This window comes from Variovorax sp. YR266 (assembly GCF_900107295.1).
In the GTDB taxonomy this organism is placed as follows: Bacteria; Pseudomonadota; Gammaproteobacteria; order Burkholderiales; family Burkholderiaceae_C; genus Variovorax.
In genome coordinates this window covers 169,246-226,916 of sequence record NZ_FNPM01000006.1, presented here as the reverse complement: position 1 = coordinate 226,916, position 57,671 = coordinate 169,246, and the positions used below count along the sequence as shown (strand labels likewise).

Here is a 57,671-nt window from a genome sequence, read left to right as displayed (position 1 = left end):
GAAGCACGTTGAGGCCGGCGAGCTGCGCGGCATCCTTGGTCGCCTGGCGCTGGCCTTCGTCGAAGTACGCCGGCACGGTGATGACGGCACCGTAGAGCTCGTCGTCGAAGGTGTCCTCGGCACGAAAGCGCAGCGTGGCCAGGATCTCGGCGCTGATCTCGACCGGCGACTTTTCGCCCGCCAGGGTCTGCACCTGCACCATGCCGCCATCGCTGCTGCCGATGCGGTATGACATCGCTTCGCGGTTCGCGATGTCGGCCAGGCCGCGGCCCATGAGCCGCTTCACCGAAGTGATCGTGTTGGCCGGGTCCTTGGCGCGCGCCGCCAGCGCATCGAAGCCGATCTGGCGGCGGTCGTTTTCAAGGTAGCGCACAGCCGAAGGCAGCAGCACGCGACCCTGGTCGTCGGGCAGGCATTCGGCCACGCCATTGCGCACCGCGGCCACCAGCGAATGGGTGGTGCCGAGGTCGATGCCCACGGCAATGCGACGCTGATGCGGGTCGGGCGCCTGGCCGGGTTCGGAAATCTGAAGAAGAGCCATCAGGCCTCCCGCCGGGCCGCCCCAAGGGAGGCCTGCGCCCCCTCGGGGGGCAGTGAATACACGAAGTGATGAGCGTGGGGGTTCATGTCTCTATTGTCCCAACTGATCGAATTTGGCTTCGACGTCCTGTCCGAAGCGCTCAATGAACATGAGGGCTCTCACCTGCTGCGCGGCGGCGGGGTAGTCGCCTTTTTCGTCGATCAGCCAGTCGAGCGACGACAGTGCGCGGGCGCGGGCAGCCTCGACCTCAGCCTGGAGTTTCTCGAGCGAAGCGGCGTCTTCGACATCGTCGAGCGCCTCGCGCCACTCCATCTGCTGCATCAGGAACTCCGGCGGCATCGCCGTGTTGTTCTCGGCGTTCAGCGGTGCGTCGTGCAGTTCGCAGATGTAGCTGGCGCGGCGGATCGGATCCTTCAGCCGCTGGTAAGCCTCGTTGATGCGCACCGACCACTGCATGGCCACACGTTGCGCGGCGGCGCCCTGCGCGGCAAAGCGGTCCGGGTGGGCTTCGCGCTGCAGCTCTTTCCAGCGCGCGTCGAGCACCGCACGGTCCTGCGCGAAAGTCGCCGGGACGGCGAACAGTTGAAAGTCGGTGTCGTTCAGGTTCATGGCAAGAAAAAACCGCCAGCACATGACATGGTGGCGGCTGTTGTCGCGGTCAGCGACGGCGCATCAGATGCGAAAACTTTCCCCGCAGCCGCAACGGTCGCGTTCGTTGGGGTTGATGAACTTGAAACCCTCGTTCAGGCCCTCGCGCACAAAGTCGAGCTGCGTGCCGTCGATGTAGGCCAGGCTCTTCGGGTCGACCAGCACCTTCACGCCGTGGTCTTCGAACACCACGTCTTCAGGCGTGAACTCGTCCACGTACTCGAGCTTATAGGCCAGGCCGGAGCAGCCCGTGGTCTTCACGCCCAGCCGCACGCCCACACCCTTGCCCCGTTTGCCGAGGTAGCGGGTGACGTGTCGCGCAGCGGCTTCGGTCAGCGTGACGGCCATGTCAGTGAACAGCTTCGGCAGCAGCAGCTTCGGCCTTGACGCCGTGCTTGGCCTTGTAGTCGCTCACGGCGGCCTTGATCGCGTCTTCGGCCAGGATGGAGCAGTGGATCTTCACGGGCGGCAGCGCCAGTTCTTCGGCGATCTGCGCGTTCTTGAGCGCAGCCGCTTCGTCGAGCGTCTTGCCCTTGACCCATTCGGTCACGAGCGACGACGACGCAATGGCCGAGCCGCAGCCGTAGGTCTTGAAGCGCGCGTCTTCGATCACGCCGGTTTCGGGGTTGACCTTGATCTGCAGCTTCATCACGTCACCGCAGGCCGGCGCGCCGACCATGCCGGTGCCTACCGAGTCGTCGCCCTTTTCGAAGGAGCCGACGTTGCGTGGATTTTCGTAGTGGTCGATGACCTTGGAAGAATATGCCATGGTGTACCTCTCAAACTTTGTTCAATCGTGGAGCCTGGTGCGGGCCTGCGTCAGTGGGCCGACCACTGGATCGTGCTGATGTCGACGCCGTCCTGGAACATCTCCCACAGGGGGCTCAGCTCACGCAGCTTGGCAACGTTGTGCTTGATGGTCGAAATGGCGTAGTCGATTTCTTCTTCGGTCGTGAAACGGCCGATGGTCATGCGAAGGCTGCTGTGGGCCAGCTCGTCGCTGCGGCCCAGGGCGCGCAGCACATAGCTGGGCTCCAGGCTGGCCGAGGTGCAGGCCGAACCCGACGACACCGCCAGGCCCTTGATGCCCATGATCAGCGACTCGCCTTCGACGTAGTTGAAGCTCATGTTCAGGTTGTGCGGCACACGGTGTTCGAGGTCGCCGTTGATGAACACCTGCTCGACATCCTTCAGGCCATCGAGCAGACGCTTCTGCAGGCGGCGCGCATGGGCGATGTCGTCCTTCATTTCGAGCTTGGCGATGCGGTAGGCCTCGCCCATGCCGACGATCTGGTGCGTGGGCAAGGTGCCCGAACGCATGCCGCGTTCGTGACCGCCGCCGTGCATTTGCGCCTCGAGCCGCACTCGCGGCTTGCGGCGCACGTACAGCGCGCCGATGCCCTTGGGGCCGTAGGTCTTGTGCGAGGCGAGGCTCATCAGGTCGATGGGCAGCTTCGTGATGTCGATATCGACCTTGCCGGTGGCCTGGGCCGAATCGACGTGGAAGATGATGCCCTTTTCGCGGCAGACATTGCCGATCGCGACCACGTCCTGGATCACGCCGATTTCGTTGTTCACGAACAGCACGCTGGCCAGGATGGTGTCAGGGCGAATCGCGGCCTTGAACTTTTCAAGGTCGACGAGGCCGTTTTCCTCGACGTCGAGGTAGGTCACTTCGAAGCCCTGGCGCTCGAGTTCGCGCATCGTGTCGAGCACGGCCTTGTGCTCGGTCTTCAGGGTGATCAGGTGCTTGCCCTTGCCCTTGTAGAACTGGGCCGCGCCCTTGAGCGCGAGATTGATCGATTCGGTCGCGCCCGACGTCCAGACGATTTCGCGGGGATCTGCATTGATCAGGTCAGCCACCTGGCCACGCGCCTTCTCGACCGCCTCTTCAGCCTCCCAGCCCCATGCGTGGCTGCGCGACGCCGGGTTGCCGAAGTGTTCGCGCAACCAGGGAATCATGGCGTCGACCACACGCGGGTCGACCGGCGTGGTCGCGCCGTAATCGAGATAGATCGGGAAATGAGGAGTTACGTCCATGGCTGGCTCGTGCTGGCGTGGGGGTTGTTTTTTGATCTGGGCTGCTCAAGGTGGCGTCCGAAGGCGCCGCCGGGGACTCAGTACTCAGGACTTGGCGAAGGCGTTGCCGAGCGCGAACACCGAATTCGGTGCGTTGACGCGGATCGGCTTGACCACCGGCTGGGCCGAGATCGCACGCTTGACGACTGGCTTGTTTTCGATCTGCACGCCCTTGGCGATCTGGTCGTCGACCAGCTTCTGCAGCGTGACGGAGTCGAGGAATTCGACCATGCGCTGGTTCAGCGAGGCCCAGAGCTCGTGCGTCATGCATCGGCCGGCTTCGCCGAGGCAGTTTTCCTTGCCGCCGCACTGGGTGGCATCGATGGGTTCATCGACGGAAACGATGATGTCGGCCACGGTGATGTCCGCGGCCTTGCGACCGAGGCTGTAGCCGCCGCCGGGGCCGCGGGTCGACTCGACCAGCTCGTGACGGCGCAACTTGCCGAACAGCTGTTCGAGGTACGACAACGAAATCTGCTGCCGCTGGCTGATCGCAGCCAGCGTGACCGGACCGGTGTTCTGACGCAACGCCAGATCGATCATTGCTGTGACCGCAAAACGGCCTTTGGTAGTGAGACGCATCGCAAGCTCCTTCAAGTGCTTACCGTTGAAATGACACCGTGGTCCTGGACCGCGGTGACTTCGTCTCCGCCCTGCCCGACCCCTGACGCTGGTGAACCAGTCGGTAGGAGTCGGTCCTTCATCGCGAAGTTCTTTTCTTGTTGTTGACTGTTTCGCTCAAGTATAACAGAAGCCCCCGAGGTCTGCTGGGGTAAACCCCAGCGCGGTTCGCTTGAAGAATGCGAACGTCTGACCTACTGCGGCGGGATCGCGATGTTGTCGCCGCCCGACGCCCCGAACGCCTGCTCCCGCAGCAGCGCCAACTGGTCGCGCACCCGGGCCGCCTTCTCGAATTCGAGGTTGCGGGCGTGCTCCAGCATCTGCTTTTCCAGCCGCTTGATCTCCCGGGCGATGTCCTTTTCGCTCATGTCCTCGACCTTGGCGCGTTCCAGGTCGAGCTTGGCCATTTCCTTGCCGGTTTTCTCGCTGTAGACGCCGTCGATCAGGTCGCGCACCTGCTTGACGATGCTGCGCGGCGTGATGCCGTTGGCTTCGTTGTAGGCAATCTGCCGGGCACGGCGGCGCTCGGTTTCGCCGATGGCCTTCTTCATCGACTCGGTCATCCGGTCGGCGTAGAGGATGGCCTTGCCGTTCAGGTTCCGCGCTGCGCGGCCGATGGTCTGGATCAGCGAGCGCTCTGCGCGCAAGAAGCCTTCCTTGTCGGCGTCGAGGATCGCCACCAGCGATACCTCGGGAATATCCAGCCCCTCGCGCAGCAGATTGATGCCCACCAGCACGTCAAAGGTGCCCAGGCGCAGATCGCGCAGGATTTCCACCCGCTCGACCGTGTCGACGTCACTGTGCAGATAGCGCACCTTCACCCCGTTGTCGCCCAGGTAGTCGGTCAGCTGCTCGGCCATGCGCTTCGTCAGCGTGGTGATAAGCACGCGCTCGTTCTTGTCCACGCGCACGCGGATCTCGCCCAGCACGTCGTCCACCTGATGCGTGGCGGGCCGCACCTCGACCTCGGGGTCGATCAGTCCGGTGGGCCGCACCAGCTGTTCGACCACGTTGCCGGCATGGTCCTTCTCGTATTGCGCTGGCGTGGCCGAAACGAAGATGCACTGGCGCATGCGCTTTTCGAACTCCTCCATCTTGAGTGGCCGGTTGTCCAGCGCACTCGGCAAGCGGAAGCCGTACTCGACCAGCGTGGTCTTGCGCGCCCGGTCGCCGTTGTACATGGCGCTGAGCTGGCCGATCATCTGGTGACTTTCGTCGAGGAACATCAGCGCGTCCTTCGGCAGGTAATCGGTCAGCGTGGCCGGCGGGTCGCCTGGCGCAGCGCCAGAGAGGTGGCGCGTGTAGTTCTCGATGCCCTTGCAATGGCCGATTTCGGCGAGCATTTCGAGGTCGAAACGGGTGCGCTGCTCCAGCCGTTGCGCCTCGACCAGCTTGCCCGCCCCCACCAGTTCCTTGAGCCGATCGCCAAGCTCGATCTTGATGGTTTCCACCGCCGCCATGACCTTGTCGCGCGGCGTGACGTAATGGCTCGACGGATACACGGTGAAGCGCGGCACCTTCTGGCGGATGCGGCCGGTCAGCGGGTCGAAGAGCTGCAGCGACTCGATCTCGTCGTCGAACAGCTCGAAGCGAATCGCCAGCTCGCTGTGCTCCGCCGGGAACACGTCGATGGTGTCGCCCCGCACGCGAAAGGTGCCGCGGGCAAAGTCCTGCTCGTTGCGCAGGTACTGCATGCGGATGAGCCGCGAAATCAGGTCGCGCTGGCCGACCTTGTCGCCGACGCGGGCAATCAGCCGCATCTCCATGTAGTCCTCGGGCGTGCCGATGCCGTAGATGGCGCTCACCGTGGCCACGATGACCGTGTCGCGCCGCTCCAGCACGCTCTTGGTGGCCGACAGCCGCATCTGCTCGATGTGCTCGTTGATCGATGAATCTTTCTCGATGAACAGGTCGCGCTGCGGCACGTAGGCTTCGGGCTGGTAGTAGTCGTAGTAGCTCACGAAGTACTCGACGGCGTTCTTCGGGAAGAACTCGCGGAATTCGCTGTAGAGCTGCGCCGCCAGTGTCTTGTTGGGCGCAAACACAATGGCCGGGCGGCCCAGCCGGGCGATCACGTTGGCCATGGTGAAGGTCTTGCCCGAACCGGTCACGCCCAGCAGGGTCTGGAACACTTCGCCGTCGATCACGCCCTCGACCAGCCCCTCGATCGCCTTCGGCTGGTCGCCGGCCGGCGGATAGGGCTGGAAAAGCTCGAAAGGCGAGTCCGGATAGCGGATGAATTCCCCCTGTTTCGCCGGCCCGATCGGGTCCAGTTTCTTCAGGTCTGCTATGGCTTCGTTGTTCTCTGGCATGGCTGTTCCCGACAGGTGGCGCTCGCGCCGGTAAAATTCAAGGCAACCGGAAAGGATAAAGCCTCCTCCGGTTGCAGCGAAGCTTTCATCCCAAAGGACCTTTCCATGTCTATGTTCACCGCGGTCGAAATGGCGCCGCGCGACCCGATCCTCGGCCTCAACGAGCAATTTGCAGCCGATACCAACCCCAACAAGGTCAATCTCGGCGTCGGCGTCTATTACGACGACAACGGCAAGCTGCCACTGCTGCAGTGCGTGCAAGCGGCAGAGCAGAACATGATGAAAGCGCCCACGGCGCGCGGCTACCTCCCCATCGACGGCATTGCCGCATACGACAGCGCTGTCAAGGCGCTGGTCTTCGGCGCCGACAGCGAACCCGTCACCTCGGGCCGAGTGGCCACCATCCAGGCCATCGGCGGCACTGGCGGCCTGAAGGTCGGCGCTGACTTCCTGAAGAAGCTCAACCCCAACGCCAAGGTGCTGATCAGCGACCCGAGCTGGGAAAACCACCGCGCGCTGTTCACCAACGCCGGCTTCGAAGTCGAAAGCTACCCCTACTACGACGCCGCCAAGCGCGGCATCAACTTCGACGGCATGCTGGCCGCGCTCAACGCAGCCCCTGCCGGCACCGTCGTCGTGCTGCACGCCTGCTGCCACAACCCGACCGGCTACGACATCACGTCGGCACAGTGGGACCAGGTCGTCGCCACTGTCAAGGCCAAGGGTCTCGTGCCTTTCCTCGACATGGCCTACCAGGGCTTCGGCTACGGCCTGAAGGAAGACGGCGCCGCCGTCGCCAAGTTCGTCGATGCCGGCCTGACCTTCTTCGTCTCGACCTCGTTCTCCAAGAGCTTCAGCCTGTACGGCGAGCGCGTGGGCGCCCTGTCGGTGCTGTGCGAGAGCAAGGAAGAAGCCGGCCGCGTGCTGTCGCAGCTCAAGATCGCCATTCGCACCAACTACAGCAACCCACCCACGCACGGCGGCGCCGTGGTGGCCGCGGTGCTCGGCAACCCCGAACTGCGCGCCCTGTGGGAAAAGGAACTGGGCGAGATGCGCGTGCGCATCAAGGCCATGCGCCAGAAGCTGGTCGACGGCCTCAAGGCCGCCGGCGTGAAGGAAGACATGAGCTTCATCACCACGCAGATCGGCATGTTCAGCTACTCGGGCCTGAGCAAGGACCAGATGGTGCGCCTGCGCAATGAGTTCGGCGTGTACGGCACCGACACCGGCCGCATGTGCGTGGCCGCGCTCAACAGCAAGAACATCGAGTACGTCTGTGCCTCGATCGCCAAAGTCATCTAGGTGACAGCAAGGTGTGAGGGAATCGCCTTCGCGACGATTCCTTCACATTCTGTGGAAGAAGGCTCCTCGCGGCGGGGCCGATGTAGGGGTAAGGCCCCCTGCAATGCAGCGAATGCGCTGATATATTGCACCGCAACATTCCACTCCAAGACCAGCGATGCTCTATCAACTCTACGAAGCCCAGCGTTCCCTGATGGAGCCGTTCTCGGACTTCGCACAGGCTGCCTCCAAGCTCTACGGCCAGGGCGCCGTGTGGGGCCAGCTGCCCATGGCCCAGCGCATGGCCGCCGGCTACGACCTGCTCTATCGCCTCGGCAAGGACTACGAGAAGCCCGAGTTCAACATCAAGTCCGTCAAGGTCGACGGCGAAGAGGTCGTGATCCAGGAGGCTGTCGAACTCGACAAGCCGTTCTGCGAGCTGCGCCGCTTCAAGCGCTTCACCGACGAGCCGCACATTCTCAAGACGCTCAAGAGCCAGCCCGTGGTGCTGATCGTGGCGCCCCTGTCGGGCCACTACGCCACGCTGTTGCGCGACACCGTGCGCACCATGCTGCAGGACCACAAGGTCTACATCACCGACTGGAAGAACGCGCGCCTGGTGCCGCTGTCCGAAGGCGAGTTCCACCTCGACGACTACATCAACTACGTGCAGGAGTTCATCCGCCGCCTGCAGGCCGAATACGGCAACTGCCACGTGGTAAGCGTGTGCCAGCCGACGGTGCCGGTACTCGCGGCCGTTTCGCTCATGGCCAGCCGCGGCGAACAGCTGCCGCTGACCATGACCATGATGGGCGGCCCCATCGACGCACGCAAGTCGCCGACCGCGGTGAACAACCTCGCGATGAACAAGAGCTACGAGTGGTTCGAGAACAACGTGATTTACCGCGTGCCGCAGGGCTTTCCGGGTGCGGGCCGCAAGGTCTACCCTGGCTTCCTGCAGCACACCGGCTTCGTGGCCATGAACCCCGACCGCCACGCCAGCAGCCACTACGACTACTTCAAGGACCTGATCAAGGGCGATGACGCCAGCGCCGAGGCCCATCGCAAGTTCTACGACGAGTACAACGCCGTGCTCGACATGGACGCCGATTACTACCTCGAGACCATCCGCACCGTGTTCCAGGAGTTCGACCTGGTCAACGGCACCTGGGACGTCAAGAACCCCCAGGGTCAGGTGGAGCGCGTGCACCCGCAGGACATCCACTCGACCGCCCTGCTCACGGTCGAAGGCGAACTCGACGACATCTCGGGCTCGGGCCAGACCGAAGCGGCGCACAGCCTGTGCACCGGCATAGCCAATGACAAGCGCGAGCACTATGAAGTGAAAGGCGCCGGCCACTACGGCATCTTCAGCGGCCGCCGCTGGCGCGAACTGGTCTACCCGAAGGTGCTGAAATTCATCGCGGCCAACGACCAGCCCCAGAGCCGCGCCGGCAACCGCGGCGGCCTGGCCGCCGAAGACAGCATCAAGCCCGGCCGCAAGGTGCCCGCCGTCGCGGCCAAGAAGCTGCCGGCAAAGAAGGCCACGGCCGTGGCAGTGAAGAAGCCCGCTGCGCGCAAGAAGCCCGGCACCGGTGCGGCGCGCTGAAGAGCGCACGCAACCTCATCACCAAGTGAACAGGCTGGCCGCACGCATCAACGACGCACTGCCTCAAACGCAGTGCACACGGTGCGGCTACCCGGATTGCGCAGGCTACGCACAGGCCGTGGCTGACGGCGAGGCCGGCATCAACCAGTGCCCGCCGGGCGGCGCGGAAGGCATCGAGCGACTCGCAGTGCTCACCGGCCGCGCAACGCTCCCCCTCGATCCCCAGTTCGGCACCGAAGGCCCGCGTGCCATGGCCGTCATCGACGAGGCCTGGTGCATCGGCTGCACGCTGTGCCTCGACGCCTGCCCCACCGACGCCATCGTCGGCATCAACAAGCGCATGCACACCGTGATCGAAGCCCACTGCACGGGCTGCGAACTGTGCATTCCGGTCTGCCCCGTCGATTGCATCTCGCTCGAAGTCGAGACGCCGGGCCTCAGCGGCTGGCAAGCCTGGTCGGCCGAGCAGGCCGAAAGTGCCCGGCGCCGCTACGAAGTGCATGGCAGGCACCGCAACACCGACGCCCGGCTGGCCGAAACGGCGCCCGAGCCCCAAGCCCCGCAAGACGCCGGCGCCCGCAAGCGCGCCATCGTCGAAGCCGCCCTGGCGCGTGCCCGCGCCGCCTCGCAACAACGCCCACCAGCCACCAAACCATGACGCTCGACACCCTGCTCATCTACATCGTCGCTTCGCTCGCGCTGGCCCTGATTCCGGGGCCAACGATGCTGCTGGCGCTGTCCAACGGCATCGAGGGCGGCATGCGCCGCGCGAGCTGGGGCATTGCGGGTGCGTCGCTCGGCAGCATCACCCTGATCGCCGTCGTCGCGCTCGGACTGGGCTCGTTGCTGGCGGCCTCGGAGTGGCTCTTCAATGCGATCCGCGTCGCAGGCGTGGCCTACCTCGTATGGCTGGGCATCAAGCTCTGGCGCAGCGAAACCACCGACCTGCGCACCGCGCTGGCCGAGTCGCCGCTCGAAGTCCGTCCGCAGGGCCGTGTCGCGCTGCTGCGCAGCCTGATGGTGGCGCTGTCGAACCCGAAGACGGTGCTGTTCTTCGCGGCATTCCTGCCGCAGTTCGTCGACATCGCGAAGCCGCAAGGCCCGCAGTACCTGCTGCTGGGTGCAGTGTTCGTCGTGCTCGATACCTGCGTGATGCTGGCCTATGCATCGGCCGGCACGCAGGCCGTGCGCTTCCTCTCGCAGCGGGGCCTCAGGGCAATGAACCGCGGTTGCGCGGCCGGCATGTGGCTGCTCGCGGCTACGCTTGCGGTGTGGCGCCGCCCCGGCGCTTGAAGAGCAACAGCAGCACACCCGCCAGTACCACGGCCACCGCATACCACTCGAAGCGCGTGACCGCCTCGTTGGCGATCCACACGCCCAGCAGCATCGCGATCACCGGGTTCACGAAGGTGTAGCTCGCCGCCAGCGCGGCCGGCGCCCTGGCCAGCAGCACCATGTAGGCGTTGAAGGCAATCAGCGAGCCGAACACCACCAGATAGATCCACGCAGCGACCGCTTCAGCCTGTGGCGGCCAGCTCATCGTTTCGCCAGACACCGCGGCGAGCCCCATCAGCACCACGCCGCCGCAGAGCATTTCGCTCGCGAAGCCCATCGCGCCGGACGCCAGCGGCAGGCTGCGCTGGCTCAGCACGCTGCCAAGCGACCAGCAGACGCAGGCAATGCAGATGGCAACCAGTCCTTCGGGCGAAGAGCGGAAGCCGCTGCCCTGCGTGAGCATCAGCACGCCGACGAGGCCGAGAGCGATGCCCGCGGCTTCGAGCCGCGACGGCTTCACACCCCAGATCAGATTGAGCAGCGCAATCAGCAGCGGAATCACCGCGATGAACGCCACCACCAGCCCCGAACCGATCGACACCTCGGCGTTCGCCGTGCCGCCCATGCCGCCGCCCAGCATCAGCGCGCCGACGATGAAGGCATTGCGCCACTGCACCAGCGAGGGCCACGGCGCGCCGCGCCAGCGCATCCACGCTGCCAGCAGCACACCCGCGACCAGGAAGCGCGAGCCCATCTGCAGGAACGGCGGAAAGCTGATTAGCGCGTACTTGATCGCAAGATAGGTCGAGCCCCACACCACCCAGGTGGCGGCGAGGCAAAGCCACAGCAGCGGCGGCAATCCGGGGCGGCCCGCGGCTGGCGTGGCATGGGCGGGAGAAGCGAGGGTAGGCATGTCGAAGGTGTCTCTTCTGATTCTTGGTATTGGGTGCCGGTCATGGTATGAAAGCCATCCCTCGGGAGCCATGCAGATTTCATGGTTCTGCCCTCGCCAAACCGTCGATTTGAAGGAGTTTCATGGACTTTCCCTTGAACCCCGTGCTGGACGCCCATGACACCCGCATCCTCGCCGAACTGCAGGCCGACGCGCGCCTGACCATGGCCGAACTGGGCCGCCGCGTGCACCTGAGCCAGCCGGCAGTAACCGAGCGCGTGAAGAAACTGGAGGCTGCGGGCGTCATCAGCGGCTACCGCGCCACCGTCAACCTCGGCAAGCTGGGCTACGGCATCCGCGCCATCATCCGCGTCGGGCGCGCGGACTACGACCTCGTCGTGAAACTGGTGCAGGACACGCCCGAATGCGTCAATGCCTACAACGTGACCGGAGAGGACAGCTGGATCCTCGAGATCGCGGTGATCGACGTGAGCCACCTCGACGCGGTGGTCACCAAGTTCTGCATCCTTACCGAGACGGCGACCTCGATCATCCTGAACCCGGCGCGCGAGCACCAGGCGATGCTGCCGCCTCAGCGCTCGGACGTGAAGCCGCCGATCAAGAAGGTGCTCAACGCGTAGCTGCGAGCGCGCTGAACGCCGCTACCACCTCGGGCGGCGCCTGCACCATCTCGATGAGCACGCCCTCGCCCGCGATCGGAAATTCGTCGTTCGCCTTCGGGTGCAGGAAGCAGATGTCGAAGCCGGCTGCACCCTTGCGGATGCCACCCGGCGCAAAGCGCACGCCCTGCGCCGTGAGCCATTCGACGGCCTTGGGCAGGTCGTCGATCCACAGCCCGACGTGATTGAGCGGCGTCGTGTGAACGGCGGGTTTCTTCTCCGGATCGAGCGGCTGCATCAGGTCGACCTCGACCTTGAACGGGCCCACGCCCATCGCGCAGATGTCTTCATCCACGTTCTCGCGTTCGCTCTTGAACGTGCCCGTGACTTCGAGCCCCAGCATGTCGACCCACAGCTTCTGCAGCCGCAGCTTGTCGGGCCCGCCGATGGCGATCTGCTGGATGCCCAGCACCTTGAAGGGGCGTGCGACAGTGGTCATGCGGCACAGCCTTCCGGCTGCTCCTGAACCTGCCGCGCATTCAGGCCCAGCTTGCGCAGCAGCACCGTGTCGGCTTCGACGTCGGGGTTGCCGGTAACGAGCAGCTTGTCGCCGTAGAAGATCGAATTCGCGCCCGCCATGAAGCACAGCGCCTGCACCGCGTCGCCCATCTGCTGTCGGCCGGCCGACAGGCGCACGCGCGCGGTCGGCATGGTGATGCGCGCAACCGCGATCATGCGCACGAAATCGAAGGGGTCGACCGGGTCCGAGTCGGCCAGCGGCGTGCCGGGCACGCGCACAAGGCTGTTGATCGGCACCGATTCCGGGTACGGATTCAGGTTGGCCAGTTGCGCGATCAGTCCCGCACGGTGCACCGGTGCTTCGCCCATGCCGACGATGCCGCCGCAGCACACGCTGATGCCCGCGCTGCGCACATGGGCCAGCGTGTCGAGCCGGTCCTGGTAGGTGCGCGTGTCGACCACGTCGGTGTAGTACTCGGGCGCGGTGTCGAGGTTGTGGTTGTAGTAATCGAGGCCGGCAGCCTTGAGCTGGTGCGCGTGGTGCGGCTCCAGCATGCCGAGCGTGGCGCAGGTCTGCATGCCGAGCCCCTTCACGGCCTCTACCAGCACGGCCACCTTCTCCACGTCGCGGTCCTTCGGGGCGCGCCATGCGGCGCCCATGCAGAAGCGCGTGGCACCGGCATCCTTGGCGGCCTGCGCGGCGCGCAGCACCTCGTCGACCTCCATGAGCTTCTGCGCCTTCACGCCGGTATCGAACTCGGCCGACTGCGGGCAATAGCCGCAGTTCTCGGGGCAGCCGCCGGTCTTGACCGACAGCAGCGTGGCCAGCTCGATGTCGCCTTCGGGGAAATGCTGGCGGTGCACGGTCTGCGCCTCGAACAGCAGGTCCATCAGCGGCTTGTCGAGCAGCGTCTGGATCGCCTCGACGGACCACGGGCCCTCGGTCTTGGAGGCAGCGGCCTTCGCGGGCCGGTGCAGCGTGATCGCCTGTTGCAAGTCGTTGGCACCCATCAGTTGAACTCCAGAATGATTTGATCGACGGCGAGCGATTCGCCCTTGCCCGCCGAAATCTTGCCGACCACGCCGTCCTGCGTGGCAAACAGCACGTTTTCCATCTTCATGGCCTCGATCACGGCCAGCTTCTCGCCAGCGCGCACCTGCTGGCCCGGCTGCACCGACACCTCGACCAGCAGGCCCGGCATCGGCGACATCAGGAACTTGCTCAGGTCCGGAGGTGCCTTGTAGGGCATCAGCTCGAGCAGGCGCGCGCCCAGCGGCGACAGCACCATCGCCTCGATCTGCGTACCGTCGTGCGACACGCGCAGCGCCAGCGGGCTCTTGCCCGCGCCACGCTCCACCTGCGCGGTGAAGGGCTTGTCGTTGACCGTGCCCTGCACGCGGATCGCTCCCAGCGCCAGACTGCTGTCGATCTTGTAGGTCTTGCCGCCCACGGCCACTGCACTCGCACCGGTCTTGCCATGGAAGTCGGTGACCGACACCGGATGGTGCACGTGCTTGCCTTCCGGCCCCAACTCGACCACCACGAACTGCTCGCCCACCTTCACGCCGTGGCCTTCGAGCTGCCCGCTGATGCCCGAGGCACGCGCGCGGTAGCGGCGATGCACGTAGGCCGCGAGCGCGATCAGGAACGACGGATCGGCATGCGGCACGTCTTCCGCGTGGAAGCCCTTGCCGTAGTGCTCGGCGATGAAGCCGGTGTTGAAGTCGCCCGCCACGAACTTCGGATGCGCCAGCAGCGCCGCCTGGAACGGAATGTTGCTGCTGATGCCGCGGATCACGAAGCCGTTGAGCGCCTCGCGCATGCGGGCAATCGCATGCTGGCGGTCCTTGCCGTGCACGATGAGCTTGGCGATCATCGAGTCGTAATACATCGGGATCTCGCCGCCGTCGTACACGCCTGTGTCCACGCGCACGCCTTGCAGGTGCTGCGTGTCGCTCGCGAACATGGTTTCGCCCGGCGGCTGGAACTTCACCAGCCGGCCGGTCGACGGCAAGAAATTGCGGAACGGGTCTTCGGCATTGATGCGGCACTCGATCGCCCAGCCGTTGCGCTTCACCTCGGCTTGCGTCAACGGCAGCTGCTCACCGGCGGCCACGCGGATCATCAGCTCGACCAGGTCGAGGCCGGTGATGCACTCCGTCACCGGATGCTCCACCTGCAGTCGCGTGTTCATCTCCAGGAAGTAGAAGCTCTGGTCCTTGCCGACCACGAACTCCACCGTGCCCGCGCTCTGGTACTTCACGGCCTTGGCCAATTGCACCGCCTGCTCGCCCATGGCCTTGCGCGTGGCGTCGGAGATGAAGGGCGACGGCGCCTCCTCGATCACCTTCTGGTGGCGCCGCTGGATCGAGCACTCGCGCTCGTTCAGGTAGATCACGTTGCCGTGCGAGTCACCCAGCACCTGGATTTCGATGTGGCGCGGCTCCTCGACGAACTTCTCGATGAAAACGCGGTCGTCGCCGAAGCTGTTGCGCGCCTCGTTGCGGCACGAGGTGAAGCCCTCGAAGGCTTCCTTGTCGTTGAAGGCCACGCGAAGGCCCTTGCCACCGCCGCCGGCCGAGGCCTTGATCATCACGGGGTAGCCGATGTCCTTGGCAATCTCGACGGCGCGCTCAGCCGTCTCGATGGCGTCGTTCCAGCCCGGAATAGTGTTGACCTGGGCTTCGTTCGCGAGCTTCTTCGAGGCGATCTTGTCGCCCATCGCTGCAATCGAATAGTGCTTCGGCCCGATGAAGGCAATGCCCTCTTCCTCGACCTTGCGCGCGAAGGCTTCGTTCTCCGACAGGAAGCCGTAGCCCGGGTGCACCGCCTCGGCGCCGGTCTTCTTGCAGGCGGCAATGATGCGGTCGGCCTGCAGGTAGCTCTCGCGGCTGGGCGCCGCACCGATGTGCACGGCCTCGTCGGCCAGTTCGACGTGGCGGGCTTCCTTGTCGGCGTCGGAATAGACAGCGACGGTGAGGATGCCCATCTTCTTCGCCGTCTGGATGACGCGGCAGGCGATTTCGCCACGGTTCGCAATCAGGATCTTCTTGAACATGTTCTTCTTCTCCGTGCCGCTCACAGTGGAATGTTCCCGTGCTTGCGCCACGGGTTCTCGAGCTTCTTCTCGCGCAGCATCACCAGCGAACGGCAGATGCGTTTGCGCGTCTCGTGCGGCAGGATCACGTCGTCGATGTAGCCGCGTGCGCTCGCCACGTACGGGTTGGCGAAACGGGCCTTGTATTCAGCCTCGCGGGCGGCGAGTTTTTCGGGGTCGTTCTTGTCCTCGCGGAAGATGATTTCCACCGCGCCCTTGGCGCCCATCACCGCGATCTCGGCACGGGGCCAGGCAAGGTTGACGTCGCCGCGCAGATGCTTCGAGGCCATCACGTCGTAGGCGCCGCCGTAGGCCTTGCGCGTGATGACGGTGATCTTCGGCACCGTGCACTCCGCATACGCGTAGAGCAGCTTGGCGCCGTGCTTGATGATGCCGCCGTACTCTTGCCCCGTACCGGGCATGAAGCCAGGCACGTCGACGAAGGTGACAACCGGAATGTTGAACGCATCGCAGAAACGCACGAAGCGCGCGGCCTTGATGCTGCTCTTGATGTCGAGGCAGCCCGCCAGCACCAGCGGCTGGTTGGCCACGATGCCGATGGTCTGGCCTTCCATGCGGGCGAAGCCGATCACGATGTTCTTCGCGTAGTCGGGCTGAAGCTCGAAGAAGTCGCCGTCGTCCACTACCTTCAGGATCAGCTCCTTGATGTCGTATGGCTTGTTCGGGTTGTCGGGCACCAGCGTATCGAGCGAGTAGTCGGGCCGGTCGGCCGGATCGCCCAGGCCGTTGTTGCCCAGGCGCACCGGCGGCTTCTCGCGGTTGTTGAGCGGCAGGTAGTTGTACAGGCGGCGCAGCATCAGCAGCGCCTCGACGTCGTTCTCGAACGCCATGTCGGCCACGCCGCTGCGCGTGGTGTGGGTGATGGCGCCGCCCAGCTCTTCGGCCGTGACGCTTTCGTGCGTCACGGTCTTCACCACCTCGGGGCCGGTGACGAACATGTAGCTGCTGTCCTTCACCATGAAGATGAAGTCGGTCATGGCGGGCGAATACACGGCGCCGCCCGCGCAGGGGCCCATGATCATGCTGATCTGCGGCACCACGCCCGAGGCCATCACGTTGCGCTGGAACACGTCGGCATAGCCGCCGAGCGAGGCCACGCCTTCCTGGATGCGAGCGCCGCCCGAGTCGTTCAGTCCGATGACGGGCGCGCCGACCTTCATGGCCTGGTCCATCACCTTGCAGATTTTTTCGGCATGCGCCTCGCTGAGCGCGCCGCCGAAGACAGTGAAGTCCTGGCTGAACACGAACACCAGGCGGCCGTTGATCATGCCGTAGCCGGTGACCACGCCGTCACCGGGAATCTTCTGCTCGGCCATGCCGAAGTCCACCGAGCGGTGCTCGACGAACATGTCCCACTCTTCAAAAGTGTTGTCGTCGAGCAGCAGCTCAATGCGCTCGCGCGCCGTGAGCTTGCCCTTGGCATGTTGCGCGTCGATGCGCTTCTGCCCGCCGCCGAGACGCGCCTGGGCGCGACGCTTTTCGAGTTGTTCGATCAGTTCTTGCATGGTGTGCTTCCGAAGCTGTGGTCCTGAATTTCGTGTCTCATGGTCTGGCCGTGATGGCGGCTGCGGCGAGCAGGTTGCGCGCCGCAGTCGATGCCGGCAACGTGCCCTGCGCCACCAGCTGCGTGAGCTGGGGCAGCAGCTCGCGCACCTGCGGGTGATGCCTGAAGGCGTGCTTGAGTCCGGCGTCGATGCGCTCCCACATCCACGCGGTGGCCTGCTTCTCGCGGCGCTTGGCGAGCTTGCCGTTGGCGGTCTGAAGTTGCCTGAATTGCGTGACGGCGTCCCAGAAGGCATCGACGCCGGTGTTGGCAAGCGCGCTCAGCTGCAGCACCTTGGGGAGCCAGAAGCGCACCTCCACGCCGCTGTGCGCGTCGTGCACCGCATGCGCGTGATCGGGGTTGCCTTGGTGGCCGAAGAGACGCAGTGCCGAAGTGATCTGAGCCTGCGCGCGCGTGGCGGCGTCCTTGTCGATGTCGGCCTTGTTGATGACGACAAGGTCGGCCAGCTCCATCACGCCCTTCTTGATCGCCTGCAGGTCGTCGCCGGCATTGGGCAGTTGCATCAGCACGAACATGTCGGTCATGCCGGCCACAGCGGTTTCGCTCTGGCCCACGCCGACGGTTTCGACGATCACGATGTCGTAGCCGGCCGCTTCGCACACCAGCATGGCCTCGCGCGTCTTCTCGGCCACGCCGCCCAGCGTGCCGCTCGAAGGGCTCGGCCGGATGTAGGCGCGCTCGTGCACCGAGAGCCGTTCCATGCGCGTCTTGTCGCCGAGGATGGAGCCGCCCGACACGGTGGACGACGGGTCGATGGTGAGCACCGCGACGCGATGGCCCTTGCCGATCAGCAGCAGGCCCAGCGTTTCGATGAATGTCGACTTGCCAACGCCCGGCACGCCCGAGATGCCGAGGCGGAACGAGTTGCCCGTGCGCGGCAGCAATGCCGTGAGCAGTTCGTCGGCCTGCGTGCGGTGGTCGGCGCGCGTCGACTCGAGCAGCGTGATGGCTTTTGCAATGGCGCGCCGTTGCGCCATGCCATCGGTTTCAGCGACGGCGCGTTCGAGCGCCTGCGCCTTGTTCAGCACGCAGCCTCCGAGGCCACGCGCCAGCGGTAGTGCAGGTCGACGCCCTCCCCGCCCTCGAGCACGAAGCCGTGCCGCAGGTAGAAGCGGTTGGCGTCGCTCTTCACGAGCGCGGTGAGCTTGATGTCCAGCCGCTGCGCGCGCGCCTGCGACTTGGCCCATTCGAGCACCCATTCACCGATGCCCAGGCCCTGGAAGCCGGTGCGCAGGTAGAGATGGTCGAGGCGCAGCGCGTCGCTGTCCTCGGGCTTGAGCGTGACGAAGCCGATGCGCTGGTCGCCGTCGAGCACGATGTGGTGCATGTACGGCACGAGAAAGCCCGCGCTCAGGCGCTCGCGCGAACGCGCTGCATCGAAACGGCCCACGCGCTCCAGGCTCGGGCGCATCGCGTCGATGCGCAGGGCCAGCATGGCTTCGAAATCGCTGGAATCCACCGGCTGCAGCGACAGCCGCGACAAGAGATCGCCCACGTCGCGCCTCAGGCCGTGACCGCCGCGCGAATCTGCTCCAGCACATCCTTGGCGCTGGCCGGAATGGGCGTGCCCGGTCCGTAGATGCCCTTGACGCCGGCTTCGTAGAGAAAGTCGTAGTCCTGCCGCGGAATCACGCCGCCGACGAACACGATGATGTCGTCCGCGCCCTGCTTCTTGAGCTCATTGATGATGGCCGGCACAAGAGTCTTGTGGCCGGCTGCGAGCGTGCTCACGCCCACTGCATGCACGTCGTTCTCGATGGCCTGGCGCGCGCATTCCTCGGGCGTCTGGAAGAGCGGCCCCATGTCCACGTCGAAACCCAGGTCGGCAAATGCCGTGGCCACCACCTTCGCGCCGCGGTCGTGGCCGTCCTGCCCGAGCTTGGAGATCATCACGCGCGGACGGCGGCCCTGCTCCTCCGCGAAGGCGTTGATTTCGGTCTTGAGGGCTTCCCAGCCTTCGGCGGAGTCATAGGCAGCTGCGTACACACCGGTCACCTTTTGCGTGTCGGCCCGATGGCGGCCGAATGATTTCTCGAGCGCGTCCGAAATCTCGCCCACCGTGGCGCGCAGGCGCACGGCGTCGATGCTCAGCGCCAGCAGGTTGCCGGTGTTGTTCTCGGCAGCAGTGGTCAGCGCGTCGAGCGCGGCCTGCACCCTGGCGGTGTCGCGCGAGGCACGGATCTTCTGCAGCCGCGCCACCTGCTGGTCGCGCACCTTCACGTTGTCGATCGAGAGGCTGTCGATCGCGTCCTCGTTCTTCAGCTTGTATTTGTTGACGCCGACGATCACGTCCTTGCCGGAGTCGATGCGCGCCTGCTTCTCGGCGGCGGCGGCTTCGATCTTGAGCTTGGCCCAGCCGCTATCGACCGCCTTGGTCATGCCGCCCATCGCCTCGACCTCTTCGATGATGGCCCAGGCCGCGTCGGCCATGTCCTGCGTGAGCTTCTCCATCATGTAGCTGCCGGCCCAGGGGTCGATCACGTTGGTGATGTGCGTCTCTTCCTGGATGATGAGCTGCGTGTTGCGCGCGATGCGGGCGCTGAACTCGGTGGGCAGCGCAATGGCTTCGTCGAGCGCGTTGGTGTGCAGGCTCTGCGTGCCGCCGAACACCGCGGCCATCGCTTCGATGGTGGTGCGCACCACATTGTTGTACGGGTCCTGCTCGGTGAGCGACCAGCCCGAGGTCTGGCAGTGCGTGCGCAGCATCAGGCTCTTGGGGTTCTTGGGGTTGAACTCCTTCATGATGCGGCACCACAGCAGGCGCGCCGCGCGCATCTTGGCCACTTCGAGATAGAAGTTCATGCCGATGGCCCAGAAGAAGCTCAGGCGCCCGGCAAAGCCGTCGACGTCGAGCCCCTTGGCCAGTGCGGTCTTCACGTATTCCTTGCCGTCGGCCAGCGTGAAGGCGAGTTCGAGCGCCTGGTTGGCGCCGGCTTCCTGCATGTGATAGCCGCTGATCGAGATCGAGTTGAACTTGGGCATGTTCTGCGCCGTGTACTCGATGATGTCGCCGATGATCCGCATGCTCGGCGCTGGCGGAAAGATGTACGTGTTGCGGACCATGAACTCCTTGAGGATGTCGTTCTGGATGGTTCCGCTCAGCTGGTCTTGCGCCACGCCCTGCTCTTCGGCCGCGACCACGTAGCCCGCCAGCACCGGCAGCACGGCGCCGTTCATCGTCATCGACACGGAGACCTTGTCGAGCGGGATCTGGTCGAACAGGATCTTCATGTCCTCGACCGAGTCGATTGCCACGCCTGCCTTGCCGACGTCGCCGGTCACGCGCGGGTGGTCGCTGTCGTAGCCGCGATGCGTGGCGAGGTCGAAGGCCACGCTCACGCCCTGCCCGCCGGCGGCCAGCGCCTTGCGATAGAAGGCGTTCGACTCTTCGGCGGTGGAGAAGCCGGCGTACTGGCGGATGGTCCAGGGGCGCACTGCGTACATGGTCGCCTGCGGGCCGCGCAGGTAGGGCTCGAAGCCGGGCAGCGTGTCGGTGTACTTCAGGCCCTGCAGGTCGGCGGCGGTGTACAGCGGCTTCACGGCGATGCCGTCGGGCGTGATCCAGTTCAGCGCGTTCACGTCGCCGCCGGGTGCGGACTTGGCAGCAGCCTTGGCCCAGGCTTCGAGGTCGGCGGGCTTGAAAGAGGGTTCGGGTGTGCTGCTCATGAAGGGGCCGTTCGCAGTGTCTTGCAGGGTATTCGCAAATTCGCCTGCACGGATTTGCAAGCCGGCCGCGAGTCTAACCGATCCATAATTATTAATTCAAACACCGTTTTTGAAGTACAGTCCGGCCCATGTCCGCCGTCACCCTCACCCCCCGTGCCCTCTATGAAGAGGTGGCCGAGCTGCTGCGCCAGCGGATCTTTCGCCGCGAGCTGGAGCCCGGCAGCTGGATCGACGAACTCAAGCTGGCCGAGGAATACGGCATCAGCCGCACGCCGCTGCGCGAGGCGCTGAAGGTGCTCGCAGCCGAAGGCCTGGTAACGATGAAGGTGCGGCGCGGCGCGTACGTGACCGAGGTGTCGGAGCAGGACCTGACCGACGTGTACCACCTGCTCTCGCTGCTGGAGAGCGACGCCGCCGGCGTGGTGGCCGAGCGCGCCACCGACACGCAGCGCGCCGAGCTGAAGGCGCTGCACGCCGAGCTGGAAGCAGCAGCCTCGCCCGAGAACCGGGAGCACTTCTTCGCCCTGAACGAGCGCTTTCACATGCGGTTGCTGGCCATCGCCAACAACAAGTGGCGCGACCAGATGGTGGCCGACCTGCGCAAGGTGATGAAGCTCAACCGGCACAACTCGCTGCTGAAAGCCGGCCGGATCGCCGAGTCGCTGGCGGAGCACCGCTCGGTTATGGCGGCCATCGAGGCGCGGGACGCGGAGGCCGCCATGGCCCGCATGCGCGAGCACTTCCAGAACGGACTCGAAGCCGCGAACTAGCGCCTTTCAGCGCGGCGCGGCACCGGCGAGAAACATGTCGACGGCGCGCTGAACCAGCGCGTGAATCTGCTCTACCGACACGGGCTCGGGGTCGACCTGGAAGAGCCGCGCCTGGGTCTCCGCCGTGATCAACGTGGTGAACTGCAGCGCGGTCACGTGTGGGTCCCGGCGCCGTAGTTCGCCACGCTTCATCGCCGCATCCATGAACCCCGCGAGGGTTCGGATGTATTCGGCAGGCCCCGACTCCTGGAACTGCTGCCCCACGTCGGAGCGCCCGGCTTCGGCAAGAACCATCCGGTAGACCGCCAGCGCGTCCGCGTCGTTGGTCAGCACGAACAGCATCCGCTCGCCGAACCGCATCAATTGCGCCTCGAGCGTGGCGGTCTCGTTCGCCTCCTGCAACTCGGCCGCGGCCTCAGCCAGATGCGAAACGGCCACGGTTTGCACGACCGCCCTGAAGAGCTCCTCTTTCGAGGCGAAGTATCCGTACAGGGTGGCCTTCGACCCACCCAGGCGCTTTGCGAGCTCGTTCATCGACGTGCGCTCGTAACCCAGCTCCTTGAACAGCGCCACCGCCGCTTCAAGGATGACGTTGCGCCGCGCTTCTGTCCTGACCTTCATCGCATTTCCCTCAAAAGAATACCCAACTGTACAGTTTTCTTGACATCGCCAAAATCCACCTCAATAATGAACCGTACCGTACAGTTTTAAATCTGGACACGGTCGTTGCCCTCTTCATTCACTTGTCCATTCACTTCTTCCCAATTCAAGGAACGCGATGCGTGCTCTTTCCGATGCCCCCAAGGCCATCACCCTGGCGGTCTGCCTGATCCTGACGGCGTGTGCCAGCACACAGCCGGTGCCGTATGCCGGCATCGCCTCCGCGTCCCAGTTGCGACCCAGCCAGCATGACGACTCCGGCCGCATTCCATTCGAATACAAGGCAAACATCGACTGGCGGCGGTATTCGGATTTCGTCCTCGATCCGGTCGCCATCTACCGCGGCAGCGACGGCCAGTTCGAAGACGTGTCGGAAGAGGACAAAGTCTTCCTGGCGCGCTACATGCAGAACCAGTTCACCGACAAGCTGAATGCGCGCTTCCGGAACGCTCCTGGCAGAAACGCCAACGCTGTACGGATCAAGCTGACGCTCACCGGCGCCAAGACGAACACCGCCGTGCTCAGCACCTTCTCGCGCTTCGACCTGCTGGGCGGCCCGTACAACGCCGTGCAGGCCATCCGCGGCAAGGAAGGCGCGATGACGGGCTCGGTGAGCTTTGCCGTCGAAATCTACGACGCCTCGACCAACGAACTGCTCGGCGCCTACGTCACCAAGCAGTACCCGAACGCATGGAATCTCAAGGCCGGCATCGGGGCCCGGAGCGCTTCCATCGCAGGCATTGAAAACGGCGCCGACCAGCTGGTCGCGTACCTGCAATGACGACGGCGCTCTGGAGACGGCTGCGCAGGGCCTGCATCAAGTTGCAGTGCGCCTTCGCGCGGGCCCGCCGGTCCAGGCTCGGCATCTTCCACGCGAAATGACTTCCTCCCTCACACACAGCCGGAGCATTCCATGACCTTCCTTCATTTCTTCCGCCTCGCGGGTATCACAGCCGTACTCGCCACGGCCTTCAATGCACAGGCCGACAGCTTCACGTCGTCCGTGGCCTCCAGCGCCGGCTCCGCATCGAGCGGCAGCGTGTCGGCATCGCTGCGCGGTTCGAGCAAGAGTTCGTTCGACGGCGACAAGGTGGCCGAAGGCGACTACCGCATCACCGAAGTCGCGCAAGCCACCGGTCGCGAGGGCTTCACGCGCGTCGCGATGCAGAGCGACAGCGACGCGCAGCAGCGCATCGTGCTCGAACTGCCGCAAGCCACTTTCGCGAAGGAGCGCCTGGGCCTCGGCGACCTCGTGCACGCGCAACAGCGCACCTACGGCACCGCCTTCGCACGTGGCGACACGCGCGAGGCGTTCTACCTCGTGCTCGCCGACGACTGGTACGGGGGGCTCGCCGCGCGCCCCGTGAGCCTTTGATCGTCGCCCGCCGTCTGTTGCTGCTGGGGCTCTCGGCTCTCCTCGCCTTGGCGGGTGGCGTTGTGCACGCGGCGTCGTCGCAGTTCTGCGATCGCGCGAAACCGCTCACCGCAAGCCAGCAGGATCGCCTGCTGCGCTTCACCGCCGTCGTGCAGGAAGCGCTTTCGAACACAGGCAGCGACGCCGTGCTGATCAGCCGCTCCGGACTCGATCTCTCGCGCTTTCGCATCCGCTACTCCCACGCCGCCATCGCCTGGAAAGCCGCGGACGGCACATGGTCCGCGCGGCAGCTGTACTACGCCTGCGACGAAGGACACCCGCGCCTCTACGACCAGGGCCTGACCGGCTTCGTCATGGGCATCGACGACTCCGCGCTGGGCTACGTCTCCATCGTGGCCCTGCCCTCCGAAGCGGCACAGGCGCTGCGCAGCGCGGCGCTCGACACGCCGCGCGCCCTGCATCTGCTGGCTGCGCGCTACAGCGCCAATGCCTATCCGTTCAGCCTGCGCTACCAGAACTGCAACCAGTGGGTAATGGAACTGTTAGCCGTGGCGTGGGGCGAGTTGCCCGACGGAGACGACCTGCGCGAGCGCGCCCAGCAATGGTTGCGCGAGGCGCCCTACAAGCCCGAGCCGGTCGATGTCGGCTCGCATGCGCTCGTCTTCGCGTCGAGCTTCGTGCCGCTGCTGCACCTGGACGACCACCCGCAGGACGACATCTATGCGCTGAAGCTGCGCGTCAGCCTGCCCTCGACCGTGGAAGCCTTCGTGCGCGAACAGCGCCCCGGGAGCGAACGCATCGAGCTGTGCCACGACAGCAGGCAGGTCGTGGTGCACCGCGGCTGGGACCCCCTCTTCGACGGCTGCCAGCCCACCGGCGGCGATCGCGTCGTCCTTCTCGACTGAAACACTCAAGGGCAAACGACAGCAAATGAAGTACCTCTCCAGCTTTGCAGTTGCCCACGCCGCGGTGCTCGCGATGGTGGTCGGCGTCTTTCTGATGGACGGTTGCGCGCACAGGCAACCCGACATGCCCCCGAATGCTCCAGCCGCGCTGGCTTCGACACCGGCAAAGGGCTCCACCCCATGAACGTCCTGCTTCTCAGATCCGGAAACGGAACGCGCGACGAACTTGGCGGCGTGCTCGGACGATGTGGCCTGGCAGTCGACGTGATCGACTCCCGCGATGCCGACGCGTGGCTCTTCACAGGCAAGCCGTACGCACTGATTCTTCTCGATGCCGCGCAACCGGCCGCCGCGCACGTGGCGATACGCTCCATTCGCCGCAGCAGCAGTGCCCCGCTGCTGGTGCTGACGCAACGAGACCAGGTGGCCGACCGTCTCGAAGGACTGGCGCAGGGCGCGACCGAGTACCTGGTCAAGCCTTGTGCGCCCGCCGATCTCGTGGCGCGAGCCTGGGCGCTGGCGTCAGGCGGTCATGGTCCGGAGGCGGCCGTCCTGCGGCTGGCGGACCTGGCCATCGATCGCGCGAGCGGCAAGGCGTTTCGTCAAGGCGTGGATCTCGGCCTCAGTGCCACGCTGTTCGAGCTTCTGGACGCGCTGATGGCACGCAGAGGCCAGGTGCTGTCGCGCGCCGACCTGATCAAGGCCGCGTGGGGATCAAGCACCGGCGAGCGGGACAACATGGTCACGGTCGGCATCCTCAGGCTTCGCCAGAAACTGGACGATCCGTTCGACCTGAAGCTGCTCCATACCGTACGCGGCGAGGGTTACGTGCTGGCTCTGCGCAACGACCACTAGGGCCGGACGGCCCCCAGTTCTAGGTCGACGTACCGGTTTCCCCGACGAGACGCTGCGCCGTCTCCAGCAGCAGCGGCGCGATGCGCACAACCATCGTGTCCTTGGGCAGAAGATAGGCGGGGCCGCCGCAACTCACGGAGTAGCGCTCGCCGCGCGGGCCCTCCAGTGCGAAGCCGATGGCGTGGATGTGCGGATTCCATTCGCCAAAAGAGCCGCAGTAGCCCAGCCGGTCGTACTCGTCGAGGCTGGCCATCAGGCCAGCCTCGATGGCGCTCCAGCTTTCCCCGCTTTCGGTCCGGATCTGCTCCAGCAGTTCGGCTTTTTCCGGCGCGGGCAGCGCCGCCAGGTAGGCGCGCCCGGCGGCCGAAGTGGCGATGGCCATGCGCGTGCCCACCTCGATGCGCGAGCTGATGACCACGGAACGCGGCCGCAGCGAATCGATGACGAGCATGTCGAGCTCGTCGCGCACGCCCATGTGCACGCTCACGCCGGCCGACTCCGACAGCGCCGCCAAGTGCGGCCGCGCCACCGTCCGCAGGTCGAAATGGCGCAGGTAGCGGCTGCTCATGTCCAGCAGCGCCGGGCCGAGGCTGAAGCGCTCGCTGTCCTGCGACTGTCGCAAATACCCCGCACTCACCAGCGTGGCGGTGAGCCGCGACACCGTGGCCTTGGGGATGCCCGTGGTGTCTGCCAGTTCGCGATTGCCTATCGGTGCCGATGCCATGCCGATGACCCTGAGGAGAGCCAGACCCCTGGCGAGCGCACTTACTTCTTCTTTGCCGCCAATCGCGTCATTCATGTATCCAAACCTTTTTATGTCCCTGATGCTCCTCATTTTTCAGCAAAAAACGGTTGACGCGCCACTTATCGTGAAGTAGCGTTTTTTGGAACAACGTTTCAACTGAAAAATTGCGGGCCGTGACAGGCCCGCTCCCCGGGAGAAAAGCGCTCGATGCGCCTCGGGCTCAGGCGGCTTGCGCGACAGGCTCGCGCGCCATCGCCATCACCTCGTGCGCAGGCAGCGTCTTGAGCCGGTGATCGCTCCAGACCTGGCGCCAGCGGCGCGCGCCCGGCAGGCCGTTGCGCAGGCCCAGCATGTGCCGCGCGATCGACCACCACTGCGTGCCGTGCTCGGCCGCCTCGCGGGCCATGTAGTCGCACATCAGCGACTCGACCTCTTCGCGCGTCAGGGGCTGTGCCTCGGCACCGAAGAACTCGGCGTCCCATTCGGCCAGCCACCAGGGGTTGTGATACGCCTCGCGCCCGACCATCACGCCGTCGAGCAGACGCAGGTGTTCATGCACCTGTGCATTGACCGAAATGCCGCCGTTGATGGAAAAGCACAGCGCCGGAAACTCGTGCTTCAGCCGGTGCACCAGTTCGTAGCGCAGCGGCGGAATCTCGCGGTTCTGCTTCGGGCTCAGGCCCTGCAGCCACGCATTGCGCGCATGCACGATGAAAGTCTGGCAGCCAGCCTCACTCACCTGGCCGACGAAGTCGCGCACGAATTCGTAGCTCTCGATCTTGTCGATGCCGATGCGGTGCTTGACCGTGACGGGCACGCTCACCACGTCGACCATCGCTTTCACGCAGTCGGCCACCAGCTGCGGCTCGTTCATCAGGCAGGCACCGAACGCGCCGCGCTGCACGCGCTCGCTCGGGCAACCGCAATTGAGGTTGATCTCGTCGTAGCCCCACTCTTCGCCGAGCTTTGCGCAATGTGCAAGGTCGGCCGGCTCGCTGCCGCCGAGCTGCAGTGCCACCGGATGCTCTTCAGCGTTGAAGCGCAGGTGACGGGGCACGTCGCCATGCACCAGCGCGCCGGTCGTCACCATCTCGGTGTAGAGCAGCGCGTGGCGCGACAGCAGACGATGGAAGTACCGGCAATGGCGGTCCGTCCAATCCATCATCGGGGCAACCGATATGGTTTTCTCTTTTAAATTCAATGGCTTAGCGTTGTCACTCATACACTTGGAACCCCGCCAACCGTTCGAAGACCAGGGATCCGACCTCGCTCGCCGGTCCTGTCAGCATCTGCACGGGCATCGGCTACATCAAGCCGGTAGTTTCTCACGCGGCAACGATTCAGGGGATTCGTGCGCAATGTCTCCGACGCGCAAGCTCCGGTCGTGCCTGGCCACTACCGGCCGGTGGACCGGCCGCTGACAAACATCGAGCAGCTGGCCGAGCACCATGGTGTCGCGCACCTCGTGCTGCTGCAATCCAGCGTCTACGACTACGACAACACGGTGATGCTCGAAGCCCTGCGTCAGGGCAACGGCCGGCATCGGGGCGTGGCAGTGCTGGAGTCCGGCACGACCGACGCGCAATGGCATCGATGCATTCCCGCGGCGTGCGAGGCGTGCGATTCAACCTTGTATCGCCGGTTGGCAATGACCGGGACATCGACGCGCACTTTCATGCACTCGCCTCCGCGCATCCAGCCGTGGGATGGCATGTGCAGTGGTACGCGCGGCCGGAGCATTGGTCCCGGATCACAGACCTGGGGCTCCGACTGGCCGCACACGAGCTTCGCGCCTGACGCCTTGCCGGACTATGCGAGCGTCTGGGAGCCGGTCGCTCGTGTCATCGACGCCGCGCAGCAGGTGCAGATCATGCTCATTTCTCCCGAGGCGCTGTACCGCTGAAGACGGCCCAGGGCATCCATCGCAGTGCGTCGTCCAGGCGAATAGCCCCCTCCCCGACCGACAGCGACTCTCCAGTCAGCAGGTTCTCGAGCATCACCGCGCCAACGCCTTCGGGAAGACACACCGTCGTGCCCTTCCATCTCGTCGCCTCAGGATGCGCCGGAATCGCAACCTCATCCGCGCCGCGGCGCGAGAGATCGACGAACAACCGCCCCGCCACAACCACGAGCACCTGGTCGTCATGCCTGCGCGCAAAGGCCACGACGTGCCTCGACAGCGGCCCCTCGACCGCCAGCGGCTCGTAGCTTCCTTCGCTGAACAGCAAAGGCTGCTCCCGCCGCAACGACAGCAGGCGCCAGATGAACCAGAGCTTGGCGCGGCCGTCATGCGGCGCCTCGACCATCGAACGCACCCGCGCTGCCAGGCCATCCCCTTCCTGGCCAACCATTGCCCGCAGTGCGGCCAGCCGCCGCTGGCGCAGGGCGTAGTCCACCGGGCGCCGGTTGTCCGGATCGACCAGGCTCAGCTCGATGAGCTCGCTGCCCTGGTAGAGATCGGGCACACCGGGCGAGCTGTATTTCAGCAGCGTGAGCGTGAGGCTGTTCCATGCGCCGAACCATGACAGCGTGTCCGCCAGCCGCTGGATGTCCGCAAGGCACGCGCCCTTTTCCGGATCGGCCAGCAGCTCGCGCACGAAACGCTCGAGCGCGGCCTCGTAGTCCGCATCGGGCTGGGACCATCGCGTGCGCAGCTTGGCCTCGCGGGCGGCCTTCTGCGTGTATTGCCAGATGCGGTCGCTGTAGCCCGGCGCGGTGCCGGCGTCGAACCCACCCAGAGGCAGGGTGCCGAGCAGCGTCTGGTAGAGCAGGTATTCGTCGGCACGCGACGGCGCCTCGCCGCCGGCCAGCTTCTTCCGCGTGCCGCGGCACAGGCCATGCCAGCGCGTCAGCGCCAGCACCCACTCGTTGGGCATTTCGGACAGCACGTCGATCCGGTTGCGAACGTCTTCCGACCGCTTGTTGTCGTGCGTCGAAGTCGCCAGCATGGTGTGGGGCCAGCGCAGCGCGCGGTCGGCGCTCGCCGCGTGGAATGCGTCGACCTCGATGCCGAACAGGTCCGGCTCGCCACCCACCTCGTTGAGCGAGCTGAGCGGAAAGTAGCGGTAGAAAGCCGTGTCTTCCACGCCCTTCGCCGCCACCGGCGCGCTGAACTGCTGGAAGCGCAATGCGAAGCGGCGCACCCGTTCGCCCAGCGCCGGCGAAGCGGAGGCAACCGCCTCCCCCCGCAGCGCACACCGCACGAAATCGAAGATCGACCGGTCGGCATCCCCGCTCTGCCGGGCGGCTTCGTCGACGGCCTCGTCGATGAAGCGCCCGTCCTGTTCCGACGGCCGTTCGACGATATAGGTCCGGTAGACCGGCATGCACGCACCGACATCCGCCAGCGCGCGGCGCAGCGCATTGAGCGTGTAGTCGCGCGTGCTGCGGTGGGCCCTTGCGATGCGCAGCAGTTCGGTCGACAGCACGTTCAGCTCCGACGCGAGCGCATTGCGCATCACCTCGCGCCGGCCGGCACGCGACACCGAGGCGAAGTCTTCCATCTCGCCGGTGAAGCGTTGCCACGCGTGCACCACGCTCGCCTCTGCCGCGGTGTCGACCAGCACGCCGTTTGCCACGTTCGCAAAGCGATAGCCGGTGGTGCCGTGCACATGCCAGCTCTCGGGCACTTCCTCGTGCGCGCCGGCGATCTTCTCGGCCACCACGTACAGGGGCCGCGCGGGCCGCCCCTGCGCGTCGTGCGTGGGCAGCACCAGTCCGGCGCGTCGCGCATAGCCTTCCTGCAGCTTGCGGAAGTACTCGGCCGGGTCGTAGAGCCCGTCGGGGTGGTCGATGCGCAGGCCGTCCACCACGCCGGATGCGGCAAGGTCCAGCGCAAAAGACTGCGTGGCCTCGAACACCTCCTCGCGCTCCATGCGCACGGCCGCGAGATCGTTGATGTCGAAGAAGCGCCGGTAGTTGATCTCGTCCGCCGCCACCCGCCAGTGCGCGAGCCGGTACGCCTGCAACTCGATGAGCTTGTGCAGTGCGTCGCGCGCTTCCGGCAACGCGAGGTTCAGTTCTGCCACCGACGCCACGAGCGCCTGCGCCACCGCGGGGTGGCGCTGCGCAAGCCGCGCCAGCCGGGCCTTGAGCAATTCCTTGTCGCGCACGCGTTCTGCCTGTTCTTGCGCAGAGGCCGTGCCGCGCCCCGGCAGATGACCGAAAGCCGTCGACAAACTCGCCAGCCGCCCCGACGCCGCTGCATCGCCCAGCCGCGCCAGCGCCCGTTCGAGCACCATGGGATAGCTCTCGGGCGCCAGCGGAAACCGGTGGTCGTAGTAGCCGATGGCAAAGCTGCCGCTCGCGTCCTCGAAGCGCAGGATCAGTTCGCCGTTCTCCAGCGCCTCGCCGTAGTGCACGCCCAGCACGGGCAGCAGCACCTTGCCGGTCAGCTCGACGTTGAGTGGCTGCCAGTCGATGTCGAAGTGCTGCGCGAACAGCGACGCGGGTCCGTTCTCCAGCACGTCCATCCACCACGCGTTGTCGGCGCCGAACACGCCCATGTGGTTGGGCACCATGTCCAGCAGCTGCCCGAGGCCGTTGGCCTTCAGCGCCGCGACGAAGCGCGCAAAGCCTTCCTCGCCACCGAGTTCGGGGTTGATCTCCGCATGCGCCACCACGTCGTAGCCGTGCATGCTGCCCGCGCGGGCGCGCTGGATCGGCGAGCAGTACACATGGCTCACGCCGAGCTTCGCGAGATACGGCAGCACACGGATCGCGTCGTCGAAGCCGAAGTCCTTGTGGAACTGCAGCCGGTAGGTGGCGCGAGGCACGCGAGTCGTCAGACCCGGCGATGCACTCCGCCCGGCCGATTCCACCTGGCGCGGCCGCGCCGCACGCAGGGCCTCGCCCAGCCCGCGCATGCGCTCGCCGCCGGCCAGCGCCGCCACCGGCTCGGGCAGCTTGCGCCGCCAGTTCGGATGCTCGTCCACCGTGCCGGGCATGTTGGCCTGCGCCACCACGCCCGCCACGTCCTCCAGCTGCACCATCATCAGCGCCGACGGCGCAGCCGCCAGAAAGGCGTGTGCCGCTTCCACGATGCGCGCGGACGGCATCGCGAGCCCGGCCGCCTGCGCCACTTCCTCGCGCGACACCAGGCCCGCCTGCTGCAAGGCCTGCATCAACTCGATGCGCTCCTGCGCCCGGTCCATCAGCTGCTTGTCGAAGATCGACGGATCGGGAAACAGGCCCAGTGCGAGCCGCTCGCGCAGGTCGTCGGCCGTCCACCAGCCAGCGAAGGTCGCGAGGTCGTGCGTGCTGATCGCGACCAGGGCAGCCGGTGGATAGGCCGCGGGCTGCGTGAAACGGCCGTCGCGCTGCTTCTCGAAGTACAGCAGCCGGTAAGACAGCACGTCGGCCTGCGCCAGCGCATCGCGCACCGCATCTTCGACCGTGCCGAGATCCTCGCCCACGACCATGCAGCGATGGCGGTGGCTCTCGATCGCCACGATGGCGAGCATCTCGTCGAGCGGGTAGTAGACGTACGCACCCTCGCGCGCACCGCGGCCCTGCGGAATCCAGAACAGGCGCATCAGGCCCATCACGTGGTCGATGCGCAGCGCACCGGCGCCGCGCATGCCCGCGCGCAGCGTTTCGATGAAGAAGCGATAGCCATCGGTGCGCAGGCGGTCAGGGCGCAGCGGCGGCAGGCCCCAGCCTTGCCCGGCGGGGTTGAACTCGTCCGGCGGCGCGCCAACGCTGGCGCCTTCCGCAAACACCTGCTGCGCGCCCCAGGTGTCGGAGCCGGCGCGGTCGACCGACACCGCGAGGTCCACGTACAGGCCCACACCCATGCCGAGCGCATCGCAGCGCGCGGCCGCCCGTGCCAGTTGCCGGGTAGCCAGCCACTGGAGGTACTGGTGGAACTGCACGCGCTGCGCGTGCGCCACGGCGAATGCGGTCACCTCGGCGGAATCCGGATTCCTGTAGGCGACCGGCCATGCATGCCAGTCCCACGCGCCGCCTTCTGTTGCAAGAAAGTGCGCCTGCAGTGCTTCGAAAAGAGCGTGCTGCCGCAACGCTTCGCCGCGCTCCGCGACGAAGGCCAGAAACTCCCTGCCCGTTTCGTCGGGCGCACCCTCCGGAGGCAGGTGCCGCGCGCAGAAGTGGCCGAAGAGCATTTCGAGCACTTCGAACTTCGCCGCAGCCACTCCCGCGTAATCCACCAGCTGCGTTGCACGCAGCGCGGCGAGCCGCGCCTGGAAGTCGGGCGAATGCACCCGCTCGCGGGCCGGGTCGCAGTCTGCAAAGCCATCCACCGCTTCCACGTCGATGTAGAGCACGTTGAGCTGCTGGCGCGACGACGGGCTGTACGGGCTCGCATTCGACGGCGTGCTCGCGAACAGCGCGTGTAGTGGGTTCAGGCCGATGATGTCCGCGCCCTGCGCTGCCATGCGCACGGCGAGTTCTTCCAGATCGCTGAAGTCGCCGATGCCCCAGTTCCGTGGCGAACGCAGGCTGTAGAGCTGCACTGCCGTGCCCCAGACGCGACCGCCATCGCGCACTGCGGGCGGCCGGTAGCAGCGGCCGGGCGTTGCAAGAACCAGCGTCTCGCCACGCAGACCTTCGATGCGCAGCCGGTGGTAGCCCGCTTTGAGCGCCAGCGGCATTTGCAGAACGCGCTCGCACAGCCAGATGCCGTCGATGTCGATACGGCCGGTCTCGGGCAACACCTCGGCATCGGCCTCGCCTTGCAATTCACGCCCCTGCTCGTCACCGAGCTGCCAGCGCAGCCGCCGCCTGGACGCCGGCAGCCGCAACGTCACCGACCACGCAGCGCTGCCGGCCTGCACGACCCGCACCGGCGGCAGCGCCTGCGCCCAGCGCGCGCGGTGTGCGGCCTCCAATGCGCGCCCCGCGTCGGCCGCGCCATCGAGCCGCACGCCGAACTCGGCCAGCAGCGCGATCAAGCTTTCAGCGGAAGCCTCGCGCCGCGCGCCGAAGGCATCGAAATAACCGGTGGCAATACCGAAGTGCGCGCACAGCCGCCCGAGATCGCCCGTCACAGGGCCGTGACCTGCTTCATCCGCCATGCAGCGCTTCCAGCGTCACGCGCACTGCGCCGCGCGCCAGGTGCAACGCGCCTTCGTTATCGGTCGTCGCCCCATCGCTGTAGACCACCTCGCCGGGTGGCGCCGTAGCGCCCCCCACAGGCTGCGCCCCGAAATGAGCGAGCAGATGCAAGCGCGCCGACGCCATGTCCCACTGCACCTGGAGCATGTCGCTCTCGCACCGGTAGACACCCGCGCCCGCCATGCCGGCGAGCCGCGGCACGATCAGGCGATGACGCAGGTCCAGCAGCTGCTGCACCTCGCTGAGCCTCGAAAAATGCGCGCGTGTCCCGCGCTCGCGCCAGCGCAGCTTCGAGGCCAGGAAGGTCGCTTCGTCATTCGGGTCCGGAATGCGCGCGCGAGCGGCTTCGTCCGCGAACATCGCGAATCCGCCGAACTCCGCGCGCCGCCCTTCGGACACCGCCGCTGCAAGCTCCGGCCCGAAGTCGCAAAAATACTGGAAAGGCGTGGAGGCCGCGAACTCGTCGCCCATGAACAGCATCGGCACGTGCGGCGACAGCAGCAGGCAGGCCAGCGCCGCGCGCACCAGCACCGGATCGCCGAGCGCGTGAATGCGCTCGCCGAAGGCGCGGTTGCCGACCTGGTCGTGCGTCTGCAGGAAGGACACGAACGCCTGCGGCGGCAACCGCGTGCTCGGCTCGCCGCGCCGCTCGCCATGCCTGAAAACCGACGGCTGCCCCTGGTAGATGAAGCCCTCGGCCAGCGCGCAAGCGAAGCGACATACCGGGTCGTCGGCATAGTCGGCGTAGTAGCCATCGCGCTCGCCGGTGGCCAGCACGTGCACCGCGTGGTGCAGGTCGTCGTTCCACTGCGCCGTGCCGGCCACGGGCATGCCGCGGCCGTCGCGCATCAGCATCGAGGCCTGGTTGGCGTCGTTCTCCAGCACCAGGTGAACATGGCGCTCGCGGGCCGGCCCGGCATCGAGCGCCTCGCGGATCTCGTTCACGATGTGCGGCCGCGTCTCGTCGTGAATGGCATGAATGGCATCCATGCGCAGGCCGTCGAAGCGAAACTCCTCCACCCAGTAAAGCGCGTTGTGAATGAAAAAGTCGCGCACCGTGCGCGAGCCCGGCCCGTCGAAGTTGATCGCGGCGCCCCACGGCGTCTGGTGTCCGGGGTTGAAGAACTCTGGGCAGTACGCATGCAGGTAGTTGCCTTCCGGCCCGAAGTGGTTGTAGACCACGTCAATCAGCACCATCAGCCCCAGCGAATGCGCCGTGTCGACCAGCGCCTTGAGTTCGTCGGGCGCGCCGTACGAGGCGTCGGGCGCAAACGGCAGCACGCCGTCGTAGCCCCAGTTGCGCTGCCCCGGAAAGTCTGCGAGCGGCATGAGTTCGATGGCGGTGATACCGAGCTCGGCAAGTTCGCCCAGCCGTTCGCGCGCGGCGCTGAAGCTCCCCTCTTCGGTGAAGGTGCCGACATGCAGCTCGTAGACCACCGCTTCTTCCCAGGGGCGGCCGCGCCATGCGCCGTCGGTCCACTCGAAGCGCTGCGGGTCGATGACCACGCTCGGGCCGTGCACGTCCTCGGGGTTGAAGCGCGACGCCGGGTCGGGCACGCGCGTGCCGTCGGGCAGCCGGTAGCGGTAGCTGTCGCCATGCCCCACCCCGGGCACGGCCAGGCGATGCCAGCCCTTGCCGTCGCGCGTCATCGGCTGCGACGAGGTTTCGCCGGCCACCGCGTGGTGTTCGAGCATGACGATTTCCGCCGATGGGGCCCAGAGCGCGAAGTCCGCGCCATCGGCATGCACCGTGGCGCCGAACGGCATGCGATGTGTATGAGCGCTCATGGCCGCACATCCGGCCGGCTCAGCACAACGAGCGAGCGGCATTGCAGGGGATAGCTGGGCTGCGCCCATGCCGGGGCGAGCGCTGCTGCGTCCTCGGTGGCGAGCGGCGGTGTGCTGCTGGCCGTATCGACCAGCAAGCGCCACGCGCCGTGCGGCATCGGCGGCAGCGTGAAGGCGATCTCGTCGTGGTGCGCATTGAGCAGCACGAGAAAGTCGTCGTCGTGCTGCACCTCGCCGCGCGGCCCGCGGTCGGCAATGCCGCCACCGGGGATGTACATCGCAATACAGCGTGCGTTGGCGTCGTTCCAGTCTTCCGGCCGCATCTCCTGGCCGTCGGGCTTGAGCCAGTGAACGTCGGTCACGGTCTCGCCTTCTGCGGGCCTGCCCGCGAAGAAGGTGCGGCGCCGGAACGAAGGATGCGCGCGGCGCAGCGCCACCATGCGCTCGACGAAAGTCGCGAGCGCCAGCCGCTCGGGCGTGGAGGTCCAGTCGATCCAGCCGAGCTCGTTGTCCTGGCAGTAGACGTTGTTGTTGCCCTGCTGCGTGTGGCCGCGCTCGTCGCCCGCCAGCAGCATCGGAACGCCCTGCGACAGCAGCAGCGTGGCCAGCAGGTTGCGCTTCTGGCGCTCGCGCAGGGCCACAACTTCAGGGTCGTCGGTGGGGCCCTCGACGCCGCAGTTCCATGAGACGTTGTGGCTGTTGCCGTCGCGGTTGTCCTCGCCGTTGGCCTCGTTGTGCTTGTCGTTGTAGGAGACCAGGTCGTGCAGCGTGAAACCGTCGTGCGCGGTGATGAAGTTGATGCTGGCGCTGGGCCGCTTGCCCGACCAGCCGTACAGGTCCTCGGAACCGGTGACGCGCTTGGCCACTTCGCCAATGAGCCCGCCGTCGCCTTTCCAGAAGCCGCGCAGGCCGTCGCGGTACTGGTCGTTCCACTCCGCCCAGCCGAGCGGGAAGTTGCCGACCTGATAGCCGCCGTGGCCCAGGTCCCAGGGCTCGGCGATGAGCTTCACGCGGTTGAGCGTGGGGTCCTGGCGGATCGCATCGAAGAAGCCGCCGAGGTTCTCGACCTTGCCGGCCTCGCGTGCCAGCGCCGAGGCCAGGTCGAAGCGGAAGCCGTCGACGTGCATCTCCTCGGCCCAGTAGCGCAGCGAGTCCATCACCAGCTGCAGCGCGTGCGGATGCTCCAGGTTCACGGTGTTGCCGCAGCCCGTGAAGTCGTCGTAGTAGCGGCGGTTCTCGGCGTTGGCGATGTAGTACGAGGCGTTGTCCACGCCGCGCATCGACAGCGTGGGCCCGAGCTGGTTGCCTTCGCAGGTGTGGTTGTAGACCACGTCGAGGATCACCTCGATGCCCGCCGAGTGCAGCGTCTTCACCATGGTCTTGAACTCCTTCACCTTGCCCGAGGCGCTGTAGCGCATCTCGGGAGCAAAGTAGGCCAGCGTGTTGTAGCCCCAGTAGTTCTGCAGGCCCTTCTCGGCCAGGTGCCGGTCGTTGAGGAAGCTGTGCACGGGCAGCAGCTCGACCGTGGTCACGCCCAGGCGCTTGAGGTAGTCGACCACCGGCGCGCAGCCGAGTGCGGCATAGGTGCCGCGCAGCCCGGGCGGCACGTCGGGGTGCGTCATGGTGAAGCCGCGCACATGCATCTCGTAGATCACCATGTCCTGCCACGGCACCGAGGGGCGGCGGTCGTCGCCCCAGGTGAAGGCGGTTTCGAGCACGCGGCCCTTGGGCATCAGCGGTGCGCTGTCGCGGCGGTCGAAGGAGAGGTCTTCGCGCTTGCTGCCCACGGTGTAGCCGTAGAGCGCATCGCCCCAGCGCAGGTCGCCCACCAGGTCCTTGGCGTACGGGTCGACCAGCAGCTTGTGGGCGTTGAAGCGATGCCCCTCCTCGGGCTTGTAGGGCCCATGCACGCGGTAGCCGTAGGCCTGCCCGGGGCGCGCCTCGGGCAGGTAGCAGTGCCATACGCCGTCCGTGCGTTCGCGCATCAGGATGCGCTGCAGCTCCTGGCGGCCGCGCTCGTCGAACAGGCACAGCTCGACCTTGTCCGAGTGCTGCGAGAACAAGGCGAAGTTGACGCCCTCCCCGTCCCAGGTCGCACCACGGGGATAGGGCCGGCCGGGCCACACGGCGCTGATCGTCGGATTGGTTTTTCGTGTCATTCGGGTGCGTTCAGCGGGGTTCAGCGGGGTGGACGGTCGTTGTCGAAACGCGTGGGACTGCTGCTGCCGACGGTGGTCACGCTCGGCGGTGCCTTGGCGTCCTTGATCTGCCGCGGCCACCAGCGCTCGATCTGGGCCTTTGCCCAATCCTTGCCGGCCAGCCCGAATGCCAGGGCCAACGCAAAAACCACGCCCGCCAGAATCACGAGGAAGCTCTCGCGCACGATGTCGCCACCCACCTTGATCTGGTCGAGCGCGATGAGAATCACGAAGGCCATCACCGCGTACTGCGCGACCTTGCCGAAGAGCACCGCGTCCTGCATCTTCACGCCGCGGAAATAGCTGCCCACCGCTTCGCCCACGAAGCGCGCGAAGTAGGAGCCGAAGGCCAGCACCAGCAGTGCCACGAACACGTTCGGCACGAACCATACGATGCGCCCCAGCAGATCGGCGATGTAGCTCAGCCCCATGCCGTTGAAGGCGATGAGCAGCGAAGCCAGGATCACCAGCCAGTACGTCAGGATGCCGAACAGGCTGCTGGTATCCCCCGCCAGCCCGCCCTGGCGCAGGAAGTTGTCGAGCCCGGCGCGTTCGGTGAGCACGTTGAAGTTGATGGCGCGCAGCGCCTTCGTCACCGCGAAGCGGGCCGCCTTGGCGACCAGCCAGCCGACGAATACCACCACCAGCCCAATCAGCAGGCGCGGAATGAAGGCGCCGACCTGGTAGAGGATGGCGCGCAGCGGCTCCAGGTGAATGCCGAAATTTTCCATGGTGTGTCTTCCGGTGAAGGGGTGGCGTCAGTGGCGTGTCAGTGGTGTCAGGCGCGGGCCGGCTGGATCAGCGCGAGCACGCCGTGCAGCGGAACCTGCGCCCATTCGATGCGGTTGCCGAGTTCGTAGCGCAGCTCGTAGAGGGCCTTGTCGAGCTCGAACAGCGAGAGCAGTTCGGCATCGAGCGGCGCGCCGTCGGGCGGCGCCAGCGCGGCGCCGTAGCCGGCCAGGAAGGCGCCGCGCGTCGCCTGCTCCCAGGCGATGGCCGGCGCGGCCAGCCGCTCGGCTTCGTCAGTGCTCTGCGCCACCCGGCGCAGCGCCGACCAGCGGGCGTAGTTGAACGAGCGCAGCATGCTCGCCACGTCGCGCAGGGGCGAGCTCTTGGCGCGGCGCTCCTCGAAGCTGCGGGCAGGCTCGCCCTCGAAGTCGATGATGACGAAGTCGTTGTCCTTCACCAGCACCTGGCCCAGGTGGTAGTCGCCGTGGTAGCGGCTCTTGATGCCGCCGCCTTCCACCGGGTGCCGCGCCTGGATGCCGGCGTGCAGCGCATCGGCCGCTTCCAGCAGGTTGCGCGCATCGGCCTGCGCGGTGGACGGCAGCAGGTCGAGCCGTTCGCGCAACAACGCGAGCGTGGTCGTGGCGTCGTTTGCCGCGTGCGTCTTGAAGCTGGCGAAGTCGGCTGCGGCCAGCGGTTCGGGGTCGAAGGCGGCCGAGCCGGTGCGCATCGCGAGCGCGCGGTGCAGCTCGGCAGTGCGCCGCCCCAGCGTGGCCATGAGTGCGAGAAAGCCGCCGTGCACCGCGGCCACGTCGGGCAGGTCACCGTCGGTGGTGGCCACATCGCGCAGGAAGCGCTCGAGGTAGCCGAGCGTGTAGTCCCAGCCGTCGCCCTGGTTGGCCATGTAGCTCTGCACCATCGCGAGCGTCATCGTGCGCCCGTCGTTGGTCATGTACTCGAGCGCGCCGAGCACCGGCACGCAGTGCGGGTAGCGCGCCACCTCGGTCAGGAAGCGGCCGATCTCCAGCTCAGGGTTGATGCCTTCGCGCACGTGACGGTAGCCCTTGAGGAACAGGGTCTCGTCCAGCGTGACCACGGTGTTGCTGCTCACGCCGCTCGGGCGGCCGACGGGCAGCGCGTCTATGTCGATGTCGGCGGCGATCTCCGCGAAGGCGGCCGTCGGCCTGAAGACCAGCTTGCCGTTCAGCGTCGGCAGCTCGGTGCCGCTTGCGATGGCGTGCACCAGCGCGCGACAGAAGGCCTCGTCGTAGAAGGCATCGCCCATCAGGCCCACCTGCGCCTGCTGCCGCACCTTGGCGAGCGCGGCCTGCGCCACGCCGGCCATGCGCTCCTCATCACGCTCTTCCCAGGCCAGCGCAAGCGGCATGAAGTAGGTGGCGCCCCCGGCCGGGCCTTCGAGGTCGAGCAGCGACAGCATCCAGCTCAGGCCATTCACGTCCCACACGGCGTGGTCGAACAGCCGTGCGCGTTGGATGGCTGTGCCCTTGGAGGCGTACCAGCGCTGGATCTCGATGTGGCGCGGCAGCGTCTCCAGCTCGAACTGGTTGCGCATGCGCTCGGACATGCCGATGCGCCAGGGCATCACGCGGTCGCGGAAGAAGCTGGTCCAGCCATCGAAGAGCACCAGCGTGGGCCACTCCTGCAGCGCCACGCCCTGCTCGTGCCAGCTCGGCGCATCGGCCTCTGCCGTGAGCTTGAACCAGTAGAAGCCGTACGAGGCCAGCGTGAGCAGGTATGGCAGCTCGCCGATGGGCGGGAACGGCGCGCGGCCTAGCATCTCGATTGGCACGAAGCCCTTGAACTCCGACAGGTCGAGTTCCACCGGTTGCGCGGCGCGCGACAGGTTGAACACCGTGAGGATCACGTCGCCGTCGTACTCGCTCAGGTAGGCCAGGATCTTTCGGTTGCCCGGCTTCAGGAAGCGCCGCCTGCCGCGCCCGAAGGCATGGCTGGTCTTGCGTACGGCGAGCATGCGCTTGGTCCAGTTCAGCAGCGAGCTGCTGTCGCGCGCCTGCGTCTCGACGTTGAGCGCCTCATAGCCGAACATCGGGTCCATGATCGGCTGCAGGTACAGGCGCTGCGGGTCGGCACGCGAGAAGCCGGCGTTGCGGTCGGGGCTCCATTGCATGGGCGTGCGCACGCCGTTGCGGTCGCCCACGAACACGTTGTCGCCCATGCCGATCTCGTCGCCGTAGTAGATGATCGGCGAGCCCGGCATCGACAGCAGCATGCCGTTCATGAGCTTCACACGGTCGAGGTCGTTCTCCATCAGCGGCGCCAGGCGCCTGCGAATGCCCAGGTTGATGCGCGCGCGCATGTCGGCCGCGTACATGGTGTACATGTAGTCGCGCTCCTTGCTGGTCACCATCTCGAGCGTGAGCTCGTCGTGGTTGCGCAGGAAGATGGCCCACTGGCAGCCCTCGGGAATGTCGGGCGTCTGCGCCATGATCTCGACGATGGGGTGCCGGTCTTCCTGCGCGATGGCCATGTACATGCGCGGCATCAACGGGAAGTGATACGCCATGTGGCACTCGTCGCCATCGCCGAAATACTCGCGCACGTCCTCCGGCCACATGTTGGCTTCGGCCAGCAGGAAGCGGTTCTTGTACTCGGCGTCGATGGCCGCGCGCAGCTGCTTGATCACCGCGTGGGTCTCGGGCAGGTTCTCGTTGCTGGTGCCGTCGCGCTCCACCAGGTAGGGAATGGCGTCGAGCCGGAAGCCATCCACGCCCATGTCGAGCCAGAAGCGCATGGTCTTCAGGATCGCCTCCATCAGCTTCGGGTTGTCGAAGTTCAGGTCGGGCTGGTGGCTGAAGAAGCGGTGCCAGAAGTACTGCTTGGCCACCGGGTCCCAGGTCCAGTTCGAGGTCTCGGTGTCGGTGAAGATGATCCGCGTGCCCTGGTAGAGCTGGTCGGTGTCGCTCCACACATAGAAGTCACGCTCGGGCGAACCGGGCGGCGCAAGACGCGCGGCCTTGAACCACGGGTGCTCATTCGATGTGTGGTTGATGACCAGCTCGGTGATCACGCGCAGGCCCCGCTTGTGCGCCTCGGCCAGCATCTCGCGGAAGTCGTCGAGCGTGCCGTACTGCGGGTGCACATCTTCGTAGCCGGAGATGTCGTAGCCGTCGTCGCGCAGCGGCGAGGGATAGAACGGCATCAGCCAGATGGTGTTGACGCCCAGCTCCTTCACGTAGTCGAGCTTGGCGGTAACGCCCTTGAAGTCGCCCATGCCGTCGTTGTTGGAGTCGAAGAAGGCCTTGACGTTGAGCTGGTAGATCACCGCGTCGCGATACCACAGCGGATCGTCGCTGGTGTCGATCTCGACGGTCTCTAGTGCGATGTGGGAGACGGGTGCGTTCATGGGCAGGCGACCTCACAGGAAGTAATCGAAGTCGCGCTCGTCGCCGTGGCGGCGACGGACCACGAAGATGTGCGCGGGCACGCTGTGGGGATCGAGCCGCACGTAGTGCCAGTCGCCCTGCCAGGTGAAGCGCTGGCCGCTGAGCAGGTCGTGCATCTGGAAGCTGCGCCCGGCCGGCACGCCCACGCTGCCGGGTTCCAGCCCGAGCCAGCCCGACTGCATGTTGTGCGGATCGAGGTTGACCACGGTGACGATCACGTTGTCGCCGTCGGGCGATTCCTTGGCATAGGCCAGCAACTGGTCGTTGTCGATGTGCAGGAAGCGCAGGCCCCTGTCCCGGTGCAGCGCAGGGTTCTCGCGGCGGATGTGGTTCACCCGCGCGATGAAGGGGGCGAGGCTTGCGGGGTCGTCGTGGTTCCAGTGGCGCAGCTGGTATTTCTCGGAATCAAGGTATTCCTCGCTGCCGGGTCCGCGCGGCAGGTGCTCGAGCAGTTCGTAGGCCGGCCCGTACATGCCGTAGTTGGCTGCGAGCGTGGCGGCCAGCACCAGCCGCGACATGAACATGGCGGGCTCGCCGGCCTGCAGCTGCTCGTGCAGGATGTCGGGCGTGTTGGGCCACGCGTTGGGGCGGAAGTAGTCGATGCCGGGGCCGCTCGAGAGTTCGGTGAAGTACTCCTGCAACTCCTCTTTCGTGTTGCGCCAGGTGAAGTAGGTGTACGACTGCGAGAAGCCCAGTTTCGCGAGCCGGTGCATCACTTTCGGCCGCGTGAAGGCTTCGGCCAGGAAGATCACGTCGGGGTGCACGCGCTTCACCTCGCCGATTGCCCACTCCCAGAACGGAAAGGCCTTGGTGTGGGGGTTGTCCACGCGGAAGATGCGCACGCCCTGCGCGATCCAGTGGTCGAACACGCTCTTGAGTTCGGCCCAGAGGCCGCGCCAGTCTTCGCACTCGAAGTTGAAGGGATAGATGTCCTGGTATTTCTTGGGCGGGTTCTCGGCGTACTGCACGCTGCCGTCGGGGCGCCAGCGGAACCAGTCGGGGTGCGCCTTCACATAGGGGTGGTCAGGCGCGCACTGGAAGGCGATGTCCAGCGCGATCTCCAGGCCGTGCTCCGCCGCGCGTGCGAGCAGGTGCCTGAAGTCTTCTTCGGTGCCGAGCTCCGGAAGGATCGACTTGTGCCCGCCTTCGGCCGCACCGATGGCCCACGGGCTTCCCACGTCGCCGGGACCGGCTTCGAGCGCGTTGTTGGGGCCCTTGCGCTGCTCGCGGCCGACGGGGTGGATCGGCGGAAAGTACAGCACGTCGAAGCCCATCGCGGCAATGGCCGGCAGGCGCGCCTCCACGTCCCTGAAGGTGCCGTGCACGCCGGGCGCGGGGCCGGTCGAGCGCGGGAACAGCTCGTACCAGGTACTGAAGCGCGCGCGCTCGCGGTCGGCGACCAGCGGCAGCTCGACCGGGTGGCGCACCTGATGCCGGCGGTCTGGATGGCGACGCGCCAGCTCGGCGTACTCGTCGTCGAGCGCCAGCGCCTTCAGCGAGACAACGTCGTACGCGGGGCTGGCCGCCACGGCATCGAGCTCGGTGGCCCAGCGGTTCAACGCGGTGCGGTCGGCGCCTTCGGCGCGCGCGGCGGCGGCAGCGATTTCCAGCGCACCGACCTGCGCGGCAATGCGCACGTCATCGGGGTCGACGCGCCGCGTCATCTCGCTGCGCCACGACTCGAACGGGTCCACCCAGGCGACTGCGGTGTAGACATAGCGCCCGATAGATGGCGGCGAGAACACGGCCTCCCACACGTCGTTGCCGAGCGGCTTCATCGGCACTTCGCGGAATGCGGCCTGGCCCTGGGCTTGGTCGTGCGCGCGCCAGCACAGCTGCACGCGCAGCACGTCGTGCCCGTCGGTGAAGCAATGAGCGCGAACCCGCACCCGCTCGCCGGCCACGCACTTCACAGGGAAGCGCCCGTTGTCCACGCACGGCAGCACGGCGTCGATGACCGCGCGGACCGCTCCGTCGTCGAAGCCGATGTCGGTCCCCGCCGCTGCGGGGGCGGGCTTGGTCGAAAAGATGTTCTTCATCAGGGACGGTGCTCCAGGATCAGCGTGGACAGCGGCGGCAAGGTGATGCACACCGATTGCCTGCGGCCATGGGAACGCACGGGCGCCGCTTCGACGCCCCCGAAATTGCCCCAGCCCGCCCCGCCGAACTCCGCCGCGTCGGTGTTGATCAGCTCGCGCCAATGGCCGCCCAGCGGCACGCCGAGCAGGTAGTTGGTGCGCGGCACCGGGGTCATGTTGCTCACCGCCAGCAATGGCGGACTGCCGTCGCTCGCCTTGCGCAGGAAGGCGAACACGCTGGTGTCGGTGTCGTCGGCCGCGACCCACTCGAACCCCGAGGACGAGAAGTCAACCTGGTGGAGCGCGGGCGCACCGCGGTAGACGCGATTGAGCTGGGCCACGAGGCGCTGCAGGCCGCGGTGCCCTTCCTGTTCGCAGACCCACCATTCGAGCTCGCCGTCGTGCGTCCACTCGCGCCGCTGGCCGAACTCGCCACCCATGAAGAGCAGCTTCTTGCCCGGATGCGCCCACATGAAGCCGTAGAGCGCGCGCAGGTTGGCGAACTGCTGCCAGGCGTCCCCGGGCATCTTGTTGAGCAGCGAGCCCTTGCCATGCACCACCTCGTCGTGCGAGAGCGGCAGCACGAAGTTCTCGTGGAAGGCGTACATCAACGCAAAGGTCAGCTTGTGATGGTGGTACTTGCGGTGGACCGGGTCCTGCTTCATGTAGGCCAGCACGTCGTGCATCCAGCCCATGTTCCATTTCTCGCCGAAGCCCAGGCCGTCCATGTCGGTGGGCCGCGACACGCGCGGCCACGCGGTCGATTCCTCGGCCACCGTGATCGTGTCGGGGTGCTCGCGGTACACGGCACGGTTCAGCGTCTGGAGGAAGTCGATGGCCTCCAGGTTCTCGCGGCCGCCGTGGCGGTTGGGAATCCACTCGCCGTGCTCTCGCGCGTAGTCGAGGTACAGCATCGACGCGACGGCGTCCACGCGCAGCCCGTCGAGGTGGTACACGTTCAGCCAGAACAGCCCCGACGACACCAGGAAGCTGCGCACCTCGGGCCGGCCGTAGTTGAAGATGCTGGAGTTCCACTCCGGATGAAAGCCCTGGCGCGGATCGGCTTGTTCGTAGAGATGCGTGCCGTCGAAGTACCCGAGCCCGTGCTCGTCGGTCGGAAAGTGCGAGGGCACCCAGTCGAGTAGCACGCCAATGCCCTGCTGGTGCAGGTGGTCGACGAGGTACATGAAGTCCTGCGGCGACCCGAAGCGCGCGGTGGGCGCGAAGTAGCCGGTGGTCTGGTAGCCCCATGAGCCGTAGAAGGGATGCTCGGTCACGGGCATGAGCTCCACGTGCGTGAAGCCCATCTCGTTCACGTAGGCGGCAAGCTGGTGCGCCATCTCGCGGTAGTCGAGAAACAACCCATCGCGGCGCCGCCACGAGCCCAGGTGCACCTCGTAGACCGACATGGGGGCGTCCAGCGCATTGCGCGGCCCGCGCGTCGCCATCCACTCGGCGTCACCCCATTCGTAAGAAAGTTCGCAGATGCGCGATGCAGTGGCGGGCGGCGGCTCCGCGCTGAAGGCGACAGGGTCGGCCTTGTCGACCGTGTAGCTGCCATGGCGGGAACGGATGCGGTACTTGTACGCCTGGCCGATCGCGGCATGGGAAACCTGCCCTTGCCATATGCCCGTGCCGTCGGGACTCGGTGCCAGCGGGTCGGCGTCGCCGGACCAGTAGTTCCAGTCGCCGACCACCGAGACGGACTCCGCATTCGGCGCCCACACCGCGAACCGTGCGCCGCCCTCTTCCAGAGGGTGGCAACCCAGCAGGTCGTATAGGCGGGAGTGGGTTCCCTCGCGGAAAAGATAAGCGTCTCGCTCGCTCTGGAGTGAATGGTTCGACTGCACCGGCGCTCCTGTTGAAGGCCTGCGGAACTGTTGTTCGAAGACCGACTTCGGTTCTCGCATGGCCTGTGTCAATTTGCAGGCGTGCGGCATGCCGCGGTTACGGTCTGCGCCGCCTCGCCGTGTCGGAGAGTTGCCCGAGTCGCCCGCCGGTGCGCACGCCGGCGGGTGATAAAAAGACAGCCCCAGGCCACGATGTGTGTTCATGACCGACCTTGATGCCCCCGCGCTCGCATTGCTCGACACCTGCTCGCAGGCTTCTCTCGCGCTTCTGGAACGAAACCTGACGCCGCACGGCATCCTCGCGGCGCTGCGGACCGAAGCCGCCGAGGCGCGGCGCTACACGCGAATCTTCGGACGCGACGCTGCGATATGCGTGATCGCGATGTGCGGCAGCGGCGTGCCCGCGCTGGAACAAGGTGCGGTGGCCAGCCTCGACGCGCTCGCGGCGCAACAGGCGGCCAACGGGCAGATTCCCAAATACGTCGACCCCGAGGGCCGCGATGCCGACTTCTGGTACCTGGGCTGCATCGACGCCACCCTGTGGTGGCTGATTGCCGTGGACCACGTGCGCCGCCATGGGCAGGTCGGCCCTTCGCACTGGGCCCGCGAGGTGAGCCGCGCGGTCGACTGGCTGCTGGCGCAGGAGCACCAGCACTTCCGGCTGCTGCAGCAGAACGAGGCCAGCGACTGGGCCGACATCATGCCGCGCTCGGGCTACGTGCTGTACAGCAATGCGCTCTGGTATGAGGTCAAGCGCCGCTACGCGCTCGATCATGCCGAGGCGACGCAGCACCATTTCAACCACCTGTTCAATCCGTTCCAGCGCGACCTGCCCGAATACCACCGGGCCCGGCTGCTGCAGCACTATGCGCGCCGCGGCCGGCGCGACCCGGGCCTGTACCTCAGCTTCGTCAACCTGGCCGTGGTCGGCGACGAGGGGGACGTGTTCGGCAACGTGCTGGCCATACAGAGCGGGCTGGCCGATCCGGCCATGGCACATCGCATCGTCGACACCATCACGCAGGCGCATGCCGGCGAGCCCTACCCCGTGCGCGTGGTGCTGCATCCGCTGTCGCGCCAGCACCCGCTGTGGCGGGCCTACATGGGGCGCCATCAGCAGAACATCGTGCACCAGTACCACAACGGTGGCATCTGGCCCTTCGTGGGCGGCTTCTGGGTGATGGCGCTCGCCAGGCTGGGCTTGCATGAACAGGCCTGGTCCGAGCTCGTTCGGCTGGCGCAGGTCAACGCGCTCGACGACTGGCGTTTCACCGAGTGGTTCCACGGCCGGACGCTTGCGCCCATGGGCATGGCCGGGCAGAGCTGGAACGCCGCGACCTTCCTGCTCGCCCGGCGCGCCTTGCTGGGCGGCGAGGCGGCTTACTGACGCCCCCGGCCAAGCCCCCGCCTAAGCAGCACTGCCCCATCCGCCTCCAAGGGCCTTGTACAGATTGACCGTGTTCACGGCCGCCTTGAGTTGCAGTTCGATCAGCTGCTGCTGCTCGGCATAGAGTTCGCGCTGCGCGTCCTGGCTGGAGAAGTAGTCCTCCATGCCGCTGCGAAAGCGCGTGCGCGAAATGCTGGCCACCTTCTCGAGCGCCTGCACGCGTGCCTGCTGCGCCTCGAGTTGCGGGAGCAGATGGTCGTCGGCAATCAGGGCGTTGGCAGTTTCACGAAAAGCCACTTGCGCCGCGGATTCGTAAGAGGCCATTGCTGCCGCGAGCCGCGCTTCGTTGCCCTTGACGTTGGCCGACCGGCTCCCCCAGTCGAACAGGGGCAACGACACGCCCAGCACACCGGCCCAGCTGCTGTTGCTGCCATTCAGCAGCGTCGACAGCTCCCGGCTGACGCCGCCCGTGAGGGCCGTCAGCGAGATGGTCGGCAGCATGGCGGCCTTGGCCGCGCCCACGCCCGAATTGGCGGCTTCGACGCGCGCATAGGCCGCCAGCAGGTCGGGCCGACGCTGCAGCAGGCTGGAGGGCAACCCTGGCGCGACCTGCGCGGTGGAACGCTGCGGCCAGGGCCGGGCGGCGCCCGTGTCCGGCGGCACGGGTTGGCCCACCAGCACGTTCAGCCCCTGCAGATCCTGGGCGACGCGCATGCGGAACTCTTCCTGCCGCACCCGGGCGTTCTGCAACAGCGATTGCGCGCGATAGACGTCCAGCTGCGCAGCACCGCCGACCGCCTTGGCGCGTCCGATCATGTCGGCATTGGCGTTCAGCGCGGCCTCGTTGGTGTCGGCCAGGCTCAGCAAGGCGCGGTCTGCGCGCAACGTGAGGTAGGCATTCGACACTTCGCCCACCAGGTTCATGCGCGCTGCCGCGTAGTCCTTGTCGCCGGCCTCGGCCAGGGAGCCGCTTTGCTGCGCGCTGCTCTGCTGGCGGCCGAAGAAGTCGAGCTCGTACGAGGTCACGCCGGCCTGGATGTCGAAGCTGTTGGAAACGCTCCCGTCGGACGGCAGGTTGCCGACCGGGCTGAGCGAGCCCTGCGGCGTGGTCTGCGCCCGCTGGGCATGGGCCGACAGTCCCAGTGGCGGGAACAGCGAGGCGCGGCTTCCGGCATACACGGCCCGCGCTTCGCGTGCCTTCGCGGCATAGACGCGCAGGTCGCGGTTGCGATCCAGCGCGGTTGTTATCAGCCCCCGCAGCTCGTCGTCCTGCACGAAGCCGCGCCAGTCCACGGGATCCGCGGCCGGCCGCGTCGCGCCGGCCGGCCATTGCGAAGGCATCGACAGGTCGGGCTGCTTGAGCGGCGGCGTGAAATTGCATCCGCTCACCACAAGCAGGATGCACACCGCCAGCACCAGCAGGAACAGCCGCAGGCTCAGGCGCACGAACCCTGCTTCGGGCGACCGGAAGCCCGCGCTCGCGAGCAGCGCCGACGCGGCCCGCCATGGCCGCACCTGAACGGCAACGTGGCTCGGAGGCACATTGAACACGTGGCTCACCAGGTGCTCGCGCTGCGCCTCGGTGCCGGCAAACCGCAGTTCGGCGCCGGCACGGCTGCGGCCAGCAAGGCGGGCCGGTAGCCAGCCGACGGGATCGATGTAGACCTCCAGCAGCTGTCCGATGTGCAGGCGCTTGAACAAGCCACCCCCCTCCATCAGTGCGCCGTCCGAAGCGATGTTGACGAAGCGCGAATCGCCCTCTCCCGCCGCGGTGCGGATACGGGTGCGAGCGCGCCAGGGGAAGCGCTCCTCCTGCTCCGGCCGGGGCAGGTCGATGCAGGCGATGAGCGCACCCAGGCAGAGGATCAGCGCAATGCCGGTCCACACGAGATTGAGCTCGTCGCCGGGCGTGAGCGCCGCACCGCGCATCACGGCCGATGCGCCCCCGCCCTGCAGCGCAACCAGCAGCCCGCCGAACACGGCGACCAGCTTCCAGTGCACGACGGTCCTGGTGCGATCGAGCCCCTTGGCCGTCACCTTGAACGGGCGACCGAAGGGCCGCAGCATCGCGCTGGCCAGCGTGCCGGTGACGGCCATCGCCGCCACGAGCTGGCTCACCTCGCTGAACACGGGCAGACAGCGCCGCTGGCTGATCCAGTAGCTGTAGGCCCAGAACATCATGAGCGGCGGCAGCCCGTAGGCGGCGAAGGCCTGCGGCGTGGCGTGAAAGACCGAGACGCCGGCATACCAGTACAGCACCGGCGCCAGCACGATCAACGCCATGAAAGGCTTGCCGAGCCAATGCAGCACCCCGTGCAGAAAGTGCAGCCGCGCCGAGAGGCTGTAGCCGCTGCCGCGCAACGGCCCTTCGGGCAGCAACGCAAGCTGCACCGTGCCCAGGCACCAGCGGCTGCGCTGGTTGATGTAGTCGACGATGCTCTCGGCCGACAACCCGTTCGACAGCCGCTCGCCCAGCCAGCGCGTGACGTGGCCGTGCCGCAGCAGCAGGTAGGTGGTGTGGATGTCTTCGCACACGCTGCCGACCGGAAAGCCGCCCGCGGCGGTGATCAGGTCGCGCCGCACGATGAACGACGTGCCCACGCAGAAGGCGGAATCCGCCGCGTCCTTCGCCGGCTGCAGCACGTCGAAGAACACGCGCTGCTCGTCGACCCAACTGTCGGTGGCGCGCAAGTTGTGCTGGATGGGGTCGGCGTTGTAGTAGAACTGCGGCGTCTGCACCAGCCCTACACGGCGGTCCCCGAACAGCCCGAGCATGCGGTAGACGATCTCGCGCTGCGGCGCGAAGTCTGCGTCGAGCACAAGGATGTAGGGCGCATTGGTCACGTCCGCCGACAGGCGCAGCCCGTTGTTCAGGTTGCCGGCCTTGGCGTGGCTGTTGTCGGGCCGCCGCGCATAGTGCACGCCGCGGCGCTCGCAATAGTCGCGCAGCCAGTCGCGCCGGGTGTCGTCGAGCACCCAGACCTTCAGCCGCGGGTAGTCGATGGCCTGGGCGGCAATGATGGTCTTCTCCAGCACGGCCAGCTCTTCGTTGTACGTGCAGATGAAGACGTCCACCGCCGGCACCTGCCCGCCGCGCGCACGCAGCAGGGCCTCTCCCCGGTCGGCCAATGACTGGTTGTCGCGACGCTTCACCAGCATGTGGATGGACATCAGCGTGTAGACGATGGCGGTCATCTCGAAGCAAAGGAACACCCAGGCGAACAGTGTTTCGAAGCCGAGGTCCGAAGGCGGCATGGTGGCGACCACGCGCCATGCCGCGTACCGCAGCAGCAGCAGCGCGGTCAGCGCGCCGAACAGCGCGCGATGGGTGATGCGATCGACCCTGGCCCAGGTCATCAGGAGCAACGCGAGCCCCGCGACGAGTGCGTTGAGCTGGAATTCCGGTGTGGCGATCAGGCTGGACATGATGGAATGACTCCCGGTGCGGCGGTCTTGCCGGTGAAGGGGTTGAAACCCGTGGCAGCCAGGGCGATCCACGCAGTGGCCCCCAGGTGCGGCCAGCGGTAGTAGTAGAAGTCCGCGCCGGCCGAGTCGGGGCCGATGGCCAGGCCGGTGGAAATGCGCGAACTCGGCGTTGCGTAGTACAGGCCGTTGCCGGCGCGTTGCGATGCGAGCAATTGCCACAGCGCCTCGGGCGCCGCGCCTGTGCGCGCCACCAGCGTGGCGGCGGCCTGCGCGCTGCCTTCGGTCCAGATGCCGTCGGGATTGCGCGAGAAGCCGTAGCCCGCCTCGAAGCGATGGTGCTTCTCCACCCATTCGAGCCCGCGGGCCCAGGCACAGGAGCCCTCGGGCGCTGCCAGCAGCGGCCACAGTTGCGCATCCAGGCCTGAGCTCTCGGTGGAGATGGTCGCGCCGTCTTCCTTGGTGCCGATGTTGAAACGCTGCTCCGACGGATTCCACATGCGTCCCACGAAGTCGAGCGCTGTGCGCGCCTGTCGTTGCTCCGGCCCGCCCTGCTGGCCGGCGGCACGCGCAGCCCAGGCGGCTGCCATGGCGATGTCGATGTTGTGCTCGGTGGACTTCCAGGTCTGGGCGCGCTGCGCGTTGTCCCAACCGTAGCGCCCGCCGTTGTAGCCATCCACGCCGTTCGTGGCGCGCGTGTTCTGCTCGGTCCAGGCCAGCAGCTTGCGTGCGGTCGCCAGATAGGCCGGCGACGGCTCGGCCTGGAACAGGTTCAGCATGAGCAACGCGGCCCAGGCCACGTTGCCGGTGGCGGTGCTCACCTGGTAGGCGTCGGCAATCCACTGCTTGCGGCCTGCGTCCCAGCGGCCGGGCAGCGCGGGCTTTTCTTCGGAGACAGGCCCGGCGCGATAGGCGTTGCGCACGCGCCCGTCGGTGAAGTTCTGGTCGTGCGCAACGGCGCGCACCACGGCATCGCCGATGCGCCTGGCGGCGGCACGGTCGCCGCAGGCCAGCAGCGCGATGCCGGCCAATGCGTTGTCGTAGGTGAAGGCAGCGCCCGCCAGCGCGGGCTCGAACGGCGGCTCGCCCTGTCCGGCGTCCGTCGGCCTGTAGCTGTTGAGGAACAACGGCCCCGACGCGACGCCCGCCTGGTCGTGCGCGACCGCGCGCCGCAACCCGTCGCAGCTGTCACGTGCGAGCGCCTGCTGCGTGGCGCCGGGCTGGGCCGCCGAAGTCGCCGCTGCCGCGCAGGCCAGCGCCATCGATGCGACGGTGCACCGCATGCACCGCATCCATGCGCGGGAAAAAACAGAGATCGGCATGTCGTTCTCTTGAAGAAGAAGCGCAACGTGCCCGTGCTCAGGTCTTGAGGCTTGCGGAGACCACCTTGCCCGGCACGCAGAGACTCTGCCTGCGGGATTCGGCCTGTTGCACCCCGCTGTCCTCGATGCGTGCCACGGCATAGATGGAGCCCTGCTCGGCATAGGGGAAGGGCACGCTGTACGTGCTCTGCAGCGCCTCGGAAGCCTCGGGCAGCAATTGCTCGACACGTGCAGGCAACGCGGTGCTGTTCTCGCCGATCTTCACGTCGAGCATGGAGCCGATGCTCAACCGCTTGGCCAGCCGCGCGGGAAACACCGCGACGACGCCGATCCGGCTGCAATCGGTGACGCGCACCAGCGAGGCACCGGCAGTGACGTACGCGCCCTCGGGCGCCAGCACGGTGTGCACCAGGCCCGGCTGGGTGGCCGTTACCTGGTACGCGGCGAGCTTCTCGACGCGGCGGCGCTCATCGTCTTCAAGCTGTGTGATCTGCTTGAGCTGCTTGAAGATGGCGGTGCCGTCCTGCTGGGCGCGGTCGATGCTGTTGCGCAATGCTTCGCGCCGGCTCGAGAGCGTCTGGAACAGGTTGCTGCCGCCGGTGCCCACGAAGGCGCCCTGCCCCGCGCTCACCACGGTCTGCGCCTGCCCGGCAAAGGCCTGCTCGGCCACCGCCGCGTTGGCGCGCGCTGTGCTCAGCTGGGCCTCGGCCGCGTTCATCACCTGCTCGCTGATGGCGCCCTCTTTCAGCAATGCCTCGTTGGTGCGGACCTTGTTCTCCTGCTCGGCCACCACGCTGTGCGCCACGTCGCGCTGCCGCTGGGCAATTTGCCATGCGTCCCATGTCTGGGCCAGGGAAGCCTGGCGGTGAACCTGGGCCTCTTGCCCGACGGATCTCATCTCCTGGCTGTCGGCCTTGAACTGATTGCCCAGCTGCGACAGCTGGCTTTGCAAGGCAAGACGCTGCGTTGTCAGCGTGGTGAGGATCTCCTGGCTGACCGTGGGATTGCGCACCGTGGCCACCAGGGAGCCCGGCACCACCGCGTCGCGCGTATGCACCGCCATCTGCGTCACCACGCCGTTGATCGGCGAGGTGACCAGTCCCACGGGCGCCTCCAGGACGGCCCGCGTCGCCTGCGCGGACAGCAGCGGCTGGATCAAGGTCGCGATCATGAGCCACAGCACGAAAGCCAGCAGCGCGTAGGCCGCCAGCTTGGGAACGAATGAACCCTTCTGCCGACTTCGACCGGGCCGCGATCGGGCGCGGCGGTCGATGGTGCCGGCAATGCGCGCCGGGCGACGAAAGAGCAGATACGAAATCGGTTTGGACGCACGCATAGCCACCTCTTGAAACGTCGACGGCGCGCACCGGCAACCGTGCCGGCACATCGCCCATTGATGAAAGGGACTTGACCGAAGAACCCTGTCGAATCACGAGCCCGGAGGCCCGTTTTTTTGATGCTGCAGTGCAATAAAAGTACGTCGAAACCGCAATCCGTTCTGCTTCCGTGAGAAACAAGATGTGCGAACTTCCCATTCAGTTCGGCCGCTGAATCGGGGCAGATTCCTACATTGGTTCTAGAGTGAAGGAGATTGACAACGCAAGGCCGATCCGGCTGACCGGCGCAGTGCGTTGTTCAGGTTCTCAGGAGATTCGAGGGCGGCGCCATTTCGAGCGCCCGGCTTGCGCCGATGCCCACAGGCAGGTCTCAAGATGTGTTCGACAGGCTCACGAACAACAGCTGGTAACGATGCTGCTGTTTTCGGGCGCGTTTATCGATCCGCAGCGTTGCTTGCCTGCCGATTGAAATCGGTGCCGGTGTTGGTTTTTTATTGGCACTCGCGGGCGGGTTGCGCTGCCAACGCGAGCGTCCGATGTCAGGTCAACGCCTCGGCCAGCGCCACGGCGTCCGCGCCGGCGGGAATCCGGATCGGGCACGACGGGTCATTCGCCGCGCGCCATACAGCTTGCGCCACATCCAGCGCGTGCGTGACCGGCCCTGGCGATTGCCCCATTGCCGTGAATACGCCCTGCGCAAACTCGGCGTACGCCTGCGGAATTCCCGCCTGCATGCGGGGCTGTGCGTTCTTGCTGAAGGGAGTCTCGGGAGACCGCCCGGGCAGGACCAGGTTCACCCGCACATTGAACTGCCGGAGTTCAAGCGCGAGCGACTCGCTGAATGCGTTGACCGCCGCCTTGCTCGCGGTGTACACGGAAAGCATCGGGAGCGGCTTCAGCGTGGTGCTCGACGATACATTCACGATGACACCTGCCCTGCGTTGCCTGAACTGAGGCAGCACCGCCTGGGTCACCATCAGCGTGCCCATCGTGTTCGTCTCGAAGATTTCGCGGGCAAGCTCCATCGAGCTGCATTCGAGAACGCCCAGCAATCCGATGCCTGCGTTGTTGACCAGCACGTCGATTGGCCCCGCGGCCTCCACGGCCTGGCGAATGCTTTCAGGGTCGGTGACGTCGAGCGCGAGCACGCGCACGCGATCGGAACGGGGCAAAACGTCTTCGCGTTGCGTGCGCATCGTGGCGACGACATTCCAGTCGCGCTCGAGGAAGTACTTGGCGGTCTCGAGGCCAAAGCCGGACGAGCATCCGGTGATCAGAACGGTCTTCAATGGGGACTCCATCAGTGGTTGCAATACCGAGAAGATAGGCTTTGCAGGCCGGACTTTCTACAATCCATCGTCCGCATTTATCGTTCAATAGTCCGACCATGATCGATCCGCTCACTGAGGTGGTCTCGCTGCTTCAACCGGGTGCCCAGCTCTCCAAGATCGTCAGCGGCGCGGGCTCCTGGACCGTCCGGCGTTCGGAAGCCGGGCGGCCCTTCTACTGCGTGATCGTCGAGGGGTCGTGCCGCCTCGAGGTCGACGGCCAGGAGCCGGTCACCCTCCAGGAGAAAGACTTTGTACTGATCCCCTCGGCGCATGGCTTCACGATGTCGAGCCTCGAGGCGCCGACGACATCCGAAGGGATCGATCCGTCGACCGTCTCCTTCCTCGAGGGTGAAACGCGCCATGGCAATCCAGGCGGTCCGCCCGACGTTCGCTTGCTGGTGGGCTATTGCGTCTTCGGCTCGCCGGATGCGGCCCTGCTGGTAACGCTCCTGCCGGAACTCATCCATGTTCGCGACGAGAGCCGGCTGGCTGCCCTCGTGCAACTGGTGGTGGAAGAGTCCCGCGAGCAGCGGCCCGCGCGCGACGTCATCCTGTCGCGCCTTCTCGAAGTGCTTTTCATCGAAGCCCTCCGGTCCACTGCGGGAACTGCGGCATCGCCAGGCCTCGTTCGCGGGCTTGCCGATCCGCGCCTCGCGGTTGCAATCCGGCAGATGCACGAAAGCCCGACCCGGCCCTGGACAGTTGCGCAGCTGGCGAAAGAGGCGGCCCTCTCGCGCTCGACGTTCTTCGAGCGCTTCAGCCGCACAGTGGGTGTCGCGCCGATGGAATACCTCCTTGCCTGGCGAATGGCCATGGCAAAGAACCTGCTGCGGCGCAAGGAAGCTGGCATTGCCGAAGTTGCGCAGCGCGTGGGGTACAGCTCCGCAAGCACATTCAACGTCGCGTTCACCCGGTATTTCGGGATGCCGCCGGGGCGCTATGTGCGTGCCATGTAGTTGCCCGGCGTCACGCCGAAGCAGCGGCTGAACCAGCGCGAGAAATGAGCCTGGTCCGTGAAGCCGCATTGCGCCGCCACGTCGGCCGCCGCGCACCCCTCGCGCAGCAGCGCCTTGGCCCTGCCGATGCGCGCGAGCCGCGCATAGTGCGCCGGCGTCACGCCGACGGCCACGCGGAACAGGCGATGAAAGTGCTCGCGCGACATGCCCAGCCGCCGGGCCAGCGCGCCCGGATCGATGCGGCAGGCATCCTCGGTCGCCAACGCGTCGCAGACGGCCTCCACGCGTGCGTCGCCCGCATGCCGTTCGACCGCCACCAGTTCGCCGCTGGTCTGCGCTCCAAGAACCTGCTCCAGGAGCCGGCCGACCTGCGCACCGTCTTCCGCCAGCGCTGCAACAGCCAGTGCATCGACCATGGCCGCGTCTTGCCAGACGCTCCGGCGCAGCACACCCCGCTGGCCCTGCGGCCATCCGAAGCGCGCGCCAACCCAGACGTGCGGCACATACAGCATCACCATGCGGAAGCCCTGCGCGCTCACGCCGGCGGTGTGAAGCATGAAGGGCGCCATCAGCACCAGGTCGCCCGCCTGCGCCACCTGCCGCTCGCCGGCGCAGGTGAATTCGCAGCGGCCTTCAAGGATTGCGCCAACGCTCCACTCTGCATGCCAATGCAACTCGAAGCGCGCCTTGGGGTCGGCCGCGAACATCGCCTCGACCTGCGCGCCGTCTTCCATCGGCAGGCCGATCACATGCGAGGCGGGTGAGCTTGTGCGCGGGTTCATCCCTCCAAGGGTAGCGCCCCCCGCACCGTGATGCCCATCCAGCCGGCGCTGGCGGTCGTGGCGTCCACAGGGCCGAGCAGCGCCAGCTCTTCGACCGGGTGATCGTGGAACCGCAGCGTCGCACTGCCACCGGCCCAACCCGACTCGACGCGGTCGATGATGTCGGCGCGCAGATAGCGCGGCACAGCCACGCTGCCCGGCTGCGTCAGGTCGGGCCAGCCGATGGCACCGATGGTCGGTGCCGCCAGAAAACCCAGGCGCCCGGCCTTCTCGCCCGACAGCGTGACCGAAGCGTCGACGAGCCGTCGCTCCTTCACGCTGAGACTCGCGCCCAATTGGCTGCCGGCCGACAACGGCGCAGCCGCCGGATGGATCAGCGGCATGCTGCGCGTGAGCCAGGTCTGGCCGATCTTCTTGGGCCAGCCCTGGAGCCAGCCGCGCAGCAGCGAGATGTCCTGGTCCACGTAGATCAGCGGGCAATAGAAGCACAAGCGCGTATCGCCAACGCCCGGCTTTGCCGCGATCTCGAGCACGACGATGGTCTCGCGGTACTGCGCGTACACGGGGTCGAGCAGCTCGCGGCCATCGTCACCGCAGGCCTGCCAGTCGGCGAAATGGACGCAGCCCTTGCCGGTGGCCGTGCCGAGCTCGGCCGGTACCAGCGCCGCACCAAGCGCGGCATCGAATTCGAAGGCTACGTTGACGAGCCAGCCGGCGTAGTGCCAGGGCGGTGCCTGCACAAGCGCGCTGCGGCCGGAGGATGTGAAAGGAGGCGTAAAAGATTGCGGCATCGGATGTGGACAAGTTCAAGACCGTCGCACGATATGGCTGCATGCGCCGCCGCGTCTTGTACGCCAGTGATCCCGCTACGACAGATGACGGTGTTGTCCGACTCGCCCCACCCCGTCGGCAGACACAATGACCGCCTCGGCCGAGACAAGCCGAACGAACACAACGAGAAGCTCCCGGCTCCGCACGATGACCCCGATGACCCCGATGACCCGTATCTATCTGATTGAAGACAACCCCCTGATCGCCACCACGCTGACCGACGGGCTGCAAGAATTTTCCGAATGCAATGTGATCGGCACCGCCACCACCTCCGGCGCCGCCATCGACTGGCTCAAGAAAAACCCCGAAGGCTGGGACGCGGCCGTCATCGACATCTTCCTGGCCGAAGGCAACGGGCTCACCGTGGCGCAGTACCTGCAGGAGCACAAGTCACCAGCGCAGCGCACGGTGGTTCTCATGAACTACGCGACCTCCGAGGTGCGCGAAGGCGCGCTGTCCGCGGGCGTGGATGCGGTGTTCGACAAATCGCTGCAGCTCGAAGCCTTCTACGACTTCTGCAAGACGCTGAATATCTCGCCGCGCCGTTGAGGCGGCAGTCGCAAGCGGAGCGGCTCATCGCGGCACAATCGCCCGCGTGCCGACCTTCAAACACAGCCTGACTGCCGGCCTCGCGCTGGCGTTCGCCCTTGGTGCCACGGCGGAGCCGGTGCTCCTCGTCACGTCGCCCGCCGCCTTGCAGGCCGCGGAAAAGTCCGGCGCAAGTTTTGCGCACTGGACCGGCGAGGCGCCGGGTAGCGACGGCATCGCCACCAACCAGGCCCTGATGCGCTCGCCCGCCTGGCGCTCCATCGCCGAGCCGATCAGCGCGAGCCTCTCCAGCCTCCAGCGGCGCGACAGGCAGGCCGGCGTCGGTATCTCGAAATATCCGCACCGGCTATTCGATGCGCGCTGGCTTGCGAGCCCCGATGCCTTCTTCGAACTGGTGGGCGTCGCCAATCGCATGGATCGCCGGCCATTCCAGAGCGGCGCGTGCGGCGAGACACGGCTGGTGTACCGCCTGGCCTATCGCACGGTCGCGATGCAGTCGCGCCTGCCGATGACGGTCAACGTCGAGCTGCGCGGCGATGCGCCCGATGCCGATGGCAG

47 protein-coding genes (2 of these 47 only partly in view) are annotated in these 57,671 nt (G+C 66.5%); 16 read left to right on the top strand and 31 right to left on the bottom strand.

Going from position 1 to position 57,671, the window contains the following annotated elements; all coding sequences use genetic code 11:
* From hscA to uvrB, 7 genes are all read right to left on the bottom strand, one after another.
* On the bottom strand, nt 1–541 hold the 5' end (the start) of the coding sequence (hscA, locus tag BLW48_RS17605) for a Fe-S protein assembly chaperone HscA (RefSeq protein WP_093176615.1). Its footprint begins 1,322 nt before the window's first position; only the first 541 of its 1,863 coding nucleotides appear in the window; the start codon lies at nt 539–541; the stop codon falls past the left edge of the window.
* 90 nt (nt 542–631) lie between these two features.
* On the bottom strand, nt 632–1,150 hold the full coding sequence (gene hscB, locus BLW48_RS17600) for a Fe-S protein assembly co-chaperone HscB (protein ID WP_093052332.1): 519 nt from the start codon (nt 1,148–1,150) through the stop codon (nt 632–634).
* A gap of 63 nt (nt 1,151–1,213) precedes the next feature.
* Nucleotides 1,214–1,537, bottom strand: coding sequence for an iron-sulfur cluster assembly protein IscA (gene iscA, locus BLW48_RS17595; RefSeq protein WP_007828190.1), 324 nt, complete (start codon nt 1,535–1,537; stop codon nt 1,214–1,216).
* A 1-nt stretch (nt 1,538) separates the two neighbouring features.
* Entirely contained in the window at nt 1,539–1,958 is a 420-nt protein-coding gene (iscU, locus tag BLW48_RS17590; protein ID WP_093176614.1) for a Fe-S cluster assembly scaffold IscU, read from the bottom strand.
* Between the two features lie 50 nt (nt 1,959–2,008).
* Nucleotides 2,009–3,229 carry an IscS subfamily cysteine desulfurase gene (locus tag BLW48_RS17585; RefSeq protein WP_093052338.1) on the bottom strand — a complete coding sequence of 407 codons (1,221 nt, stop codon included), beginning with the start codon at nt 3,227–3,229 and terminating at the stop codon, nt 2,009–2,011.
* An 84-nt stretch (nt 3,230–3,313) separates the two neighbouring features.
* Complete coding sequence (iscR, locus tag BLW48_RS17580; RefSeq protein WP_007828186.1) at nt 3,314–3,850, bottom strand: Fe-S cluster assembly transcriptional regulator IscR; 537 nt, start codon at nt 3,848–3,850, stop codon at nt 3,314–3,316.
* Between the two features lie 233 nt (nt 3,851–4,083).
* Nucleotides 4,084–6,201, bottom strand: coding sequence for an excinuclease ABC subunit UvrB (uvrB, locus tag BLW48_RS17575; protein WP_093052341.1), 2,118 nt, complete (start codon nt 6,199–6,201; stop codon nt 4,084–4,086).
* 105 nt (nt 6,202–6,306) lie between these two features.
* Here uvrB and BLW48_RS17570 point away from each other — a divergent pair, with 105 nt between their 5' ends.
* The 4 genes from BLW48_RS17570 to BLW48_RS17555 all read left to right on the top strand — a co-directional run bounded on the left by BLW48_RS17570 (nt 6,307) and on the right by BLW48_RS17555 (nt 10,384).
* Entirely contained in the window at nt 6,307–7,503 is a 1,197-nt protein-coding gene (locus BLW48_RS17570; protein ID WP_093176612.1) for an amino acid aminotransferase, read from the top strand.
* Between the two features lie 157 nt (nt 7,504–7,660).
* Entirely contained in the window at nt 7,661–9,091 is a 1,431-nt protein-coding gene (locus BLW48_RS17565) for a polyhydroxyalkanoate depolymerase (RefSeq protein ID WP_093052347.1), read from the top strand.
* Between the two features lie 25 nt (nt 9,092–9,116).
* A complete protein-coding gene (locus BLW48_RS17560) occupies nt 9,117–9,749 on the top strand; it encodes an RnfABCDGE type electron transport complex subunit B (protein ID WP_093176830.1) in 633 nt (210 codons plus the stop codon).
* Nucleotides 9,746–10,384, top strand: a complete 639-nt coding sequence (locus tag BLW48_RS17555) for a LysE family translocator (protein WP_093176610.1) — start codon at nt 9,746–9,748, stop codon at nt 10,382–10,384. Before BLW48_RS17560 ends, BLW48_RS17555 begins: the two co-directional genes overlap by 4 nt.
* Here the strand turns inward: BLW48_RS17555 and yedA are convergent.
* Nucleotides 10,350–11,279: a drug/metabolite exporter YedA gene (gene yedA, locus BLW48_RS17550; protein WP_093078055.1), complete on the bottom strand. Its 930-nt coding sequence runs from the start codon at nt 11,277–11,279 to the stop codon at nt 10,350–10,352. The two genes, BLW48_RS17555 and yedA, sit on opposite strands and share 35 nt — an antisense overlap.
* Before the next feature lie 122 nt (nt 11,280–11,401).
* Here yedA and BLW48_RS17545 point away from each other — a divergent pair, with 122 nt between their 5' ends.
* Nucleotides 11,402–11,899: an Lrp/AsnC family transcriptional regulator gene (locus tag BLW48_RS17545; protein WP_093078053.1), complete on the top strand. Its 498-nt coding sequence runs from the start codon at nt 11,402–11,404 to the stop codon at nt 11,897–11,899.
* On the opposite strand, the gene BLW48_RS17540 is transcribed toward BLW48_RS17545, so the two are convergent.
* The 7 genes from BLW48_RS17540 to scpA are packed head-to-tail and all read right to left on the bottom strand — an operon-like array spanning nt 11,889 to nt 20,746.
* On the bottom strand, nt 11,889–12,377 hold the full coding sequence (locus BLW48_RS17540; protein WP_093052362.1) for a VOC family protein: 489 nt from the start codon (nt 12,375–12,377) through the stop codon (nt 11,889–11,891). The two genes, BLW48_RS17545 and BLW48_RS17540, sit on opposite strands and share 11 nt — an antisense overlap.
* A complete protein-coding gene (gene bioB / locus BLW48_RS17535; RefSeq protein WP_093176609.1) occupies nt 12,374–13,408 on the bottom strand; it encodes a biotin synthase BioB in 1,035 nt (344 codons plus the stop codon). Before bioB ends, BLW48_RS17540 begins: the two co-directional genes overlap by 4 nt.
* Nucleotides 13,408–15,456 carry an acetyl-CoA carboxylase biotin carboxylase subunit gene (gene accC, locus BLW48_RS17530; protein ID WP_093176828.1) on the bottom strand — a complete coding sequence of 683 codons (2,049 nt, stop codon included), beginning with the start codon at nt 15,454–15,456 and terminating at the stop codon, nt 13,408–13,410. Before accC ends, bioB begins: the two co-directional genes overlap by 1 nt.
* A 20-nt stretch (nt 15,457–15,476) precedes the next feature.
* Nucleotides 15,477–17,021: an acyl-CoA carboxylase subunit beta gene (locus BLW48_RS17525; protein WP_093052368.1), complete on the bottom strand. Its 1,545-nt coding sequence runs from the start codon at nt 17,019–17,021 to the stop codon at nt 15,477–15,479.
* Between the two features lie 37 nt (nt 17,022–17,058).
* Complete coding sequence (gene meaB, locus BLW48_RS17520) at nt 17,059–18,108, bottom strand: methylmalonyl Co-A mutase-associated GTPase MeaB (RefSeq protein ID WP_093176607.1); 1,050 nt, start codon at nt 18,106–18,108, stop codon at nt 17,059–17,061.
* Entirely contained in the window at nt 18,102–18,575 is a 474-nt protein-coding gene (locus BLW48_RS17515; protein WP_093052372.1) for a GNAT family N-acetyltransferase, read from the bottom strand. Before BLW48_RS17515 ends, meaB begins: the two co-directional genes overlap by 7 nt.
* 8 nt (nt 18,576–18,583) lie before the next feature.
* Nucleotides 18,584–20,746, bottom strand: coding sequence for a methylmalonyl-CoA mutase (gene scpA / locus BLW48_RS17510; protein ID WP_093052376.1), 2,163 nt, complete (start codon nt 20,744–20,746; stop codon nt 18,584–18,586).
* Between the two features lie 128 nt (nt 20,747–20,874).
* Between scpA and BLW48_RS17505 the strand changes: the two genes are divergently transcribed.
* Entirely contained in the window at nt 20,875–21,516 is a 642-nt protein-coding gene (locus BLW48_RS17505; protein WP_093176606.1) for a GntR family transcriptional regulator, read from the top strand.
* A 6-nt stretch (nt 21,517–21,522) separates the two neighbouring features.
* On the opposite strand, the gene BLW48_RS17500 is transcribed toward BLW48_RS17505, so the two are convergent.
* Nucleotides 21,523–22,137, bottom strand: a complete 615-nt coding sequence (locus tag BLW48_RS17500; protein ID WP_093052382.1) for a TetR/AcrR family transcriptional regulator — start codon at nt 22,135–22,137, stop codon at nt 21,523–21,525.
* Between the two features lie 157 nt (nt 22,138–22,294).
* On the opposite strand from BLW48_RS17500, the gene BLW48_RS17495 reads away from it, so the two are divergent.
* The 5 genes from BLW48_RS17495 to BLW48_RS17480 all read left to right on the top strand — a co-directional run bounded on the left by BLW48_RS17495 (nt 22,295) and on the right by BLW48_RS17480 (nt 25,311).
* Nucleotides 22,295–22,957 (top strand): DUF3313 domain-containing protein, encoded by a 663-nt coding sequence (locus tag BLW48_RS17495; protein WP_093176604.1) that lies wholly within the window; start codon nt 22,295–22,297, stop codon nt 22,955–22,957.
* 132 nt (nt 22,958–23,089) lie between these two features.
* Complete coding sequence (locus BLW48_RS17490) at nt 23,090–23,551, top strand: hypothetical protein (RefSeq protein WP_093052388.1); 462 nt, start codon at nt 23,090–23,092, stop codon at nt 23,549–23,551.
* A complete protein-coding gene (locus BLW48_RS17485) occupies nt 23,551–24,456 on the top strand; it encodes a DUF2145 domain-containing protein (protein WP_093176827.1) in 906 nt (301 codons plus the stop codon). The genes BLW48_RS17490 and BLW48_RS17485 overlap by 1 nt, the downstream gene beginning before the upstream one ends.
* Before the next feature lie 25 nt (nt 24,457–24,481).
* Nucleotides 24,482–24,640 (top strand): hypothetical protein, encoded by a 159-nt coding sequence (locus tag BLW48_RS35415; protein WP_177142352.1) that lies wholly within the window; start codon nt 24,482–24,484, stop codon nt 24,638–24,640.
* Entirely contained in the window at nt 24,637–25,311 is a 675-nt protein-coding gene (locus BLW48_RS17480; RefSeq protein ID WP_093176603.1) for a response regulator transcription factor, read from the top strand. Before BLW48_RS35415 ends, BLW48_RS17480 begins: the two co-directional genes overlap by 4 nt.
* Nucleotides 25,312–25,330: 19 nt before the next feature.
* Here BLW48_RS17480 and BLW48_RS17475 read toward each other — a convergent pair whose 3' ends face one another.
* Both BLW48_RS17475 and dusA read right to left on the bottom strand, forming a co-directional pair.
* Nucleotides 25,331–26,110, bottom strand: a complete 780-nt coding sequence (locus BLW48_RS17475) for an IclR family transcriptional regulator (RefSeq protein ID WP_093078044.1) — start codon at nt 26,108–26,110, stop codon at nt 25,331–25,333.
* A 166-nt stretch (nt 26,111–26,276) separates the two neighbouring features.
* On the bottom strand, nt 26,277–27,278 hold the full coding sequence (gene dusA, locus BLW48_RS17470; protein WP_093176601.1) for a tRNA dihydrouridine(20/20a) synthase DusA: 1,002 nt from the start codon (nt 27,276–27,278) through the stop codon (nt 26,277–26,279).
* A 129-nt stretch (nt 27,279–27,407) separates the two neighbouring features.
* Here dusA and BLW48_RS17465 point away from each other — a divergent pair, with 129 nt between their 5' ends.
* Nucleotides 27,408–27,959, top strand: a complete 552-nt coding sequence (locus tag BLW48_RS17465; RefSeq protein WP_256330800.1) for a hypothetical protein — start codon at nt 27,408–27,410, stop codon at nt 27,957–27,959.
* On the opposite strand, the gene BLW48_RS17460 is transcribed toward BLW48_RS17465, so the two are convergent.
* Genes BLW48_RS17460 through glgB form a run of 7 tightly spaced genes read right to left on the bottom strand, consistent with a single transcriptional unit; the run spans nt 27,931 to nt 45,195 of the window.
* Complete coding sequence (locus BLW48_RS17460) at nt 27,931–33,090, bottom strand: malto-oligosyltrehalose synthase (RefSeq protein WP_093176600.1); 5,160 nt, start codon at nt 33,088–33,090, stop codon at nt 27,931–27,933. The two genes, BLW48_RS17465 and BLW48_RS17460, sit on opposite strands and share 29 nt — an antisense overlap.
* Nucleotides 33,080–34,918, bottom strand: coding sequence for a malto-oligosyltrehalose trehalohydrolase (gene treZ, locus BLW48_RS17455; protein WP_093176598.1), 1,839 nt, complete (start codon nt 34,916–34,918; stop codon nt 33,080–33,082). Before treZ ends, BLW48_RS17460 begins: the two co-directional genes overlap by 11 nt.
* Entirely contained in the window at nt 34,915–37,077 is a 2,163-nt protein-coding gene (gene glgX, locus BLW48_RS17450) for a glycogen debranching protein GlgX (protein ID WP_093176597.1), read from the bottom strand. Before glgX ends, treZ begins: the two co-directional genes overlap by 4 nt.
* Nucleotides 37,078–37,097: 20 nt before the next feature.
* Complete coding sequence (locus BLW48_RS17445) at nt 37,098–37,847, bottom strand: mechanosensitive ion channel family protein (RefSeq protein WP_093080446.1); 750 nt, start codon at nt 37,845–37,847, stop codon at nt 37,098–37,100.
* A 47-nt stretch (nt 37,848–37,894) separates the two neighbouring features.
* Nucleotides 37,895–41,227 carry a maltose alpha-D-glucosyltransferase gene (gene treS, locus BLW48_RS17440; RefSeq protein WP_093176595.1) on the bottom strand — a complete coding sequence of 1,111 codons (3,333 nt, stop codon included), beginning with the start codon at nt 41,225–41,227 and terminating at the stop codon, nt 37,895–37,897.
* Between the two features lie 12 nt (nt 41,228–41,239).
* A complete protein-coding gene (locus tag BLW48_RS17435) occupies nt 41,240–43,306 on the bottom strand; it encodes an alpha-1,4-glucan--maltose-1-phosphate maltosyltransferase (RefSeq protein WP_093176594.1) in 2,067 nt (688 codons plus the stop codon).
* Nucleotides 43,306–45,195 carry a 1,4-alpha-glucan branching protein GlgB gene (gene glgB / locus BLW48_RS17430; RefSeq protein ID WP_093176592.1) on the bottom strand — a complete coding sequence of 630 codons (1,890 nt, stop codon included), beginning with the start codon at nt 45,193–45,195 and terminating at the stop codon, nt 43,306–43,308. The genes BLW48_RS17435 and glgB overlap by 1 nt, the downstream gene beginning before the upstream one ends.
* A gap of 202 nt (nt 45,196–45,397) precedes the next feature.
* Between glgB and BLW48_RS17425 the strand changes: the two genes are divergently transcribed.
* A complete protein-coding gene (locus BLW48_RS17425) occupies nt 45,398–46,582 on the top strand; it encodes an amylo-alpha-1,6-glucosidase (protein ID WP_093176591.1) in 1,185 nt (394 codons plus the stop codon).
* 21 nt (nt 46,583–46,603) lie between these two features.
* Here BLW48_RS17425 and BLW48_RS17420 read toward each other — a convergent pair whose 3' ends face one another.
* From BLW48_RS17420 to BLW48_RS17405, 4 genes are all read right to left on the bottom strand, one after another.
* Nucleotides 46,604–50,008, bottom strand: a complete 3,405-nt coding sequence (locus BLW48_RS17420; RefSeq protein WP_093176589.1) for an efflux transporter outer membrane subunit — start codon at nt 50,006–50,008, stop codon at nt 46,604–46,606.
* Complete coding sequence (locus BLW48_RS17415; RefSeq protein ID WP_093176588.1) at nt 49,996–51,327, bottom strand: hypothetical protein; 1,332 nt, start codon at nt 51,325–51,327, stop codon at nt 49,996–49,998. The genes BLW48_RS17420 and BLW48_RS17415 overlap by 13 nt, the downstream gene beginning before the upstream one ends.
* A 37-nt stretch (nt 51,328–51,364) precedes the next feature.
* Nucleotides 51,365–52,663 (bottom strand): HlyD family secretion protein, encoded by a 1,299-nt coding sequence (locus BLW48_RS17410; protein ID WP_093176586.1) that lies wholly within the window; start codon nt 52,661–52,663, stop codon nt 51,365–51,367.
* 540 nt (nt 52,664–53,203) lie between these two features.
* Nucleotides 53,204–53,953 (bottom strand): SDR family oxidoreductase, encoded by a 750-nt coding sequence (locus BLW48_RS17405; protein WP_093176585.1) that lies wholly within the window; start codon nt 53,951–53,953, stop codon nt 53,204–53,206.
* Between the two features lie 98 nt (nt 53,954–54,051).
* Here BLW48_RS17405 and BLW48_RS17400 point away from each other — a divergent pair, with 98 nt between their 5' ends.
* Nucleotides 54,052–54,951 carry an AraC family transcriptional regulator gene (locus tag BLW48_RS17400; protein ID WP_093176583.1) on the top strand — a complete coding sequence of 300 codons (900 nt, stop codon included), beginning with the start codon at nt 54,052–54,054 and terminating at the stop codon, nt 54,949–54,951.
* Here BLW48_RS17400 and BLW48_RS17395 read toward each other — a convergent pair.
* Together BLW48_RS17395 and BLW48_RS17390 are read right to left on the bottom strand one after the other, a co-directional pair.
* Nucleotides 54,933–55,733, bottom strand: a complete 801-nt coding sequence (locus BLW48_RS17395) for a helix-turn-helix transcriptional regulator (protein WP_093176581.1) — start codon at nt 55,731–55,733, stop codon at nt 54,933–54,935. The genes BLW48_RS17400 and BLW48_RS17395 overlap by 19 nt on opposite strands.
* Complete coding sequence (locus BLW48_RS17390) at nt 55,730–56,524, bottom strand: acetoacetate decarboxylase family protein (RefSeq protein WP_093176579.1); 795 nt, start codon at nt 56,522–56,524, stop codon at nt 55,730–55,732. Before BLW48_RS17390 ends, BLW48_RS17395 begins: the two co-directional genes overlap by 4 nt.
* A 187-nt stretch (nt 56,525–56,711) precedes the next feature.
* Here BLW48_RS17390 and BLW48_RS17385 point away from each other — a divergent pair, with 187 nt between their 5' ends.
* Together BLW48_RS17385 and BLW48_RS17380 are read left to right on the top strand one after the other, a co-directional pair.
* Complete coding sequence (locus BLW48_RS17385; RefSeq protein WP_256330799.1) at nt 56,712–57,113, top strand: response regulator; 402 nt, start codon at nt 56,712–56,714, stop codon at nt 57,111–57,113.
* Between the two features lie 46 nt (nt 57,114–57,159).
* Nucleotides 57,160–57,671 carry the 5' end (the start) of a hypothetical protein gene (locus tag BLW48_RS17380; RefSeq protein ID WP_256330798.1) on the top strand. It continues 1,201 nt past the right edge of the window, so 512 of the gene's 1,713 nt are visible here — the first part of the coding sequence; it begins with the start codon at nt 57,160–57,162; the stop codon falls past the right edge of the window.

Excerpts from the sequence above, each read along its gene's own strand:
- BLW48_RS17425 (WP_093176591.1), top strand. The coding sequence starts at position 45,398 with ATGACCGACCTTGATGCCCCCGCGCTCGCATTGCTCGACACCTGCTCG.
- BLW48_RS17400 (WP_093176583.1), top strand. The coding sequence starts at position 54,052 with ATGATCGATCCGCTCACTGAGGTGGTCTCGCTGCTTCAACCGGGTGCC.
- BLW48_RS17385 (WP_256330799.1), top strand. The coding sequence starts at position 56,712 with ATGACCCCGATGACCCCGATGACCCGTATCTATCTGATTGAAGACAAC.
- BLW48_RS17435 (WP_093176594.1), bottom strand. The coding sequence starts at position 43,306 with ATGAAGAACATCTTTTCGACCAAGCCCGCCCCCGCAGCGGCGGGGACC.
- BLW48_RS17415 (WP_093176588.1), bottom strand. The coding sequence starts at position 51,327 with ATGCCGATCTCTGTTTTTTCCCGCGCATGGATGCGGTGCATGCGGTGC.
- glgX (WP_093176597.1), bottom strand. The coding sequence starts at position 37,077 with ATGACACGAAAAACCAATCCGACGATCAGCGCCGTGTGGCCCGGCCGG.
- BLW48_RS17570 (WP_093176612.1), top strand. The coding sequence starts at position 6,307 with ATGTCTATGTTCACCGCGGTCGAAATGGCGCCGCGCGACCCGATCCTC.
- bioB (WP_093176609.1), bottom strand. The coding sequence starts at position 13,408 with ATGGGTGCCAACGACTTGCAACAGGCGATCACGCTGCACCGGCCCGCG.
- BLW48_RS17420 (WP_093176589.1), bottom strand. The coding sequence starts at position 50,008 with ATGTCCAGCCTGATCGCCACACCGGAATTCCAGCTCAACGCACTCGTC.
- BLW48_RS17475 (WP_093078044.1), bottom strand. The coding sequence starts at position 26,110 with ATGAATGACGCGATTGGCGGCAAAGAAGAAGTAAGTGCGCTCGCCAGG.
- BLW48_RS17555 (WP_093176610.1), top strand. The coding sequence starts at position 9,746 with ATGACGCTCGACACCCTGCTCATCTACATCGTCGCTTCGCTCGCGCTG.
- scpA (WP_093052376.1), bottom strand. The coding sequence starts at position 20,746 with ATGAGCAGCACACCCGAACCCTCTTTCAAGCCCGCCGACCTCGAAGCC.
- treZ (WP_093176598.1), bottom strand. The coding sequence starts at position 34,918 with ATGAGCGCTCATACACATCGCATGCCGTTCGGCGCCACGGTGCATGCC.
- accC (WP_093176828.1), bottom strand. The coding sequence starts at position 15,456 with ATGTTCAAGAAGATCCTGATTGCGAACCGTGGCGAAATCGCCTGCCGC.
- BLW48_RS17505 (WP_093176606.1), top strand. The coding sequence starts at position 20,875 with ATGTCCGCCGTCACCCTCACCCCCCGTGCCCTCTATGAAGAGGTGGCC.
- BLW48_RS17545 (WP_093078053.1), top strand. The coding sequence starts at position 11,402 with ATGGACTTTCCCTTGAACCCCGTGCTGGACGCCCATGACACCCGCATC.
- BLW48_RS17495 (WP_093176604.1), top strand. The coding sequence starts at position 22,295 with ATGCGTGCTCTTTCCGATGCCCCCAAGGCCATCACCCTGGCGGTCTGC.
- BLW48_RS17490 (WP_093052388.1), top strand. The coding sequence starts at position 23,090 with ATGACCTTCCTTCATTTCTTCCGCCTCGCGGGTATCACAGCCGTACTC.
- treS (WP_093176595.1), bottom strand. The coding sequence starts at position 41,227 with ATGAACGCACCCGTCTCCCACATCGCACTAGAGACCGTCGAGATCGAC.
- BLW48_RS35415 (WP_177142352.1), top strand. The coding sequence starts at position 24,482 with ATGAAGTACCTCTCCAGCTTTGCAGTTGCCCACGCCGCGGTGCTCGCG.
- iscU (WP_093176614.1), bottom strand. The coding sequence starts at position 1,958 with ATGGCATATTCTTCCAAGGTCATCGACCACTACGAAAATCCACGCAAC.
- BLW48_RS17480 (WP_093176603.1), top strand. The coding sequence starts at position 24,637 with ATGAACGTCCTGCTTCTCAGATCCGGAAACGGAACGCGCGACGAACTT.
- BLW48_RS17395 (WP_093176581.1), bottom strand. The coding sequence starts at position 55,733 with ATGAACCCGCGCACAAGCTCACCCGCCTCGCATGTGATCGGCCTGCCG.
- yedA (WP_093078055.1), bottom strand. The coding sequence starts at position 11,279 with ATGCCTACCCTCGCTTCTCCCGCCCATGCCACGCCAGCCGCGGGCCGC.
- uvrB (WP_093052341.1), bottom strand. The coding sequence starts at position 6,201 with ATGCCAGAGAACAACGAAGCCATAGCAGACCTGAAGAAACTGGACCCG.
- hscB (WP_093052332.1), bottom strand. The coding sequence starts at position 1,150 with ATGAACCTGAACGACACCGACTTTCAACTGTTCGCCGTCCCGGCGACT.
- dusA (WP_093176601.1), bottom strand. The coding sequence starts at position 27,278 with ATGAGTGACAACGCTAAGCCATTGAATTTAAAAGAGAAAACCATATCG.
- BLW48_RS17565 (WP_093052347.1), top strand. The coding sequence starts at position 7,661 with ATGCTCTATCAACTCTACGAAGCCCAGCGTTCCCTGATGGAGCCGTTC.
- BLW48_RS17540 (WP_093052362.1), bottom strand. The coding sequence starts at position 12,377 with ATGACCACTGTCGCACGCCCCTTCAAGGTGCTGGGCATCCAGCAGATC.
- BLW48_RS17410 (WP_093176586.1), bottom strand. The coding sequence starts at position 52,663 with ATGCGTGCGTCCAAACCGATTTCGTATCTGCTCTTTCGTCGCCCGGCG.
- BLW48_RS17585 (WP_093052338.1), bottom strand. The coding sequence starts at position 3,229 with ATGGACGTAACTCCTCATTTCCCGATCTATCTCGATTACGGCGCGACC.
- BLW48_RS17445 (WP_093080446.1), bottom strand. The coding sequence starts at position 37,847 with ATGGAAAATTTCGGCATTCACCTGGAGCCGCTGCGCGCCATCCTCTAC.
- iscA (WP_007828190.1), bottom strand. The coding sequence starts at position 1,537 with ATGGCCGTCACGCTGACCGAAGCCGCTGCGCGACACGTCACCCGCTAC.
- BLW48_RS17390 (WP_093176579.1), bottom strand. The coding sequence starts at position 56,524 with ATGCCGCAATCTTTTACGCCTCCTTTCACATCCTCCGGCCGCAGCGCG.
- BLW48_RS17500 (WP_093052382.1), bottom strand. The coding sequence starts at position 22,137 with ATGAAGGTCAGGACAGAAGCGCGGCGCAACGTCATCCTTGAAGCGGCG.
- BLW48_RS17525 (WP_093052368.1), bottom strand. The coding sequence starts at position 17,021 with ATGCAAGAACTGATCGAACAACTCGAAAAGCGTCGCGCCCAGGCGCGT.
- BLW48_RS17460 (WP_093176600.1), bottom strand. The coding sequence starts at position 33,090 with ATGGCGGATGAAGCAGGTCACGGCCCTGTGACGGGCGATCTCGGGCGG.
- iscR (WP_007828186.1), bottom strand. The coding sequence starts at position 3,850 with ATGCGTCTCACTACCAAAGGCCGTTTTGCGGTCACAGCAATGATCGAT.